The 47857-nt window shown below is 64.2% G+C and carries 39 protein-coding genes, 5 rRNA genes and 1 riboswitch (1 of these 45 running past the window's edge); of the genes, 15 read left to right on the top strand and 29 right to left on the bottom strand.

Annotated features, from left to right (window positions below; all coding sequences use genetic code 11):
- The 5 genes from JOF47_RS18995 to JOF47_RS18975 form a co-directional block, all read right to left on the bottom strand.
- Nucleotides 1-2006: ribosomal RNA gene (locus tag JOF47_RS18995) — 23S ribosomal RNA — on the bottom strand; the annotation flags it as partial.
- A 570-nt stretch (nt 2007-2576) separates the two neighbouring features.
- A 16S ribosomal RNA gene (locus tag JOF47_RS18990) occupies nt 2577-4102 on the bottom strand.
- A 1197-nt stretch (nt 4103-5299) separates the two neighbouring features.
- Nucleotides 5300-5416 (bottom strand): 5S ribosomal RNA (rrf, locus tag JOF47_RS18985).
- A gap of 176 nt (nt 5417-5592) precedes the next feature.
- Nucleotides 5593-8725 (bottom strand): 23S ribosomal RNA (locus JOF47_RS18980).
- Between the two features lie 570 nt (nt 8726-9295).
- Nucleotides 9296-10821: ribosomal RNA gene (locus JOF47_RS18975) — 16S ribosomal RNA — on the bottom strand.
- Between the two features lie 556 nt (nt 10822-11377).
- Here JOF47_RS18975 and JOF47_RS22040 point away from each other — a divergent pair.
- Together JOF47_RS22040 and JOF47_RS22035 are read left to right on the top strand one after the other, a co-directional pair.
- Complete coding sequence (locus JOF47_RS22040) at nt 11378-11755, top strand: hypothetical protein (RefSeq protein WP_245356430.1); 378 nt, start codon at nt 11378-11380, stop codon at nt 11753-11755.
- Between the two features lie 8 nt (nt 11756-11763).
- A complete protein-coding gene (locus JOF47_RS22035; RefSeq protein ID WP_342592843.1) occupies nt 11764-12390 on the top strand; it encodes an NAD(P)H-dependent flavin oxidoreductase in 627 nt (208 codons plus the stop codon).
- 23 nt (nt 12391-12413) lie between these two features.
- Here the strand turns inward: JOF47_RS22035 and panC are convergent, their stop codons facing one another.
- From panC to dacB, 14 genes are all read right to left on the bottom strand, one after another.
- Nucleotides 12414-13349, bottom strand: coding sequence for a pantoate--beta-alanine ligase (panC, locus tag JOF47_RS18965; protein WP_377738679.1), 936 nt, complete (start codon nt 13347-13349; stop codon nt 12414-12416).
- Nucleotides 13350-13410: 61 nt separating this feature from the next.
- A complete protein-coding gene (locus tag JOF47_RS18960) occupies nt 13411-14304 on the bottom strand; it encodes a Rossmann-like and DUF2520 domain-containing protein (protein WP_210001257.1) in 894 nt (297 codons plus the stop codon).
- Nucleotides 14304-15830 (bottom strand): PH domain-containing protein, encoded by a 1527-nt coding sequence (locus JOF47_RS18955; RefSeq protein WP_210001254.1) that lies wholly within the window; start codon nt 15828-15830, stop codon nt 14304-14306. The genes JOF47_RS18960 and JOF47_RS18955 overlap by 1 nt, the downstream gene beginning before the upstream one ends.
- Nucleotides 15827-16339, bottom strand: a complete 513-nt coding sequence (locus tag JOF47_RS18950) for a PH domain-containing protein (RefSeq protein ID WP_210001252.1) — start codon at nt 16337-16339, stop codon at nt 15827-15829. Before JOF47_RS18950 ends, JOF47_RS18955 begins: the two co-directional genes overlap by 4 nt.
- The gene (locus JOF47_RS18945; protein WP_210001250.1) at nt 16320-16820 is read right to left on the bottom strand and encodes a DUF3180 domain-containing protein; all 501 of its coding nucleotides are present in this window, start codon (nt 16818-16820) and stop codon (nt 16320-16322) included. The genes JOF47_RS18950 and JOF47_RS18945 overlap by 20 nt, the downstream gene beginning before the upstream one ends.
- Before the next feature lie 3 nt (nt 16821-16823).
- On the bottom strand, nt 16824-17315 hold the full coding sequence (gene folK / locus JOF47_RS18940; protein WP_210001870.1) for a 2-amino-4-hydroxy-6-hydroxymethyldihydropteridine diphosphokinase: 492 nt from the start codon (nt 17313-17315) through the stop codon (nt 16824-16826).
- A gap of 5 nt (nt 17316-17320) precedes the next feature.
- On the bottom strand, nt 17321-17689 hold the full coding sequence (gene folB, locus JOF47_RS18935) for a dihydroneopterin aldolase (protein WP_210001248.1): 369 nt from the start codon (nt 17687-17689) through the stop codon (nt 17321-17323).
- An 11-nt stretch (nt 17690-17700) separates the two neighbouring features.
- Nucleotides 17701-18618 (bottom strand): dihydropteroate synthase, encoded by a 918-nt coding sequence (gene folP / locus JOF47_RS18930; protein WP_210001246.1) that lies wholly within the window; start codon nt 18616-18618, stop codon nt 17701-17703.
- An 8-nt stretch (nt 18619-18626) separates the two neighbouring features.
- Nucleotides 18627-19238 carry a GTP cyclohydrolase I FolE gene (gene folE / locus JOF47_RS18925; protein ID WP_210001243.1) on the bottom strand — a complete coding sequence of 204 codons (612 nt, stop codon included), beginning with the start codon at nt 19236-19238 and terminating at the stop codon, nt 18627-18629.
- A gap of 32 nt (nt 19239-19270) precedes the next feature.
- Nucleotides 19271-21226 carry an ATP-dependent zinc metalloprotease FtsH gene (gene ftsH, locus JOF47_RS18920; protein ID WP_210001241.1) on the bottom strand — a complete coding sequence of 652 codons (1956 nt, stop codon included), beginning with the start codon at nt 21224-21226 and terminating at the stop codon, nt 19271-19273.
- Nucleotides 21227-21454: 228 nt separating this feature from the next.
- A complete protein-coding gene (gene hpt / locus JOF47_RS18915) occupies nt 21455-22006 on the bottom strand; it encodes a hypoxanthine phosphoribosyltransferase (RefSeq protein WP_210001239.1) in 552 nt (183 codons plus the stop codon).
- A gap of 157 nt (nt 22007-22163) precedes the next feature.
- Entirely contained in the window at nt 22164-23174 is a 1011-nt protein-coding gene (tilS, locus tag JOF47_RS18910) for a tRNA lysidine(34) synthetase TilS (RefSeq protein WP_210001237.1), read from the bottom strand.
- Between the two features lie 8 nt (nt 23175-23182).
- Nucleotides 23183-24313 carry a zinc-dependent metalloprotease gene (locus JOF47_RS18905; RefSeq protein ID WP_210001234.1) on the bottom strand — a complete coding sequence of 377 codons (1131 nt, stop codon included), beginning with the start codon at nt 24311-24313 and terminating at the stop codon, nt 23183-23185.
- 82 nt (nt 24314-24395) lie between these two features.
- Nucleotides 24396-25820: a D-alanyl-D-alanine carboxypeptidase/D-alanyl-D-alanine endopeptidase gene (gene dacB / locus JOF47_RS18900; RefSeq protein WP_210001232.1), complete on the bottom strand. Its 1425-nt coding sequence runs from the start codon at nt 25818-25820 to the stop codon at nt 24396-24398.
- Between the two features lie 133 nt (nt 25821-25953).
- Here dacB and JOF47_RS18895 point away from each other — a divergent pair, with 133 nt between their 5' ends.
- Nucleotides 25954-26439: an inorganic diphosphatase gene (locus JOF47_RS18895; RefSeq protein WP_210001230.1), complete on the top strand. Its 486-nt coding sequence runs from the start codon at nt 25954-25956 to the stop codon at nt 26437-26439.
- Nucleotides 26440-26561: 122 nt separating this feature from the next.
- On the opposite strand, the gene yczR is transcribed toward JOF47_RS18895, so the two are convergent.
- Entirely contained in the window at nt 26562-27974 is a 1413-nt protein-coding gene (gene yczR / locus JOF47_RS18890) for a MocR-like transcription factor YczR (RefSeq protein ID WP_210001228.1), read from the bottom strand.
- Between the two features lie 60 nt (nt 27975-28034).
- On the opposite strand from yczR, the gene yczE reads away from it, so the two are divergent.
- The 3 genes from yczE to JOF47_RS18875 all read left to right on the top strand — a co-directional run bounded on the left by yczE (nt 28035) and on the right by JOF47_RS18875 (nt 29987).
- Nucleotides 28035-28724 (top strand): membrane protein YczE, encoded by a 690-nt coding sequence (gene yczE, locus JOF47_RS18885; protein WP_210001226.1) that lies wholly within the window; start codon nt 28035-28037, stop codon nt 28722-28724.
- A 90-nt stretch (nt 28725-28814) separates the two neighbouring features.
- The gene (locus JOF47_RS18880; protein ID WP_210001224.1) at nt 28815-29429 is read left to right on the top strand and encodes a hypothetical protein; all 615 of its coding nucleotides are present in this window, start codon (nt 28815-28817) and stop codon (nt 29427-29429) included.
- Between the two features lie 141 nt (nt 29430-29570).
- Nucleotides 29571-29987 (top strand): DUF1761 domain-containing protein, encoded by a 417-nt coding sequence (locus tag JOF47_RS18875; protein ID WP_210001222.1) that lies wholly within the window; start codon nt 29571-29573, stop codon nt 29985-29987.
- Between the two features lie 31 nt (nt 29988-30018).
- Here JOF47_RS18875 and JOF47_RS18870 read toward each other — a convergent pair whose 3' ends face one another.
- From JOF47_RS18870 to serS, 3 genes are all read right to left on the bottom strand, one after another.
- Nucleotides 30019-30450 carry a hypothetical protein gene (locus JOF47_RS18870; protein ID WP_210001219.1) on the bottom strand — a complete coding sequence of 144 codons (432 nt, stop codon included), beginning with the start codon at nt 30448-30450 and terminating at the stop codon, nt 30019-30021.
- 180 nt (nt 30451-30630) lie between these two features.
- Complete coding sequence (locus tag JOF47_RS18865) at nt 30631-31482, bottom strand: HAD family hydrolase (protein WP_210001218.1); 852 nt, start codon at nt 31480-31482, stop codon at nt 30631-30633.
- A 203-nt stretch (nt 31483-31685) separates the two neighbouring features.
- Entirely contained in the window at nt 31686-32972 is a 1287-nt protein-coding gene (gene serS / locus JOF47_RS18860; RefSeq protein WP_210001216.1) for a serine--tRNA ligase, read from the bottom strand.
- Nucleotides 32973-33010: 38 nt separating this feature from the next.
- On the opposite strand from serS, the gene JOF47_RS18855 reads away from it, so the two are divergent.
- Nucleotides 33011-34054, top strand: coding sequence for a diacylglycerol/lipid kinase family protein (locus JOF47_RS18855; protein ID WP_210001214.1), 1044 nt, complete (start codon nt 33011-33013; stop codon nt 34052-34054).
- Here the strand turns inward: JOF47_RS18855 and pheA are convergent.
- Both pheA and JOF47_RS18845 read right to left on the bottom strand, forming a co-directional pair.
- Nucleotides 34051-34980: a prephenate dehydratase gene (gene pheA / locus JOF47_RS18850; RefSeq protein WP_210001211.1), complete on the bottom strand. Its 930-nt coding sequence runs from the start codon at nt 34978-34980 to the stop codon at nt 34051-34053. The genes JOF47_RS18855 and pheA overlap by 4 nt on opposite strands.
- Nucleotides 34977-35303 carry a rhodanese-like domain-containing protein gene (locus JOF47_RS18845; RefSeq protein WP_210001209.1) on the bottom strand — a complete coding sequence of 109 codons (327 nt, stop codon included), beginning with the start codon at nt 35301-35303 and terminating at the stop codon, nt 34977-34979. Before JOF47_RS18845 ends, pheA begins: the two co-directional genes overlap by 4 nt.
- A gap of 220 nt (nt 35304-35523) precedes the next feature.
- Between JOF47_RS18845 and JOF47_RS18840 the strand changes: the two genes are divergently transcribed.
- Together JOF47_RS18840 and JOF47_RS18835 are read left to right on the top strand one after the other, a co-directional pair.
- On the top strand, nt 35524-36909 hold the full coding sequence (locus JOF47_RS18840; RefSeq protein ID WP_210001207.1) for an amidase: 1386 nt from the start codon (nt 35524-35526) through the stop codon (nt 36907-36909).
- A gap of 51 nt (nt 36910-36960) precedes the next feature.
- Complete coding sequence (locus tag JOF47_RS18835) at nt 36961-38418, top strand: peptide MFS transporter (RefSeq protein WP_210001205.1); 1458 nt, start codon at nt 36961-36963, stop codon at nt 38416-38418.
- Between the two features lie 81 nt (nt 38419-38499).
- On the opposite strand, the gene JOF47_RS18830 is transcribed toward JOF47_RS18835, so the two are convergent.
- From JOF47_RS18830 to JOF47_RS18825, 3 genes are all read right to left on the bottom strand, one after another.
- Nucleotides 38500-39339, bottom strand: coding sequence for an IS3 family transposase (locus JOF47_RS18830; RefSeq protein ID WP_342592842.1), 840 nt, complete (start codon nt 39337-39339; stop codon nt 38500-38502).
- Nucleotides 39340-39350: 11 nt separating this feature from the next.
- Nucleotides 39351-39842: a helix-turn-helix domain-containing protein gene (locus JOF47_RS22030; protein ID WP_245356429.1), complete on the bottom strand. Its 492-nt coding sequence runs from the start codon at nt 39840-39842 to the stop codon at nt 39351-39353.
- Nucleotides 39843-39965: 123 nt separating this feature from the next.
- A complete protein-coding gene (locus tag JOF47_RS18825; RefSeq protein WP_210001203.1) occupies nt 39966-40502 on the bottom strand; it encodes a DUF4190 domain-containing protein in 537 nt (178 codons plus the stop codon).
- Nucleotides 40503-40624: 122 nt separating this feature from the next.
- On the opposite strand from JOF47_RS18825, the gene JOF47_RS18820 reads away from it, so the two are divergent.
- From JOF47_RS18820 to pgm, 3 genes are read left to right on the top strand one after another with little or no spacing between them, the layout of a single operon-like run.
- Nucleotides 40625-41809, top strand: a complete 1185-nt coding sequence (locus JOF47_RS18820) for a M4 family metallopeptidase (RefSeq protein ID WP_210001201.1) — start codon at nt 40625-40627, stop codon at nt 41807-41809.
- 4 nt (nt 41810-41813) lie between these two features.
- Nucleotides 41814-42113 carry a protealysin inhibitor emfourin gene (locus JOF47_RS18815; RefSeq protein WP_210001200.1) on the top strand — a complete coding sequence of 100 codons (300 nt, stop codon included), beginning with the start codon at nt 41814-41816 and terminating at the stop codon, nt 42111-42113.
- 53 nt (nt 42114-42166) lie between these two features.
- Nucleotides 42167-43804 carry a phosphoglucomutase (alpha-D-glucose-1,6-bisphosphate-dependent) gene (gene pgm / locus JOF47_RS18810; RefSeq protein ID WP_210001199.1) on the top strand — a complete coding sequence of 546 codons (1638 nt, stop codon included), beginning with the start codon at nt 42167-42169 and terminating at the stop codon, nt 43802-43804.
- 89 nt (nt 43805-43893) lie between these two features.
- On the opposite strand, the gene JOF47_RS18805 is transcribed toward pgm, so the two are convergent.
- Nucleotides 43894-45357 (bottom strand): aldehyde dehydrogenase family protein, encoded by a 1464-nt coding sequence (locus JOF47_RS18805; RefSeq protein WP_210001198.1) that lies wholly within the window; start codon nt 45355-45357, stop codon nt 43894-43896.
- Nucleotides 45358-45478: 121 nt separating this feature from the next.
- Nucleotides 45479-45580: riboswitch (TPP riboswitch) on the top strand.
- Here JOF47_RS18805 and thiM point away from each other — a divergent pair.
- From thiM to thiD, 3 genes are all read left to right on the top strand, one after another.
- The gene (gene thiM / locus JOF47_RS18800; RefSeq protein ID WP_210001197.1) at nt 45572-46390 is read left to right on the top strand and encodes a hydroxyethylthiazole kinase; all 819 of its coding nucleotides are present in this window, start codon (nt 45572-45574) and stop codon (nt 46388-46390) included. It overlaps the preceding riboswitch by 9 nt.
- Nucleotides 46390-47049, top strand: coding sequence for a thiamine phosphate synthase (thiE, locus tag JOF47_RS22025; RefSeq protein ID WP_245356428.1), 660 nt, complete (start codon nt 46390-46392; stop codon nt 47047-47049). The genes thiM and thiE overlap by 1 nt, the downstream gene beginning before the upstream one ends.
- On the top strand, nt 47046-47857 hold the 5' portion of the coding sequence (gene thiD, locus JOF47_RS18795) for a bifunctional hydroxymethylpyrimidine kinase/phosphomethylpyrimidine kinase (protein ID WP_245356427.1). 670 nt of this gene lie beyond the right edge of the window; 812 of the gene's 1482 nt are visible here — the first part of the coding sequence; the start codon lies at nt 47046-47048; its stop codon lies off the right edge, out of view. The genes thiE and thiD overlap by 4 nt, the downstream gene beginning before the upstream one ends.

Genomic DNA, 47857 nt, shown 5'->3' with positions numbered 1-47857 from the left:
TTAGTAAACAGTCGCTTCCCCCTGGTCTCTGCGGCCCACACCCGCTCACGCCAGCAAGTGGCGGTCACGGGGCAGGCCCCCCTTCTCCCGAAGTTACGGGGGCATTTTGCCGAGTTCCTTAACCATGATTCTCTCGATCGCCTTAGTATTCTCTACCTGATCACCTGTGTCGGTTTGGGGTACGGGCGGCTAAAACCTCGCGTCGATGCTTTTCTTGGCAGCATAGGATCACCGAATCACCCCCCGAGGGGGGCGCCTATCGGGTCTCAGGCTTATGTGAGTCGCGGATTTGCCTACGACTCGCCCTACATCCTTGGACCAGGTCAATTCCATTGCCTGGCTCGGCTACCTTCCTGCGTCACACCTGTTAATACGCTTAACTCCCCGGTTCGGGTCCCGCGCCGCACACCCGGTGCAAAGCCCGAAGGCTCCACGGTGGGTGGTTGGGGCGGTTAGCATCACCGGTTCGCTATGGGCGGTTTTTTGCCGGTACGGGAATATCAACCCGTTGTCCATCGACTACGCCTGTCGGCCTCGCCTTAGGTCCCGACTTACCCAGGGCAGATTAGCTTGACCCTGGAACCCTTGATCATTCGGCGGACGGGTTTCTCACCCGTCATTCGCTACTCATGCCTGCATTCTCACTCGTGTGGGCTCCACCGCTGGTTTACACCGCGACTTCACTGCCCACACGACGCTCCCCTACCCATCCAAACGGCTGGACCACGAAGGCCTACCAATATTTGAATGACGCAACTTCGGCGGTGTGCTTGAGCCCCGCTACATTGTCGGCGCGGAATCACTTGACCAGTGAGCTATTACGCACTCTTTCAAGGATGGCTGCTTCTAAGCCAACCTCCTGGTTGTCTTCGCAACTCCACATCCTTTTCCACTTAGCACACGCTTAGGGGCCTTAGTTGGCGTTCTGGGCTGTTTCCCTCTCGACTATGAAGCTTATCCCCCACAGTCTCACTGCTGCGCTCTCACTTACCGGCATTCGGAGTTTGGCTGACGTCAGTAACCTTGTAGGGCCCATTAGCCATCCAGTAGCTCTACCTCCGGTAAGAAACACGCAACGCTGCACCTAAATGCATTTCGGGGAGAACCAGCTATCACGAAGTTTGATTGGCCTTTCACCCCTACCCACAGCTCATCCCCTCCATTTTCAACTGAAGTGGGTTCGGTCCTCCACGCGCTCTTACACGCGCTTCAACCTGGCCATGGGTAGATCACTTCGCTTCGGGTCTAGATCACGCCACTAACTCGCCCTATTCAGACTCGCTTTCGCTACGGCTTCCCCACACGGGTTAACCTCGCGACGTAACACTAACTCGCAGGCTCATTCTTCAAAAGGCACGCTGTCACCCCAACAAGGAGGCTCCAACGGATTGTAAGCGCACGGTTTCAGGTACTATTTCACTCCCCTCCCGGGGTACTTTTCACCATTCCCTCACGGTACTTATCCGCTATCGGTCATTGGGTAGTATTTAGGCTTACCAGGTGGTCCTGGCGGATTCAAACGGGATTTCTCGGGCCCCGTCCTACTTGGGATGCTCTCACAAAGCGGCAGACACGCATTGGCACTACGGGACTCTCACCCTCTATGGTCCGGCATTCAAACCGGTTCGCCTATACGCCCGCACCTCACTTCACTGGTCCGGCAGAACCAGAACGTAAAAGTCCCACAACCCCGGCCATGCAACGCCCGCCGGCTATCACACATGGACCGGTTTAGCCCCTTCCGCGTTCGCTCGCCACTACTAACGGAATCACTTTTGTTTTCTCTTCCTGCGGGTACTGAGATGTTTCACTTCCCCGCGTTCCCTCCACGCAGCCTATGTGTTCAGCTGCGGGTCACACCACATGACATGGTGCGGGGTTTCCCCATTCGGAAATCCTGGTATCAACGTCCGGTTATCGACTCCTCCAGGCTTATCGCAGATTCCCACGTCCTTCTTCGGCTCCCAATGCCAAGGCATCCACCGTGCGCTCTTAAAAACTTGACCACAAACATGATCAAAAATTTACATGAGCTTAATTAATTACAATCGAAAGAACCAAGAAAGACACACACAAGGCATGTCCACCAGGTTCAATAATTCTTAAGAAATTGCTTATGCAAAACAAGACAAAAACACCGCCGACCCGAAGGCCACCGGCTCTTGATCTTGCTTCACAAGATGCTCGCGTCCACTATACAGTTCCCAAACAACAACCCCGTCACACCCACCACCGACACACACACCCTTCCGGGTGCGGACTGTGCGGCTTAGGCCATGCGCGGGAAACCAGAAAAAACCGAACCGGAACACCCCCGAAGGGAATGCGCCGGGCCTGTTGATCCAGGACCCAACAGTGTGCCAAAAGACCGTTCCACCCCCGGACACCACCCACGTTCCAACCACACACAAGGTGCGGCGTACTGATCGATCGTGCCCGAAACCGGACGGCCGTTGCTTGTTGATATTCCACCCTTGAGCACTCGCCCACCAACACAAGTGGTGGATGCGAGCAGCACTGAACACCCACGGTTCCCCGCACTTTGGCGTGGTCGCTTGGTGTTAGTTGCTCCTTAGAAAGGAGGTGATCCAGCCGCACCTTCCGGTACGGCTACCTTGTTACGACTTAGTCCCAATCGCCGGTCCCACCTTCGACGGCTCCCTCCCACAAGGGGTTAGGCCACCGGCTTCGGGTGTTACCAACTTTCGTGACTTGACGGGCGGTGTGTACAAGGCCCGGGAACGTATTCACCGCAGCGTTGCTGATCTGCGATTACTAGCGACTCCGACTTCATGGGGTCGAGTTGCAGACCCCAATCCGAACTGAGACCGGCTTTTTGGGATTAGCTCCACCTCACAGTATCGCAACCCATTGTACCGGCCATTGTAGCATGCGTGAAGCCCAAGACATAAGGGGCATGATGATTTGACGTCGTCCCCACCTTCCTCCGAGTTGACCCCGGCAGTCTCCTATGAGTCCCCGCCTTGACGCGCTGGCAACATAGAACGAGGGTTGCGCTCGTTGCGGGACTTAACCCAACATCTCACGACACGAGCTGACGACAACCATGCACCACCTGTGAACCAGCCCCAAAGGGGAAACCGTGTTTCCACGGCGGTCTGGCACATGTCAAGCCTTGGTAAGGTTCTTCGCGTTGCATCGAATTAATCCGCATGCTCCGCCGCTTGTGCGGGCCCCCGTCAATTCCTTTGAGTTTTAGCCTTGCGGCCGTACTCCCCAGGCGGGGCACTTAATGCGTTAGCTACGGCGCGGAAAACGTGGAATGTCCCCCACACCTAGTGCCCAACGTTTACGGCATGGACTACCAGGGTATCTAATCCTGTTCGCTCCCCATGCTTTCGCTCCTCAGCGTCAGTTAATGCCCAGAGACCTGCCTTCGCCATCGGTGTTCCTCCTGATATCTGCGCATTTCACCGCTACACCAGGAATTCCAGTCTCCCCTACATCACTCTAGTCTGCCCGTACCCACCGCAGATCCGAGGTTGAGCCTCGGACTTTCACGGCAGACGCGACAAACCGCCTACGAGCTCTTTACGCCCAATAATTCCGGATAACGCTTGCGCCCTACGTATTACCGCGGCTGCTGGCACGTAGTTAGCCGGCGCTTCTTCTGCAGGTACCGTCACTTTCGCTTCTTCCCTACTGAAAGAGGTTTACAACCCGAAGGCCGTCATCCCTCACGCGGCGTCGCTGCATCAGGCTTTCGCCCATTGTGCAATATTCCCCACTGCTGCCTCCCGTAGGAGTCTGGGCCGTGTCTCAGTCCCAGTGTGGCCGGTCACCCTCTCAGGCCGGCTACCCGTCGTCGCCTTGGTGAGCCATTACCTCACCAACAAGCTGATAGGCCGCGAGTCCATCCCTGACCAAAAAATCTTTCCACCAAGGACCATGCGGTCCACGGTGCATATCCAGTATTAGACCCAGTTTCCCGGGCTTATCCCAGAGTCAGGGGCAGGTTACTCACGTGTTACTCACCCGTTCGCCACTAATCACCCCAGCAAGCTGGGGGTCATCGTTCGACTTGCATGTGTTAAGCACGCCGCCAGCGTTCATCCTGAGCCAGGATCAAACTCTCCGTAAAAAAATACAGACACAACCATCACGCCGACTGGAAAAAGTCGGCCGGGTTGCACCAAGTAAAAAAAATCCCGGCAAATTGCCCCAGGTCCCCGCACGGGGGTGCGGACCCTGAAACCATTCACCAATAAAATAAATAAATTGGTATCAACAAACTTGGCACACTATTGAGTTCTCAAACAACAGACGCTTCCAACCTCCACGACCCGGGCTTACCAACCGCCGGCGCTTCGCTCTGGAGCAACTTATCCAGCCTAACCCACCGCGTGTCGAAGAGCAAATCGCACCAACCGGTGCTACCCGCCCCGCCGAACCGCGCCGCAAGGCACCGGAAAAACCGGTGACTTGCTGGGGGTAAGAAGGATGGTCGACCGGGAGATCCCCAGCGGCTTTACCCGCTGTCCTCATCCCGGCAACTCAGAAAACAATACACGCCTTCGGCCGCTTGCGCAAATCGGGGCCCTCCCGCCCCCAAAACCCCGCCGCACCGGCCCCAAGCGCCCCGCCGGGGCCCCGAAAGCACCCCGCACCCCCAAAAACCACCCTGTGACCCCCGCAACACCCGCCACCCCAACACCCGGCCACCGGACAAAACCCGCACCCGAACACCGCACCGCACTGCAAAAGGGCACCCGCCCCGGGATGCCCGACCAGGATGCCCGACCAGGACAAAGCGCCGGACAGGGACACCGGCCGCGCCGGCGGACACCCCGCCATCCCCCACAACCCCCACCGCGGGCACCCCGGGCACCCGGGGGCGGTGCGGCCCGCACGGGACGCCGGCCGGGAAGGACCCCCCGGCCCCCGGGCGGCGGTCCCGTTAAAGGGAAAAGGCCCCCGCAACGTGCGGGGGCCGGGGGCGGGGCGGGGCGGGGCGGTTAAAAGGGAAAAGGCCCCCCGCAACGTGCGGGGGGCGGGGGGCCGGCCACCGGAGGCCCGGCAGGAACCCCGCACCCGACTGGGAAGCGCCCCCATCCCCCACAACCCCCACCACCGACACCGGCCCGGTGCAGCCAGGGCACCCCGGGCGGCGGACCCGTTAAAGCAAAAAGGCCCCGGCCTGGGGCCGGGGTTAAAAGGAAAAAGGCCCGCAGCGGGTGCGGGGCCAGGTGTTTTCCGGCCACGGGCACAAAGCGGGGGGCGGGTTAAATGCGGAAGGACCCCCGGGCGCGTGGCCCGGGGGTCCTTCCGTCAAATAATGGTCCGGCGGTGTCCTACTCTCCCACACCCTCCCGAGTGCAGTACCATCGGCGCTGTGGGTCTTAGCTTCCGGGTTCGGTATGGGACCGGGCGTTTCCCCCACGCTATGACCGCCGTAACTCCTGTACCGCCGCCGCGGAGCATGCTCCGGCGGCGTGGTGAACCTGGGGTTACAGTGGTATCACTAGTGGTGATACATGTTTGGTTGTTCCGCGAAAAAACAATGGGTTGTTGTTTCGGGACCGTATAGTGGACGCAGCGTTTCTCGCCACACATCAATGTGTGTGGTGTTTGTGGTTTAAGTTGTCGGCCTATTAGTACGGGTCAGCTTCACGAGTCTTTGGTCCTCGCTTCCACATCCCGCCTATCAACCCAGTGGTCTGCTGGGGGCCTCTCGCACGACAAGCGTGCATGGAAATCTCATCTTGAAGTGGGCTTCCCGCTTAGATGCTTTCAGCGGTTATCCCTTCCGAACGTAGCCAATCAGCGGTGCACTTGGCAGTACAACTGACACACCAGAGGTTCGTCCGTCCCGGTCCTCTCGTACTAAGGACAGCTCTTCTCAAATTTCCTGCGCGCGCAGCGGATAGGGACCGAACTGTCTCACGACGTTCTAAACCCAGCTCGCGTACCGCTTTAATGGGCGAACAGCCCAACCCTTGGGACCTACTCCAGCCCCAGGATGCGACGAGCCGACATCGAGGTGCCAAACCATGCCGTCGATATGGACTCTTGGGCAAGATCAGCCTGTTATCCCCGAGGTACCTTTTATCCGTTGAGCGACGGCCGTTCCACAACGTGCCGCCGGATCACTAGTCCCGACTTTCGTCCCTGCTCGAGCTGTCGCTCTCACAGTCAAGCTCCCTTGTGCACTTACACTCGACACCTGATTGCCAACCAGGCTGAGGGAACCTTTGGGCGCCTCCGTTACTTTTTAGGAGGCAACCGCCCCAGTTAAACTACCCATCAGGCACTGTCCCTGACCCAGATTATGGGCCGAAGTTAGGTGACCGGTACAGCCAGAGTGGTATTTCAACGATGACTCCACCCGAACTAGCGTCCGGGCTTCACAGTCTCCCACCTATCCTACACAAGCTGCACCGAACACCAATACCAAACTATAGTAAAGGTCTCGGGGTCTTTCCGTCCTGCTGCGCGTAACGAGCATCTTTACTCGTAGTGCAATTTCGCCGAGTTCATGGTTGAGACAGCGGGGAAGTCGTTACTCCATTCGTGCAGGTCGGAACTTACCCGACAAGGAATTTCGCTACCTTAGGATGGTTATAGTTACCACCGCCGTTTACTGGGGCTTAAATTCTCAGCTTCGCCCACAAGGGGCTAACCGGTCCTCTTAACCTTCCAGCACCGGGCAGGAGTCAGTCCGTATACATCGTCTTGCGACTTCGCACGGACCTGTGTTTTTAGTAAACAGTCGCTTCCCCCTGGTCTCTGCGGCCCACACCCGCTCACGCCAGCAAGTGGCGGTCACGGGGCAGGCCCCCCTTCTCCCGAAGTTACGGGGGCATTTTGCCGAGTTCCTTAACCATGATTCTCTCGATCGCCTTAGTATTCTCTACCTGATCACCTGTGTCGGTTTGGGGTACGGGCGGCTAAAACCTCGCGTCGATGCTTTTCTTGGCAGCATAGGATCACCGAATCACCCCCCGAGGGGGGCGCCTATCGGGTCTCAGGCTTATGTGAGTCGCGGATTTGCCTACGACTCGCCCTACATCCTTGGACCAGGTCAATTCCATTGCCTGGCTCGGCTACCTTCCTGCGTCACACCTGTTAATACGCTTAACTCCCCGGTTCGGGTCCCGCGCCGCACACCCGGTGCAAAGCCCGAAGGCTCCACGGTGGGTGGTTGGGGCGGTTAGCATCACCGGTTCGCTATGGGCGGTTTTTTGCCGGTACGGGAATATCAACCCGTTGTCCATCGACTACGCCTGTCGGCCTCGCCTTAGGTCCCGACTTACCCAGGGCAGATTAGCTTGACCCTGGAACCCTTGATCATTCGGCGGACGGGTTTCTCACCCGTCATTCGCTACTCATGCCTGCATTCTCACTCGTGTGGGCTCCACCGCTGGTTTACACCGCGACTTCACTGCCCACACGACGCTCCCCTACCCATCCAAACGGCTGGACCACGAAGGCCTACCAATATTTGAATGACGCAACTTCGGCGGTGTGCTTGAGCCCCGCTACATTGTCGGCGCGGAATCACTTGACCAGTGAGCTATTACGCACTCTTTCAAGGATGGCTGCTTCTAAGCCAACCTCCTGGTTGTCTTCGCAACTCCACATCCTTTTCCACTTAGCACACGCTTAGGGGCCTTAGTTGGCGTTCTGGGCTGTTTCCCTCTCGACTATGAAGCTTATCCCCCACAGTCTCACTGCTGCGCTCTCACTTACCGGCATTCGGAGTTTGGCTGACGTCAGTAACCTTGTAGGGCCCATTAGCCATCCAGTAGCTCTACCTCCGGTAAGAAACACGCAACGCTGCACCTAAATGCATTTCGGGGAGAACCAGCTATCACGAAGTTTGATTGGCCTTTCACCCCTACCCACAGCTCATCCCCTCCATTTTCAACTGAAGTGGGTTCGGTCCTCCACGCGCTCTTACACGCGCTTCAACCTGGCCATGGGTAGATCACTTCGCTTCGGGTCTAGATCACGCCACTAACTCGCCCTATTCAGACTCGCTTTCGCTACGGCTTCCCCACACGGGTTAACCTCGCGACGTAACACTAACTCGCAGGCTCATTCTTCAAAAGGCACGCTGTCACCCCAACAAGGAGGCTCCAACGGATTGTAAGCGCACGGTTTCAGGTACTATTTCACTCCCCTCCCGGGGTACTTTTCACCATTCCCTCACGGTACTTATCCGCTATCGGTCATTGGGTAGTATTTAGGCTTACCAGGTGGTCCTGGCGGATTCAAACGGGATTTCTCGGGCCCCGTCCTACTTGGGATGCTCTCACAAAGCGGCAGACACGCATTGGCACTACGGGACTCTCACCCTCTATGGTCCGGCATTCAAACCGGTTCGCCTATACGCCCGCACCTCACTTCACTGGTCCGGCAGAACCAGAACGTAAAAGTCCCACAACCCCGGCCATGCAACGCCCGCCGGCTATCACACATGGACCGGTTTAGCCCCTTCCGCGTTCGCTCGCCACTACTAACGGAATCACTTTTGTTTTCTCTTCCTGCGGGTACTGAGATGTTTCACTTCCCCGCGTTCCCTCCACGCAGCCTATGTGTTCAGCTGCGGGTCACACCACATGACATGGTGCGGGGTTTCCCCATTCGGAAATCCTGGTATCAACGTCCGGTTATCGACTCCTCCAGGCTTATCGCAGATTCCCACGTCCTTCTTCGGCTCCCAATGCCAAGGCATCCACCGTGCGCTCTTAAAAACTTGACCACAAACATGATCAAAAATTTACATGAGCTTAATTAATTACAATCGAAAGAACCAAGAAAGACACACACAAGGCATGTCCACCAGGTTCAATAATTCTTAAGAAATTGCTTATGCAAAACAAGACAAAAACACCGCCGACCCGAAGGCCACCGGCTCTTGATCTTGCTTCACAAGATGCTCGCGTCCACTATACAGTTCCCAAACAACAACCCCGTCACACCCACCACCGACACACACACCCTTCCGGGTGCGGACTGTGCGGCTTAGGCCATGCGCGGGAAACCAGAAAAAACCGAACCGGAACACCCCCGAAGGGAATGCGCCGGGCCTGTTGATCCAGGACCCAACAGTGTGCCAAAAGACCGTTCCACCCCCGGACACCACCCACGTTCCAACCACACACAAGGTGCGGCGTACTGATCGATCGTGCCCGAAACCGGACGGCCGTTGCTTGTTGATATTCCACCCTTGAGCACTCGCCCACCAACACAAGTGGTGGATGCGAGCAGCACTGAACACCCACGGTTCCCCGCACTTTGGCGTGGTCGCTTGGTGTTAGTTGCTCCTTAGAAAGGAGGTGATCCAGCCGCACCTTCCGGTACGGCTACCTTGTTACGACTTAGTCCCAATCGCCGGTCCCACCTTCGACGGCTCCCTCCCACAAGGGGTTAGGCCACCGGCTTCGGGTGTTACCAACTTTCGTGACTTGACGGGCGGTGTGTACAAGGCCCGGGAACGTATTCACCGCAGCGTTGCTGATCTGCGATTACTAGCGACTCCGACTTCATGGGGTCGAGTTGCAGACCCCAATCCGAACTGAGACCGGCTTTTTGGGATTAGCTCCACCTCACAGTATCGCAACCCATTGTACCGGCCATTGTAGCATGCGTGAAGCCCAAGACATAAGGGGCATGATGATTTGACGTCGTCCCCACCTTCCTCCGAGTTGACCCCGGCAGTCTCCTATGAGTCCCCGCCTTGACGCGCTGGCAACATAGAACGAGGGTTGCGCTCGTTGCGGGACTTAACCCAACATCTCACGACACGAGCTGACGACAACCATGCACCACCTGTGAACCAGCCCCAAAGGGGAAACCGTGTTTCCACGGCGGTCTGGCACATGTCAAGCCTTGGTAAGGTTCTTCGCGTTGCATCGAATTAATCCGCATGCTCCGCCGCTTGTGCGGGCCCCCGTCAATTCCTTTGAGTTTTAGCCTTGCGGCCGTACTCCCCAGGCGGGGCACTTAATGCGTTAGCTACGGCGCGGAAAACGTGGAATGTCCCCCACACCTAGTGCCCAACGTTTACGGCATGGACTACCAGGGTATCTAATCCTGTTCGCTCCCCATGCTTTCGCTCCTCAGCGTCAGTTAATGCCCAGAGACCTGCCTTCGCCATCGGTGTTCCTCCTGATATCTGCGCATTTCACCGCTACACCAGGAATTCCAGTCTCCCCTACATCACTCTAGTCTGCCCGTACCCACCGCAGATCCGAGGTTGAGCCTCGGACTTTCACGGCAGACGCGACAAACCGCCTACGAGCTCTTTACGCCCAATAATTCCGGATAACGCTTGCGCCCTACGTATTACCGCGGCTGCTGGCACGTAGTTAGCCGGCGCTTCTTCTGCAGGTACCGTCACTTTCGCTTCTTCCCTACTGAAAGAGGTTTACAACCCGAAGGCCGTCATCCCTCACGCGGCGTCGCTGCATCAGGCTTTCGCCCATTGTGCAATATTCCCCACTGCTGCCTCCCGTAGGAGTCTGGGCCGTGTCTCAGTCCCAGTGTGGCCGGTCACCCTCTCAGGCCGGCTACCCGTCGTCGCCTTGGTGAGCCATTACCTCACCAACAAGCTGATAGGCCGCGAGTCCATCCCTGACCAAAAAATCTTTCCACCAAGGACCATGCGGTCCACGGTGCATATCCAGTATTAGACCCAGTTTCCCGGGCTTATCCCAGAGTCAGGGGCAGGTTACTCACGTGTTACTCACCCGTTCGCCACTAATCACCCCAGCAAGCTGGGGGTCATCGTTCGACTTGCATGTGTTAAGCACGCCGCCAGCGTTCATCCTGAGCCAGGATCAAACTCTCCGTAAAAAAATACAGACACAACCATCACGCCGACTGGAAAAAGTCGGCCGGGTTGCACCAAGTAAAAAAAATCCCGGCAAATTGCCCCAGGTCCCCGCACGGGGGTGCGGACCCTGAAACCATTCACCAATAAAATAAATAAATTGGTATCAACAAACTTGGCACACTATTGAGTTCTCAAACAACAGACGCTTCCAACCTCCACGACCCGGGCTTACCAACCGCCGGCGCTTCGCTCTGGAGCAACTTCACTACCTTAGTCCGGAAGCAACCCGGAGTCAATTCGACATCCGGTGTTCTTCCAAAATCCTTCTCGCCAACCCCCGCCCGTTTCCCTTTCGGGCTACGCTGCGGTGTCCGGCGCGAGAAACAACTCTACGCGCCCCGGCCCCGGAAGTCCAACCGGGCCCCTCCCCGCCGGTCGGAACCCGGAAACCCCGCAAAGACGGGGGCAACGGCCCCGGAACACCCGAAAAAGACGGAAATCGGGCCCATTTCACTGATTTGAGGATTTGAGTGCTGCATCACAGGCACCTGCCTCCGCCGGTCATAGACTCGGTACATGGCTGCACCTACCCCTCGGAACACCCGACCACAACCGGCGACCGACGCGCTGCAACAACGCCTTGGCTATGTCGAACCGATTTTCAACGCATCGATGGCCGGCGCTGCCGGCGGCTCCCTAGCCGCGGCGGTATCCGCAGCCGGAGGGTTCGGCATGCTGGGCATCGGAGGAAACGACACCAAGGAATGGATCGACCAACAATCCGAGCTTGCCACCTCGGCATCCCGACCTTGGGGCGCCGGCTTGATGGCGTGGGTCCTGGAGAAGTCACTCGATCCGCTGCACCAGGTGCTTGCCCACGGACCTTCCTTCATCTGTATCAGTTTCGGCGAACCTGGACCGGCCGCGCGGTGCATGAAGCCGGCGTGTGGGTAGGAATGCAGGTGGGCAATGCGGCGGAACTTGAACGTGCCCTTCAGTCCGACATCGACGTGGTCATCTGTCGCGGCAGCGAGGGCGGCGGGCACGGCCGGAACGAGGTTTCGACGCTCCCCTTGTTGCAACTGGCGCTCTCAACCACGGAGAAGCCCCTCATCGCCGCCGGCGGTATCGGCACCAAGGCAGGTGTTGCGGCGGTCCTGGGGGCTGGCGCGTCCGCCGCATGGATCGGCACACGGTTCGCCACGGCCACGGAGTCCCTGAGCCACCCGAACATCAAGCAGGCAATAGGCAGCGCCGGCATCGACGACACCGTATATACAAGGGCGTTCGATATCGCCCAACGCATTGCCTGGCCCGTTGAGTATGGCGGCCGGGCCCTGCAAAACGACTTCAGCGATACCTGGGCCGACGACATCGAAAGGCTCGGCACGGCAGTCAAAGAGGGTGGCGATATCACCAGGGCCGTCGATGAAGCGCGTGTGAAGGCCGACGTCAGCACGGCCCCCGTATATGCGGGGCAATCCGCCGGCTTGTCGACGACCGGGCAGAGCGCCGCGCGGATCATGGCGGACCTGGCCGGATTCCGTGAATTGCTCAACCGGGCGGCGGGCCGCTGGGAATCCCGCTAGGGAAACTCCTTATATACGGCTGTCTAGTAACCCAGCGGGGTGTTGTCGATCAGGCGGACCTGGCCGACCTTCGCGGCCACCAGCAGCAGGCCCTCGCCGGTGAAGGGGGTTTCCCTGCAGTTGAACGCGAGTTCCTGCAGCGTGTTGGGGTCGACGAGTTCGAAGTAGTCGAGCTCGACCAACGGTTCCTCCTCGAAGAGCGCCACGGCATCCTCCAGGAAGAGCGGCTCGTGCCGATCGGCCCGGACCTTGATCATGTTCATCGCCCGGAAAATGACCAGCGCGGCCTCGGCCTGCTCGGGGGTGAGGAATTGGTTGCGGCTCGAGAGCGCCAGGCCCTCCGCGGTGCGGATGATCGGCACCGAGCAGATCTCGACCGGGTAATTCAGGTCCTTGGCCATCCGGTTGATCAGCACCAGCTGCTGGGCGTCCTTCTGCCCGAAGTATGCGCTGTACCTCGCGGGAACGGGGCAGCTTGCCGGGGGCATGGCCAGGTGCAGCAGCTTGGCCACCACCGCAAGCATGCCGTCGAAGTGCCCGGGGCGCGAGGCGCCCTCGAACTTGGCGCCCAGCGCGCCCGAGTCCAGCTTCACCAGCGGGCGGCCGTCCGGGTAGACCTCGCCGGGCTCCGGTGCGAACACGATGTCCGCACCGGCGCGGGCCAGGATCCGGACATCGGCGTCCAGGGTGCGCGGGTAGCGTTCGAAGTCCGCGGCGTCGTTGAACTGGAGCTCGTTAACGAAGATGCTGACCACCAGCACGTCGTTTTGCGCGCGGGCCGTTGCCACCAGTGATTCGTGCCCCGAATGCAGGGCACCCATGGTTGGCACCAGTCCCAGGGTCGCCGTGCCCCCGGCCGCGGCCACCCGCACCAGGCGATCGGCAATGGCGGCCGAAAGTTCCAGGGCCGTACGGACTACCAGCGGTTCTTGGTTGCGTTTACCAGCGTCATTGCTCACCGACCCAGTTTATCGCCGGGCCGGCCGCGGGAGCCCGGTTGCTACGTTTGGTTGCGGTGGCTCAGCGTGCGGCGCCGTCGATGGCGGCCAGGATCGCCTCGAGCTTGTCCGTGCCGATCAGTCCGCGGGCGTTGGCGCGCAGCGCGGTGGCCCGGCTCATGGCCAGGTAGCCCTCGCGGGTGTCCCGGGCGACCCCGGCGGAATCCAGCGCGGCCTTGTGCTCGGCCACCGTTTGCACGTCCCCGCGGGCGATCGGGCCGGTCAACGCGCCCTCGCCGGAGGCCAGCGCATTCTCCAGGGAGGCGCGCATCAGCGATGAAAGCACCCGTTCGGGATGCTCGACCCCGATGCCGGACAGCAACCCCGCGGCCTGCCCGGCGATTGTCACCAGGTGGTTCGACGCGTGCGCCAGCGCCGCGTGGTAAATCACGCGGTCTTCCTCGGCGATGGCCACGGGTTCGCCGCCCATCTCCACCACCAGCGCCTGGGCGATGGGCAGCACCATGTTCGGTGCCGTGACCCCGAAGGCGCAGTCGTTGAGCCGCTCCAGGTCCATGCTCATGCCGGTGAAGGTCATCGCCGGGTGGATTGCCAGGGCGATGGCCCCGGCTTGGCTGGCGGGGGCCAGCACCTTGGTGCCGTAGCGCCCGGCGGTGTGCACCACCAGTTGCCCGGCCTGCCAGTGTCCGGCCGCTGCCAGTCCCGACACCAGGTCGGCCAGCGCGTCGTCGGGCACCGCCAAGAGCACCAGTTCGGCGCGCCGCAGGATCTCCGGGATTTCCAGCACCGGAACCCCGGGAAGCAGCATTTCGGCGCGTTCCTTCGAGGCCTCGGAAACAGCATGCACCCCGACGATCTGGTGTTCGGCGGCGCGCAGGGCCGCGCCGAGCACGGCGCCGACCTTCCCCGCCCCGATGATTCCGACGCCCAGGCGCCCGGGCCGCGATGCCTTCATCAGGCTTCCTCCAACCAGTGGTTCGTGTCTTTTTTCTTGCGTGCAACCGCTGCGCGGTCGGACTGCGCCAGGAAGAGGGCGCGCGCCTCGTCGAGATCCATTTGGTGCACCACCGGGGCCACCGGGCCGGCGATCGTCGCGAGCTGAAGCTCGGCCACGCCGAAACGCCTGGCCAGCGGGCCCTGGTACAGGCGGATGCCCTGGGTGCGTTCGTGCGGGACGATGGCCGTGGTGCGGTGGAACGCGCCGCTGCGGGCCACCAGCGCGGTGTCGGTGACGGCGTAACCCTGCCGGCGGTGGGCCAGCGGGGAAAGCGGGCGCACCCGGCGCGGGGAAACGATGAAACCGTGCCCGTCGCCGCTGCCGTTGATGGCCGCGGCGAAGAATTCGCGTGCGGCGGGGGTGCCCGGATCGGGCAGCACCACCGAAAGCACCGCCAGCACGTCCTCGTAGGTTCCCACGGGAAGCAGCACCGAGCGTTCCGCCGAATCCTCGGCGCCGGCCCCGCCGACGCCCGCCACGTTCACAGCGACCTTGTACCATCCGAAACGGCGCCAGAAGAAGGGGGCACTGACCTTGATGGCCTGCACGCGTCCGGGCGGGACGGTCTGGTGGCGTGTGTCAAGCAGCCCGTAGCTCAGCCGCAACCCGTCGGCGCTTGTTGCGGCCTTGAAGTTGTAGCCGGTGTTGATGTGGTTCCATAGCACCCCGCCCAGGCCCAGGAACGCCGGAATCAGGTAGACGGGGTTGAACCCGTCGAACGCCGACATGGAGTAGGCCAGGCCGGCGAGACCCAGCACGACGAACATCGTGACGGGGCGCAGCAGCAGCGAACCGACCAGCCGCCCCACGGGGACGGTTGCCACGACGTACTCGCTGGCAGCTTGCAGCTGTGCGGCTGCCGAGTCCGGCGCGTGGACGCCCCGATCGGCCCCGGCACCGTGTTCGGACGGTTCACCCTGTTCCGGGCCCGGTGTCCGGGACTGCTGCGGGGCTTCGGCCGCCTTCAATCCCGCCGCCCGCGCCAGGATGGTGTTGCGCAGCTGGTGCGCCTCTGAAAGCTTGATGTAGGAAAGGCTCATCGCCGCGGAGCCGGAATCGGCGACGTCGAAGCGGAGTTCCGCGAGCCCGAAGATGCGGGCGACCAGCGGCTGGGCGATGTCGATCGACTGCACCCTGTCGATGCGGGCTTGTCGCTGCTGGCGGAAGATCATGCCGGAGTTCACGTTCACGTGCCGGTCGGTGATTTGGTACTTGGTGAACCACCAGGAACCCAGGAATCCCAGCAGGATCAAGACCAGGATGCCCGAGCCGATGAGTACGGGCACCAGCAGGGACCCGCCGTCGACGAACTCCTCGCCGGGGTAGGGCCCCTCCCCGCCGAAGGACGAGGAAAGCGTGTTTTGCCCGTAGACGAACGCGATGGCAACCACCGCAAGCCAGCCGCGCACCAGCGGGGAGACGGGGTGGACCCGCTGCCACGGCTCCGCGTGGCCGTTTGCGGGTTCGCTTGCCGGCACGCTCACAGTCCGGCCAATCGCGATTCGCCGCGCGCGGCAAGCTGTTCGCGCAGCCGGGTCCCCTCGGCCATCGGAAGCCCGGGGATTTCGGCGGTCGCGTCGGCTGCCGCGGTGTGCAGCTTGACCTTGCACAATCCCAGCATCCTGTCGATCGGGCCGACGGCAACATCGACGAACTGCATGCGCCCGTAGGGCACCACCAGGACCTTCTGGAACATCAGGCCGTGGCGCACCAGCAGGTCATCGGCGCGTTCCGCGTATCCGATGGCGGCCACCTGGCGCGGAATCACGGCCAATCGGATGAGTTCGGCGGCAAGCACCACGGCCGGCAGGGCGATGCCCAGCCACAGCGGGTAGCCCGGCCACAGGCCGACCAGATGCAAAACCAGGGGTACGGAGAGCGCCGCCAGGGTGATCAGCACGGAGATTCCCCACCCCACCATGCGGACCTTCGCGTACTGCGGCGACACCCGCTTCCACTCGATCCCGGCCGGGTCAATTGGTTCCTGCGGCATAGCCTTCCTCGTCCTTGCCCTGGGCGCGACCCTCCGGGCTGGAGGGCTCCTCCGGGGGAAGTTTGCAGAACTGTTCCACAACCCAACCAACGATAGCCATGACCAGCGCCCCGCCGATCATCAACAAGGATGATTTCACCGCGTCGCTGCCCGTGCCGGAAGCGCCAATCAGCCCGACCAGGATGCCGACGTGCCAGCCGGCGATCGCGCTGCCCGCGTAGGTGCAGGACTGGGCCAGCACCAGGGTGCGGGCCGCGGCGATGGGGTTGATCGGGGCCTTGGTCTTGCCGCCGGTGTACCGCTTGACGCGGATGCCCATCACCAGGGTCAGCACTGTGGCCGCCCCCATGGTCAGCAGCGAGGTCCAGTGCAGCACCGGAACCGCATAGCCGTTGGAGGCCGTGATCGACTGCACCGTGTATCCGGCCGCCGTCGCCACGGCCAGGACCGTCACCACCCACAGTGGACGCAGTGAGTTCATGGTCTAGGCACCATCCCCGTAACGGGTCACGTCGGCGGAGTCCGCGGCCGCCGCCGCCAGTGCGGAAACAGGCCTTCCGGCAAGCATCGCGTCGGGTTCCATCCACAGCCACGGCACCAGCACAAAGCCGCGTTCCGCGGCGCGCGGGTGCGGCAGGGTCAGCACCGGGTCGTCGCTGCTGGTTTCCCCGTAGGTGATCACGTCCACGTCCAGGGTGCGCGGGCCCCAGCGCACCTCGCGGGTGCGCAGGTGGGTTTGCTCCACGGCCTGGCAGGCCGCCAAGAGTTCCAGCGGGGCAAGGCTCGTTTCGACGCGCACCACCAGGTTCAGGAAATCGGGTTGTCCCGCGGGGCCGCCCACCGGCTTGGTCACGGCCGTCCCGGAGACGGACACCAGGTCGATTCCCTCGGTGGCGGCGATTTCGGCGACGGCCGCCTCAAGCGTTCCGGCACGTTCGCCCAGGTTCGAGCCGAGGGCAAGGATGCAGGAGGCCATCTGGGTCACTCCCGTTCCCGGTAGATGTGGATGCGTACATCGGTGAACGGCACGGTGATCGGGGCCTTGGGCTTGTGCACGACGACCTCCACGGCCGAAACCACGGCGAATTCCTTCAGGATCGCCGCGGCGGTCTTTTCCGCGAGGGTTTCGATCAGGTCCCACGGGCCGTCCTGGATCTGCTCGACGACAAGTTCGCCCAGTTCCCCGTAGTGCGCAGTGTCTGCGACGTTGTCGCTGGCGGCCGCCGGCCGGATGTCGGTGTGCAGCACGATGTCGAGGGTGAAGGGCTGGCCGTCTCGCTTCTCGCTTTCGAAGACCCCGTGGTGCCCGATCGCCGTGATGCCGGTGAGCGTGATGGTGTCGGTGCGCATGCCCGTGCCCCCTAGAGCGCCGGGACGGTGGCCGCGGACCAGGCGCGGGCCACCTTGACTGCGTCCAGGTTGGAGGCGACGTCATGCACGCGCACGCCCCAGGCGCCGTTGGCCGCAGCCAGCGCGCTGGTGGCCGTGGTTGCGGCATCGCGTTCGGCCGGGGCGGCCGCCTTGCCGTCGACCGTCAGCAGCGAGCCGAGGAAATGCTTGCGGCTGGTGCCCACCAGGACGCGGTGGCCCAGGGCGCCGAAGCGGTCAAGGGAGCGCAGCAGTTCCCAGTTGTGTTCCGCGTCCTTGGCGAAGCCGAGTCCCGGATCCAGGATCAGCTGTTCGGGCCTGACGCCGGCGGCGGTGAACGTCTCGCGCAGGGCAAGCAGTTCCTCGATGACCTCGGCGACGACGTCGGCGTAGTTTGCCTCGGTGGTCATCGTGGCGGCATCCCCACGGCGGTGCATGAGCACGTAGGGGGCGCCGGTCTCGGCGATCAATGCGGGCATGTCGGCCTCGTGGGTCAGGCCCGAGACGTCGTTGATGATGTGCGCGCCGGCGGCAAGCGCTGCGCGGGCGGTGGAGGTGTGCATGGTGTCGACCGAGATGATCGCACCGGCCTTGGCCAGCGCCGCGATCACCGGGATGATGCGGGCCTGCTCGGTGGCGGGAGACACCGGCTCGGCGCCGGGGCGGGTTGATTCGCCCCCGATGTCGATGATGTCCGCCCCGCCGTAGTACATGCGCAGGCCGTGGGCAATCGCGTCGTCGACCTTGGTGTACCTGCCGCCGTCGGAGAACGAGTCCTCGGTGATGTTCAGGATTCCCATGACCAGGGTGCGGTCCGTGGGCAGGTCCGCCAGGGTGCGGGCGGTGGTTTTGCGGATGACGGGCAACGGGCTGGTGGCCGGGCCGGTTCCGGGGATCGCTCCAAGTGACAAGGTGACTCCTACTTTCCGAGGATGAGGCTCATGGCTTCCGCGCGGGTCGCCGACTCTCGTAGCTGGCCGCGCACGGCGCTGGTGACGGTTTTGGCGCCGGGCTTGCGGACCCCGCGCATGGACATGCACATGTGTTCGCATTCGACGACGACGATCGCGCCGCGCGGCTCGAGGTGTTCCATCAGGGCGTCGACGATTTGGGTGGTCAGGCGTTCCTGGACCTGTGGGCGCCGGGCAAAGACCTCTACGAGCCGGGCGAGCTTGCTCAGCCCGGTGACCTTGCCCTCCGGGCCCGGGATGTAGCCGATGTGCGCGCTTCCGTGGAACGGGACCAGGTGGTGCTCGCAGGTCGAGTAGAAGGGAATGTCCTTCACCAACACCAGTTCATCGTGTTCGATGTCAAAGGTGGTTCCCAGGTGGTCCGCGGGGTCCTCGTGGAGGCCCGAGAAGAACTCGGAGTAGGCCTTGGCCACCCGCTTGGGGGTGTCCTTCAGCCCGTCGCGATCCGGGTCCTCGCCGATGGCGTGCAGGATTTCCCGCACTGCCTTTTCGATGCGCACCAAATCTACGGCGCCGGGATTCCCGACGTTGGCTTCTTCTAACTGATCGATCTCGTTCACCTTCCCGATGATAGCCGAGTGCGGTTCGGGAGCTATTCGCCGGCCTTCTCGATGACGACGGCGTCCTGCTGCTGTCCGGCGATTTCCTTGGGGCTGAGCACCGGTCCCTCGCTGTGCACCGGACGGGTGTCCTTGCTCAGCCAGACCTCGCGCTCGGGGCGCTTGACCAGGTCGTGGAAGATCTCCTCGATCTCCTTCTGGTTCAGCGTTTCGTGCTCCAGCAGGGCCAGGGCCAGGCGGTCGAGCACGTGGCGGTTTTCGGTCAGTGCGGCGTAGGCCTCGTCATGGGCGGTGTCGATCAGCGATCGCACTTCCTCGTCGACCACGTTGGCCATGGCGTCGGAGTAGTCGCGGCTGGCGGCCTGGCCGTACATGGCGTCCCCGGAGGAGGAGCCCAGCTTCACGGCGCCGACGCGCTCGGACATGCCGTAGTCGGTGACCATCTTGCGGGCCGTCGCGGTGGCCTTCTCGATGTCGTTGGAGGCGCCCGTGGACGGGTCGTGGAAGACGATCTCCTCGGCGACGCGGCCGCCCATGGCGTAGGCCATCTGGTCGAGCAGCTCGTTGCGGGTCACCGAGTACTTGTCGTCGTCCGGAACCACCATGGTGTAACCCAGGGCGCGGCCGCGCGGCAGGATGGTGACCTTGGTGACCGGTGCGGTCTGGCGCATGGCCGCCGCGACCAGGGCGTGGCCGCCCTCGTGGTACGCGGTGATCTTGCGTTCGTGTTCCTTCATCAGGCGGCTGCGCTTCTGCGGGCCGGCCATGACGCGGTCGATGGCCTCGTCCAGGGCGCGGTCGTCGATGAGCTGGGCGTTGGAGCGCGCGGTGAGCAGCGCGGCCTCGTTGAGCACGTTGGCCAGGTCGGCGCCGGTGTAACCTGGCGTCTTCTTCGCCACGGCCTTCAGGTCGACGTTGGTGGCCATCGGCTTGCCCTGGGCGTGGACCTTGAGGATCTGCTCGCGGCCGATCATGTCTGGTGCCTCGACGGGGATCTGGCGGTCGAAGCGGCCCGGGCGCAGCAGTGCCGGGTCAAGGACGTCCGGGCGGTTGGTCGCCGCGATCAGGATCACGTTGGTGGTGGCGTCAAAGCCGTCCATCTCGACGAGCAGCTGGTTGAGCGTCTGTTCGCGCTCGTCGTTGCCGCCGCCGATGCCGGCGCCGCGGTGGCGTCCCACGGCGTCGATCTCATCGACGAAGATGATCGCCGGGGAGTTCGTCTTGGCCTGTTCAAACAGGTCGCGGACGCGCGAGGCGCCAACGCCGACGAACATTTCGACAAAGTCGGAGCCGGAGATGGAGTAGAACGGGACGCCGGCCTCGCCGGCAACGGCCTTGGCCAGCAGCGTCTTGCCGGTGCCCGGAGGGCCGTAGAGCAGTACACCCTTGGGGATCTTCGCGCCGACGGCCTGGAACTTGCCGGGTTCGCGGAGGAATTCCTTGATTTCGTGGAGTTCTTCCACCGCCTCGTCGGCACCCGCGACGTCGACGAAGGTCACCTGGGGCATGTCCTTGGTGATCAGCTTGGCACGGGACTTGCCGAACTGCATGACCTTGGAGCCGCCGCCCTGGGACCGGGCCAGGATGAACCAGAAGAGACCGGCAATCAGGATGAAGGGGATGAGCACCCCGAGCATGGAGAGGAACCAGTTGTTCTGCACGGGCTGGTCGGTGTAACCGGTGAGGTTCGCATTGTCGACGGCGTCAACGACCTGGGTTCCGCGCGGGAAGGAGTAGTAGAACGAGACGTTTTTGCCCTTGTCGACTCCGGCGACGTTCAGGGGTTCCTTCAGCGTCAGATCCACGCGCTGTTCGCCGTCGAAAATCTTCGCTTCGGAGACCTTGTCGTCCTTGAGCAGCTGCATGCCAACGCTCGTGTCAATGCGGCCGTTGTTTCCGCCCAAAAGCGTCGGAAGGAAAATAAGCAGCACAGCGGCACCCAGAAGCACCCATACGATCCAGCTATTAAAGATCTTTTTCGCGTTCATTGATTGGGGGTCCCGCCCCATCCCTCCTGCTTTCGGACGCATGTTCGCCCGGGCGCCCGGGCGACGCCACTACCTTCTACACGTTAATAAGTAAACGCCTTATTGGGATTCTACGGTTGGGCCGCGGGATAAGTTCCCCTTTGGGCGTAAGAAGACCCCTGGCCGCTCCCGCACGGGCGGGAACGGCCAGGGGCCTTACATATTCAGGAATTCGAGCAGAACCGGACTTTACTCGTAAACGTGCGGAGCCAGGGTGCCGATGAAGTCCAGGTTGCGGTACTTCTCATCGAAGTCCAGGCCGTAGCCGACGACGAATTCGTTCGGGATTTCCATGCCGACGTACTTCACGTCGATCTCGACCTTTGCAGCCTCGGGCTTGCGCAGCAGGGTGCAGATCTCGACCGAGGCCGGGCCGCGGGACTCGAGGTTCGCCTGCAGCCAGGACAGGGTCAGGCCGGAGTCGATGATGTCTTCAACGATCAGCACGTGCTTGCCGAGCAGGTCGGTGTCCAGGTCCTTGAGGATGCGGACGACGCCGGAGGACTGGGTGCCCGAGCCGTAGGAGGAAACTGCCATCCAGTCCATGGTGACGTGCGAGTGCAGTGCACGGACGAGGTCGGCCATGACCATGACCGCCCCCTTGAGGACGCCTACAACCAGGATGTCCCGGCCTTCGTAGTCGGCGTCGATCTGGGCTGCAAGCTCCTGGATCTTGGCCTGGATTTCTTCCTTGGTGTAAAGGACATGCGCGAGATCGGCGCTGACGTCTTTCGAATCCACGAGGGCTCCTGGTTCTGGGGTCGGGAATAGACCGGTCGAAGGGTTTTCTACTCAAGAACTAGAGTGCCACAGTCAACGGGCCGGTGGGGAGCGCCGTTGGCGTTCTTGCCGCGACTTGGCGGTAGTAGGCGTTCCAATGTGAGGCAATTCTCACCGCCTAGCCGGGGGCGGGTGCCGCCCGGGTGAACTTCAGCGTGGACCGCGACCCCGTCCCGGCGCGGTTCGCCGCAACCCGGACGGCCTGCGCGTGCCCGTCCAGCTGCACCGGTCCCGGGGACTTCGAATTGAAGACCAGGGCCTGCAATGCGGCGACCCGCTCGAAATCCGGGGCCGGTGCGCCGAGCTCCTGGACGGCCAGGCGCAGCACCCGTGAGCGCAGGGCGTCGGGCAGTTCCCGCAGCGCGGGCAGGTCCAGTGCGATGGCGCCGGGGCCTGAGATGTTCCGCACCGCCTCGAGTTCCTTCCCGGCCAGGAAATCCAGGTATTCGGCGTCCTGCCGGGCCAGGGTTGCCGTGCGGGCCAGGGATTCCGGGATACGTGCGCCAAGCACCTCCCGCAGGACCGGCATCAGCCGGTGGCGGACCTGGTTGCGCAGGTATTTCGGGTCGGCATTTGTCGGGTCCACCCAAAAGGCAAGGGACTCGTGTGCGCAGATTTCCTCCATGGCCGACCGGCCCATTCCCAGCAGGGGGCGCAGGTACGGACCGCGGACCGCGGGCATTCCGGCCAGCGACAGCGTCCCGGAACCGCGGCCCAGGCCGAGCAGCACCTGTTCGGCCTGGTCGTCGAGGGTGTGCCCCAGCAGGATCCGGGTGGCTCCGGTGGATTCCAGCGCCTGCCCGTAGGCCGCATAGCGGGCCGCCCGTGCCGCCTGTTCGTTGTCGCCCGCCACGTCGACCGGCAACACCAACACCGGGTCAAGGCCGAGGTCCCGGCATTGCCCCGCCGCCCGGGCCGCCACGGCATCGCTGCCGTCCTGCATGCGGTGGTCGACGATGACGGCCCCGACGCGCAAGTGGCCCTTGCGGTTCAGGAAGGCCGCGGCCGCGGCCAGGGCCAGCGAATCGGCGCCGCCGCTGCAGGCCACCAAGACGAATTCCCCGGGCGTGGTGGCGCTGCGGATGACGGTGCGGGCCGCTGCCAGGGCACGGGGAAGGTTCCCTCCCATTGCCGCCCTTAGGCGTCGCCGGCGGCGCTGATCCGTGCCGCCCATTGTTCGGGGTTGTGGAGCTCGGCTTCGGTGGGAAGGTTTTCCGCACGTTCCCAGACCTTGTTGAAGGTTTCCATGCCGAGCAGGGCGACGGCCTTGGACACGAATCGCTGACCGTCGGCGTATTGGCGCATCTTGGCGTCCATGCCCAGCAATTTGCGGATCCACTTCTCGACGGCGCCCCGATCCTTGCCGCGCCCGCCGAAGCGTTGGCGGATGGTTTTGACGGTCGGGACGATGCTTGGATCCACGGCGTCCATCACCACGTTTGCGTGTCCCTCAAGAAGCGACATCACGGCCGTGACGTGTGACAGGATTTCCTTTTGTTCGCTGTTCTGCAGGGCGGAGAGCAGTCCGAGGGAGGACTCGCCTTCCCGGGGCTCGGCCTCCTGGACGGCGGTTTTCGGGGTGCCGCCGACCAGGGATCCCGCCGCCGCCTTGATCCGTTCGCCCAGTGCATCGGGTTCGGCCAGCAGCGATTCGAGCAGCTGGGAAATCTTCCCGCGCAGGTGTTCGCGCAGCCAGGGCGCTGCGGCGAACTGCACCCGGTGGGTTTGTTCGTGCAGGGCCACCCAAAGGCGGAAGTCGTCAGGGTCGACCTTCAGCTCGCGTTCGACGGAAACGATGTTCGGGGCCACCAAGACCAGCCTGCCGCCCGGCGGAACGTCCCGGCGCAGCATTCCCGCAAAGGGGTCGTACTGGCCAAGCACCTTCGAGGAGAGGAATGCCAGGATGGCGCCCATTTCCACGCCAGTGGCCGTGGAAGAAAGGATTTGGGTGGTTTCGCCGATCTTTGCACCGCGGCTCTGCGCAAGCGAACGCATGGCCGGATCCAGCAGCGCCTCAAAGCTTTGCACGTTTGCACGGGCCCACCCCGGGCGGTCCACGATCAACACATGGGAGTCGCGCAGGTCCCGGGCTGCGTCGAGCCCCGTGATCCGGTGGACGTGGTCTACCGCGGCATCGGCCTTGAGGCGCAGGTCCGCAACAACCTCGGCGATTTGCGCGCCGCTGAGCTTTGGCCCGGCCCCAACCAGCGTTGCCGCGGTGTTGGCCGCGAGCTCCCAATTGATCAGCCGGAAGTCGGTGGTATCCATGTCTCCCATCCCATCACGATTAGCCGCGGACGGGGCGGATTGCGCGTCAAGCAAAATATGCAATGCGCGCAAGGGGTTCGGCTCAGCGGCAGCCGCATCCCGTCAGGTACGTGGCGGCGGCATCAAGGGTGTCCTTGTGCGGAGCCAGTTCGCCGTTGTGCGAGTGGACCATGATGGAGAAGCCAAGCGCCCGGCCGTCCTTGGTGAGCGTGATTCCGCTGAGGCTTGAAACATCGACCAGCGAACCGGTCTTGGCACGGACGATGCCGCGCGTGCTTGCTGTGTTCAGCCTGGTGCCCAGCGTCCCCGTCGCGCCCGCGACCGGCAATTGGTAGCTGAGGTCGCGCAGCGCCACGTGGTTGGAGGTCGCGGCGAATTTCAGGGCGTCGGCCAGGGTCAGCGGGGAGACCCTGTTGCCGTCTGCCAGCCCCGAGGTGTCGACAAGTCCCAGGGATTCGGAACGGATGCCGAGCTCGGCAATCTTTTCCTGCACCGCTTTCGCCCCGTGCTGGTAGTCCCCGGGGTTTCCCTTGGCGATGGCAGTGAGACGGCCCAGCGTTTCGGCAACGTAGTTGTCGGACACCTCGAGCATGAACCGCACCTGTTCGCCCAGCGGTGCGGAGGAGACGCTTGCCAATTCGGTGGCGCCTGCCCCGGCCTGGCCGCGTGAGATGTCCGTGGAAAGCCGTGGGGCCTTGGCGCCGGCACCCAGTGCGGTGCGCAGCGATTTCGCGAAGGAGGTTGCTGCTGCCATCGCCGGGTCCTTGACCCGCGGCGACTTGGGGCCGGAGTCGGCTCGGGCCCCATACAGCGCCAGGGGTGCGACGATGGCAATGTTGTTGGTTGTCACCAGGGACTCGTCCCATGCCGGGTTCAACCCCGGGCCGGTGAAAAGCGAATCGTCGACTTCAAGGGCCAGGTCCGGCCCCAGCTGTCCGGCGGCCTGCGCCTTGAGGATTTCCTTGGCGGCCCTGGCGGCAAGGGTTTCCAGTCCGGCGCGGCCGCTGACCGCAGTCGAATCCTTTCCGGAACCCAGCAGGACGTCGCCGCCGCCGACCAACACCAGGGTTTGCGGGTCCTTCAGCAGCACCTTGGTGGTGAAACGGTGGTCCTCGCCCAGCACGTCGGTTGCCGCGATGGCGGTGAGCACCTTAAGGCTCGAGGCCGGGATGCCCGCCTGCGAACCGGATCGTGAATAGATCTCCCGGCCGGTTGCGATGTCGACGACGCTGGCCGAAACCTTGCTGTCCGGTTCGATCGAGGAGAGAATCCCGTCGAGCCCGGCCCCCAGCACGCCGGCTTCCGGTTCCGGGGCCTCGGGGTCCAGCGGGGGCAGCGCCGTGGGGGTGGCCGGGGAAACCACCTGCGGGGCTGGCTGCGGTTCGACGGGCTTGGGGGCGGCCGTGCCTGCCATGACGGGGATCAGCATCAGTGCCACCATCCCGAGGGCAACACCAATTGCCAGCACCAGTGACCAGGTGCCCCACAGCGGGCGTGCGCGCTTCATTACAAAATCCCCGAAATCGTCGTAGTCAGTGTGCGCCATATACCCTTAAGCGCAGCACCCATAAGACTAGACGGCAATCGGATGCGCCCGCGTCCGCACGTGCCCCTGGTCACGAGAGTCGAGGAGACTTTTCATGAGCCACGACGTCACCATCGAGATCCCAGCCGGATCCCGCGTGAAGTACGAGATCGACCACGAGACCCACCGCCTGCGTCTGGATCGCGTGCTGTTCACCTCCATGCAGTACCCGACCCACTACGGTTTCTTCGATGACACCCTGGGCGAAGACGGCGATCCGTTGGACGCCCTGGTCTTCATCCCGGGCGTTGACCTGTTCCCCGGCGTTGTCGTCGAATCCCGCCCGATCGCCGTGTTCAACATGACCGACGACGGCGGCGGAGACGCCAAGCTCGTGTGCGTTCCTGCGGACAAGCGCTTCGACCACATCCAGGAGTTCGAGGACCTCGACGAGTGGCTCGTCAAGGAAATCGAGCACTTCTTCCTGCGCTACAAGGACCTGGAGCCGGGCAAGTGGGTCAAGGCCGAGGGCTGGGAAGGCCGCGCCGAGGCGGAAGCCGAGCTTGAGCGTTCGATCGAGCGTTTCAAGGCCCAGGCCTAAGGATTTTCCGGCAGCCTGCTGCCATTGGACGGGGTTGGTTTCCGCTCGCACTTGCGAGCGGAAACCAACCCCGTTTTGCCTTTCAGCCGAAGCCCAGCAACGGATCTTGCGGTGAATCCGCGCTAGGCCACGGCCTTCCATGCGTCGACCAGCAACGGCAGTGCCACCTCGAGCTCGGAGCGATCCAGCGCGTAGGGCACACGCAGCCAGCGGTCCAGCCCGTGGTCGTCGACGGCGAAGACCGAGCCCGGGGTCAAGACCAACCCGGATTTCTTGGCCTGTGCCGCAAGTGCCATGGAGCGCGGGGCCGGCAGGTTGCACCACAGCGACATGCCGCCGGCCGGTTTCCGGATTTTCCATTCGGGCAACGCTTCGACAAGGCCGGCGTGCAGCCAGTCGCGGTTTTCGCGCAGCCTGGTGCGCGTCGCTTCGTCGACGCCGGCCCGTTCGGTGATGAGCAGGCTAAGCACGATCTGTTCAAGGACCGGCGCACCGAGGTCCATGGTTGCCCGGCCCTGGTGGATGGCGCCAACCAAGGCGTGCGGCGCCCTGATCCAGCCCAGCCGCAACCCTCCCCAATAGGTCTTGCTGGCGCTTCCCACGGTGATGAGGTTGTTCGAGTACGCGGCCATCGGCGCCACGCTGGGCCTGGAATCCAGCCACAGTTCGGCGTTTGTTTCATCGACGATGCCGTGCACCCCATGCCGGTCAAGGGCCCCGGCCCAACGTTCCCTGCCCTCGTCGCCAAGAAGCGAGCCCGTGGGGTTGTGGAAGTCGGGCAGGCACAGCATGGCGCTGAATCCGCCGCGCGCCAATGCCGTCTCTATGCCCGGAACGTCGCTTCCCTCCGGCCCGATGGGTAGCGCCGTCAGCCGGGCGCCGTGCTGGCGCAGCGAGGAAACCGAATTGGGGTAGCTGGGGCTTTCGGCAAGCACCCTTGCCCCGGGCCCAAGGATGGAACGGGCAATGCTTGCCACACCCGAGAGCGCCCCTGCCGTGACGATGATTTGCTCGGGGCTCGTGGGCAGTCCACGGCGGACGTAGTCCGCGGCGATTACCTCGCGCAGCACCGGCAGCCCCAGCGGGTAGTAACCCATGCCGCCGATGTAGCCAGGAAGCTGGTCGAGGGCGCGTTCGTAGAATCCGGCAAGACCCACGGGAGCGGTCGGGGCCCCACATGTCAGGTCGATGCCGCCCGGGGCAACCAATTCCGGTGAACCTGCGGTCAACGGTTCTGACCCTCCCCCGACGTTGCCGCCGGGGATCCTGATCTGCGTTCCGGATCCCTGGCGAGCCTCGGCAAAACCGCGTTCGCGCAGTTCCTGGTAGGCGCGGGTGACGGTGGTGCGGCTCAATCCAAGGGCGCCGACCAGTTCGCGCTCGCTGGGCAGCATGGTTCCGTGCAGCACCCGCCCGTTGGTGACAAGTTGGCGGATTCCCTCGGAAAGCCAGGAGTAGGCGGGTTGTTCGCCGTGCCGTTCCCCGAGCATGCTGCTGAGGCGGCGCGCCGGCAATTGGCGCTGGGTCATACTCATGGGTCCAGTTTCCACCAATTGGCACTTTTTTCCAATGCCATTTTCGGGGAAGCTTGATGCATGACAAAGCGCAACACCCCCGAACTCGCCCGCCTCACCCCGCTGGAACAACTCCGCGCCGGCCGCATGCCCTACAGGCTTGTACAACTTTTCATCGGACTCACGCTCTTCGGCGTCGCGATGGCCGGGTTTGTCCGATCGGGCTTGGGTCTGGCCCCGTGGGATGTGCTCCACTACGGCGTCACGCTGCACACCGGGCTGAGTCTGGGAACCGTCGTGATCATCTTTGGCTTCATCGTGCTGTTGCTCTGGATACCCTTGCGCCAGATGCCCGGTCTCGGGACCATCGCCAACGTGCTGTGGCTCGGAATCGCCGCAGATTTCGCCTTGGCAGTCATTCCGCAGGCCGAGGGGCTTCCGGCCCAGATCGCCCTTTTCGCCGGAGCACTGCTGGTCAACGGACTGGGCGGCGGGCTCTACATCGGCAGCCAATTGGGCCCGGGCCCGCGTGACGGATTGATGACCGGACTACATGCCCGAACCGGCATAAGCCTGCGCTTGGCCCGCACCGGTGTCGAAGTCCTTGTCCTGGTGGTCGGCTGGTTCCTGGGTGGAATCGTGGGCTTCGGGACCATCCTTTATGCCCTGGCAATCGGTCCGGTGACCCAGTTCTTCCTTCGCTACTGCATCGTCGGGCTTTCGCAGAAGGCCCCGGTCGACCCTGTGCCGGCTGATGCCCCACTGGAATAGCCGACTCCGACTCCGACTCCGAGCCGCGCCCAACCTCCGGGTCGGGCGCGGCTCGGAAGTGCGTCCCCAAAGCCCTGCATAATTGGGTGTGTGTACGTAGTGACCTTAAAACAACGTGATCGCCGCGAAAACGGGGACCTCGGCGACGAATTGCTCCAGGCCTTGTCCGACATTCCGGCGCCCACCCCCTTCCAGCGTTCGGGACCAACGCTCATCCTGGGCTCGCCCGAAACCGCGGAAGATGCCGTGAGCGCGGTGCTTCACGCCTTGCGCCAACGCCACTGGGTGGTGGGGCTGGGGGTGGGAAGTCTCTATGAACCCGTTCCCCGCGATGCGCAATACCTTCAGGGATCCGCGCTCGGCTATGCGCAAACGGCAGTTGACCGTGCCGAACACACCGGCGACCGCGTTCCGCTGAGCGTCGTCGGCCCGGACATGCAGCTGGCCGGAGAGACCGAGGCGGTATTGCGCCTGCTGGGCCAAATCGTTGCCACACGAAGCATCGCCGAGTGGGCGGTGCTGGACCTGCTGACCCCCGGGGTGCGCGGCCAGCAAAAGCACGTTGCAACGGAACTCGGCATCAGCGCACAGGCCGTTTCCAAGGCAGTGGTGCGCTCGGCCTGGGTCGAAGAGTGGGCGGCGCGGCCCGCCGCGGCACGACTCTTGAAATGGATCGATGCCCCCGGAGCCGTTCCTGGGATCTAGCCAGGCTCCCGGTGGCGGCGTCATCCCCGTTCCCCGTTGTTGACCTGTGATTTTCGGACGTAGGATCGTCATACCGAAATCAAGAAAGATCAGGGGGCCGAAAGATTCTCGCCCTCCCGGACATTGCATCAGGAGCGCACAATGGTCCCCGACATCACTTGGCTTGCAGTGGTTGCCGCCACCATTTCCACCATGGTGGTTGGCTCGATCTGGTACACCCCGAAGGTCTTTGGGAATTACTGGATGCGCGTGGCCAAGGTTTCCCCCGGAGCCATGAAGAATGCGGTGGTCCCCATCCTGATCACCCTGGTGGTGAGCTTCATCAGCGCCTGGGTCCTGGCCGGGGCAACCTACTTGTCGTTCCAGTTCTACGGCGGATCGTTCCTCGCCAACGCGCTGCTGACCGCCCTGATCCTCTGGGGCGGCTTCACCGCCGCGCGATTCATCACCCACGATGCCTTTGAGGGGCGCCCCGTCGGCCTGACGGTCCTGAACTGCGTTCATGAACTTGTGACGTTCATGGTCATGGCACTGATCATCGGGCTCTTCGGCGTCTAGCCGCCGGACATCACCGGGCAGCGGGGGCCCGCTACTTGGCCGGGCTCTGGCCCGGCAACGGATCCTGAACGAATTCAAGCCACCCGATCGTGTATTTTCCGCCACGCTCGAAAACGTCGAAGGGCTTGCCCTCGGGATGGCTCGGGGTGCTCAGCACCAGCTGCGACCATCCACCAAGGGTGGAATCCTCGACGGGCTTCACGGTGTATCCGGCGTCCACGCCGAGGTCGCCCAGCTCGTCGGCCAAGCGCCCGAATTGCAACCCGACGGTATCGGTGCCGCCGATGGTGGTGACACGGCAAACCTCGATCTGGTTGCCGGCCAGCGTCGATTCAATCAGGTGGTCCATGGCCGCGGCGGCGCTTGCCTCCCCCGTGTTGCAGACGGCGTCCGGGGATGCGCAACCGGTCAGCAATGCCCCGGCGCTAAGCAGGGACAGGGCAAAGACTCCGGCGCGTTTCATGGGTTTAAGCATAGCCAGAGAAATGTGTTCCCCGTTTCGGCTGGTCAACAGGCACTACTTCCGGCTGCCGGAACGGCGGCCCAATAAGCTTTCGAATGGATTAAATATCGATCCGGACTCGTGGCCCGGTCGGGCCGCCCGGCACCAGACATGCGCATGGTGCCGGGCGGCCGCTGCCGGCTACGACTCGGTGTTTTCCAGAAGGCCCCAGAGGACCGCGGCCAGACCGTCCTGGTCCACGCCTTCGGTGACTTCATCGGCCGATTCCTTGACCTCGTCGGGGGCCTGGCCCATGGCCACCCCGCGGCCGGCCCAGGTGAGCATCTCGATGTCGTTGCGGCCGTCGCCCACGGCGATGGTGGCGTCGATCTCGTGGCCGAGCTTCGCGCGAAGGTCCTCGAGCCCGCTGGCCTTGGTGACGCCCTCGGCGGCGATGTCCAGCCAAGCGGTCCAGCCCACCGAATAGGTGACGCCGGCAAGCCCCATCACGCTGACCGCAGCGCCGAATTCCTCGGCCGTGGCGTCCGTCGAGAAGACCACAAGGCGCACCGCGGTTGCCTCGAGCATCTCGCCAAGGGTCACCGGGTTTGCCACGACGCCGAAGCTTGCATCCTGGAAGCGTTCCGTGGAGAGGAACCTGCCCTGGTCATCCTCCAGCGCATACTTGGCGGTGGGCAGGGCTTCGCGCAGGGCGTGCAGTGCGGGGGCGGGGTCGAAGGTCTTGCGTTCAACGACCTCGTAGCCCTCGTCCAGGCTTGCATCAAGGCGCACGGTCACGCCGCCGTTGCAGCACACCGCAAAGCCGTTCTCGATGCCGAGCATGCGGATCACCGGCAGGGTCGCGCCGAGGGAACGCCCGGTCGAAATGACCACCTCGTGTCCGGCCGCTACGATGGCGCGGGCCGAATCCTTCACGGCCCTGCTCATGGCCCCGTCGTGGTTCACCAGAGTGCCGTCCACGTCAAGGCAGATCATGTACTTTTGGGTTGCTTCTGACCGGTCTTCGATGCCGGTCCTTGTCATCACTGTCATTTATCCAGTGAAGCATCAAAAGCGAATTTTCGTCATGAGCTGGCGCACATCGAGGATTAAATCCGGATGAAACCGCGGTTAAATGCGCGGGGCGCCGCAATCCCCCTACTGCGCTTTCGGAACCGTCCCTGCGGGGGACGTGCAGCCGAAGGCGTGAACGAGGGTGCGGCGCCCGGCGGGCACCAAGCCTGTGGCGGTTGGCCTTAGATGAGCTGCATGACTTCCATGCCGCCCAGGTACGGACGTAGGGCAACGGGCACGTTGACGGTGCCGTCGGCGTTCTGGTGGTGTTCCAGGATGGCGACGATCCAGCGCGTGGTGGCAAGCGTGCCGTTCAGCGTTGCCACCGAACGGGTCTTGCCCGGCTTGCCGTCGGCACCGATTTCACGTTCGCGGATGTTCAGGCGGCGAGCCTGGAAGGTGGTGCAGTTGGAGGTGGAGGTCAGTTCGCGGTACGCGTCCTGGGTCGGGACCCAGGCTTCGCAGTCGAACTTGCGCGCCGCGCTCATGCCCAGGTCTCCGGCCGCGGTGTCGATGACGCGGTAGGGCAGCTCGACCTTGGCCAGCATTTCCTCTTCCCAGGCCAGCAGCTTGGCGTGCTCGGCGGCCGCGTCCTCGGGGGAGCAGTAGACGAACATTTCCAGCTTGTTGAACTGGTGCACGCGGATGATGCCGCGGGTGTCCTTGCCCGCGGAACCGGCCTCGCGGCGGTAGCAGGTGGACCAGCCGGCGTAGCGGGTGGGTCCGTCGCTCAGGTCAAGGATTTCGTTGGCGTGGTAACCGGCCAGGGCCACCTCGGAGGTTCCGACAAGGTACATGTCGTCGCGCTCGAGCTTGTAGATCTCGTCATCGTGCTCGACATCGAAGCCGGTGCCCTGCATGATCTCCGGGCGAACCAGGGTGGGGGTGATCATCGGGATGAACCCGTTTTGCACCGCCTGGTCCAGGGCCATGTTCATGAGCGCGATTTCAAGGCGTGCGCCGATTCCCTTGAGGAAGTAGAAGCGCGAGCCCGAAACCTTGGCGCCGCGTTCCATGTCGATGGCGCCGAGCAGTTCGCCCAGCTCGAGGTGGTCGCGGGGTTCGAAGCCGTCGGCGGAGAAGTCGCGCGGGGTGCCCACGTGCTTGACGACCGTGAAGTCGTCCTCGCCGCCGGCCGGCACGCCGTCCTGGATGAGGTTGGGGATTGAACGCTGCAGGGCGGTGTAGGCGGCTGCCGCTTCGTCGGAGGCGGCCTGGGCCGCCTTGACGTTCTGGGACAGTTCCTTGACCTCGGCGAGCAGGGCCTGCTTTTCCTCGCCCTTGGCCGCACCGACCTTCTTGCTGAAGGCATTCTGTTGGGCTCGGAGCGCCTCAAAGGATGCAATCGACTCGCGGCGCCGGATGTCGGCGTCCAAAATCGCATCAATCAGGGACTCATCCGCCCCACGGGCGCGCTGCGAGGCACGGAAGGTATCTGGATTTTCACTGAGTAGTTTTACGTCGATCACGACCTAAGCCTAGCAATCCCGGTTAGGCTGAGTGCACTATGCAACGCAATCGACTTATTGCCCTCGCTACGGCAGGCGCCGCGGGCGCCGCTGCGACTTTGAGTTGGCTCTCCGTGCGGAGGCTCGTTGACCGCAACCGGCCCGAGGTCCTGACGCCAAAAGTCGGTATCACGACGTCCGCCCGCAAGATTGCGCTGGTGCTCAATCCGACCAAGTCCGGCACCGAACAAGCGGCCTCCGCCGTTGAACACGTGTGTGCCGAAGCAGGGCTCGCCGCACCCATGGTCCTTGAAACCGAACCCGACGACCCAGGACAGGGCGCCGCACGCCGGGCACTGGATGCCGGATGCGACGTGGTCATCGCGGCAGGCGGCGACGGGACCGTCCGTGCCGTGGCAGAAGTCCTCAGGGGCACCGAGGCCAGTCTGGGGCTCATTCCGCTGGGCACGGGGAACTTGCTGGCCAGGAACGTGGATGTTCCGCTCGACGACATTGCAACGGCCGCCTTCGGTGCCGTCCGCGGCCCCGTGCGCTCCATCGACACCGGCAGCATCAGGCTCGAACATGTCGACGGCTCGGAAAGCGAACACGCGTTCCTTGTCATCGCCGGGGTCGGCTCCGACGCCGACGTCATGGACGACACCAACGAAGAGCTCAAGGCCAAGGTGGGCTGGCTCGCATATTCGGAGGCCGGATTCCGGCATCTACCGGGCAAACGCAAGAAGATTTCCATTGCCCTGGACGGCGGCTCCGAGCAGACCCGTAGTGTCCGCTCGGTGCTCTTTGCCAATTGCGGCAAATTGCAGGGCCTGGACTTGGTGCCCGAGGCAAAGATCGACGACGGTGTCCTGGACGTCGTCGTGCTCAGCCCCCGCAGCGCCGCCGGGTGGGGCTGGATCTTCCTGAAGACCGCGTTCAGGGCCCGCGGCGCGATTCCCGTGATGGGCTTCTACCCCTCGGCGTCGCTGTCGCTGCGCTGCCACGAACCGATGAACACGCAGATCGACGGGGATGCGACCGGGTTGGTGAACGGGCTCCGCGTTGACGTGAAGCCCGCCTCACTCAAGATCCGTCTGGCCTAACCGAGCAAACGTTCGCGGAGCCCGCCGACCCAGCTTTGCGCCCGGTTGAAGGCCTCGTCCGAGTTGTGCGCATCCACCGCGGAGGTAAGCCCCGCGGCGGCCGGGTACGACCCAAGGAAACGCAGATCCGGGCACACCCGGTGCAGCCCGGTGAGCGCGTCTGCGACCCGGGCCTGGGCCACGTGCCCGTCAACATCCACCGAGAAGAAGTAGCGGCCCATGCCCTCGCCGGTGGGTCGAGATTCGATGCGGCTGAGGTTCACGCCGCGGACCACGAACTGCTCGAGGATCTCCATCAGCGCGCCTGGCCGGTCCTCCGCCAGCGGCAGGATCACGGTGCTCTTGTCGATGCCCGTCGGCGCCGGGATCGGGCCCGGCCGGGTGACAAGGATGAAGCGGGTCACGGCGCCCTTGTAGTCCTCGATTTCCTCGCGCAGCACCTTCAGCCCGCGCTCCTGCGCCACCAGGGGCGAGCAGATGGCCGCATCGTGGTTGGATTCGCCGTCCAGCAAGGCGATAGCGCCGGCCGCGGTCGAGGACGCCGGAACGAATTCCGCTTGCGGAATATTCGATTCGGCCCAGCCGCGGCACTGCGCCCACGCATGCCCGTGGGTTGAAACGGTGCGGATCTGCTCCAGGGAATCAATGTTTTCCCGCACGGCCAGCACGAAGGTGATCGGGACCAGCGCCTCCGTCACGATCTGCAGCGCGTCGCCCGTGGCGATGGCATCGAGGGTGGTCGAGACGCCGCCCTCCACGGAGTTTTCGATGGGGACCATGGCGGCATCGGCCGCGCCGGAACGGACCTTTTCCAGCGCCGCATTGACGTTCGCCGCCGGGATGCGTTCGGAAGTGCGGGCGTCGGGGACCTGCAGCAGCGCTGCCTCGGTGAAGGTTCCGGCCGGGCCCAAGTAGGTGTAGATCATCGAACCGTTGGCTCCTGACCGTTCTCGCTGCGCAGCGGCAGGCCGGCTTCAAGCCAGTCCCCCATTCCGCCGGCGACGAGCAGGGCCGTGTAGCCCTGGGACACCAGCCATGCAGCGGCCTGGGCCGAGCGGCCTCCGGTCCGGCAGATCACATAGGTGTCTGTGTCAGGGTCGAGTTCCTCGAAACGTACCGGCAATTCCCCCAGCGGAATATGTACGGCGCCTGCGGCGTGGCCTTCGACCCATTCGTAGTCCTCGCGAACGTCGAGGACAAGCGCTCCTGCGGGCACCTGGTCGACGGATACGGTTTCAAAATCACTCATGATTCTCCTTGCGCAGGCGGCATTGTTCTTCTGCAATCCAGCCTATCGCTCCCCCGGGCCCGGTTCCCGTTTGCGTCGCGCCGGAAGCCTGGCGCACCCGGTGCCGAATGATCGGCGTCCGCCGGCCGCGACTCGTACTAGTGTCAATACGTGGGCGTCCCGACTCCCGCCATGAACCACCACGCATTCGACCCGCACCGCACGACCGGAGGAAACCACCTTGAGCGAGATTTCAGGACTCACCGCACTGGAACTCCGTGATGCGCTGGCCGCCGGGGAACTCTCCGCGCGCGAGGTCGGCGGGCACTTCCTGGGGCGCATCGAGGCGCTCAACCCGTCGCTGGGGTCGTTCATCACGGTGACGGCGGACCGGGCAATGGACGAGGCCCGACGCGCGGACGAGGAGTTTGCCGCCAAGCGGGAGCCGCTGCGGGCGCTGCACGGAATGCCGCTGGCCTACAAGGACCTACTTGATGTCGCGGGGGTTCCAACCAGCTACGGCACCGCCGCGCTTCCGGCCCAGGCCGCGGAGAAGGACAACGCGCTGGTTGCCACGCTCTCCGGTGCCGGGGCCATTTCACTGGGAAAGACGCAGGTTCCGGAATTCGGCCTGAGCTGCCATTCGGAAAACGACATTGCGCCTCCCGCGCGGAACCCGCTGAACCCTGCGCTTTCCGCGGGCGGCTCCAGCGGCGGCGAGGCCGCGGCCGTCGCCGCCGGCATGTTGCCGTTCGGCCCCGGCAACGACGGTGGAGGGTCGGTGCGCATCCCCGCCTCCGCCTGCGGGCTGATCGGGCTCAAGCCGGGCCTCGGCACCATCCCGAGCGACGTGCTGGACGGTACGCTGGATGCCTTTGGCGCTCCCCGGCTCACCGTCTCCGGACCGTTGGCGCGCAACGCCCTGGATGCCGCACTGCTCATGGACGCCATGATCGACCCGTCCCAGGGCACCTTCCTGGACACGCTGCGATCCGGCGGCATCGACTCGCTGCGCGGGCTGCGCATCGGGGTCAGCACCGACAGCCCCTTCGCCTCGGCCTACCGGATTTCACTGTCCCCCGAGGCGCACGCCGCCCTGAACAAGGCCATCGAGACCCTGAACCGGCGCGCACACCACGTCGAGGAGGCGGAAATCTACTACGACACGATGTATCCCGAGACCTTCTCCACCGTGTGGACCTCCGGACTGGCCGCGGCGCGGCTACCGCCGGGCCGCGAGGAAAAACTGGGAACGCTGGCCCGATCCTTCCGCGAGCGGGCCACCGCCCGCGAGGTCGCGGTCTCCCTGGCCGCCGCCGCCAGGCTCACCGAAATCGCCGCGGATTTCCGTACCCAGTGGGGCCGCTACGACGTGGTGCTCACCCCGGCCATGGCCCACACTCCCCCGGAAATCGGCTACTACACCTCGCAGGACGCCGACACCGACTACATGCGCCAGTGCCAGTACACGCCGTTCACCTCCATGGTGAACGTCTCAGGTTTGCCGGCCGTCACGGTTCCCACGCTGACAACCGCAGACGGCCTGTCCATGGGCGTGCAGATTATCGGTCGGGCGGGGTCGGAAATCCAGCTTTTGGCCCTCGCGGCGCAGCTTTCCGAAATGTGAGATTGGTCAACAAAGTGGGCATGACGCGCCTCACAGGCGAAAAATTGAAGCATGTCTACATCCACCCTGTCTAAGGACCAGTCCTCGACTGGCTTCTTCGGTCACCCCCGCACGCTGTCGAATCTCTTCAGCATCGAGATGTGGGAGCGCTTCTCCTTCTACGGCATGCAAGCGATCCTCGCGTACTACATGTACTTCTCCGTTGCAGAAGGCGGACTTGGACTACCCAAGGAACTGGCACTCTCGCTGGTCGGCGCCTACGGCGGCGCCGTCTATCTGAGCACCATCCTCGGAGCCTGGCTCGCCGACCGCGTCCTCGGATCCGAGAAGGTCCTGCTGTACTCGGCATTCCTGATCATGGCCGGCCACATCGGCCTTGCCTTGATCCCTGGCGCCGCGGGCCTGGCCATCGGCCTGATCCTTGTTGCCATCGGCTCCGGCGGCTTGAAGGCCAACGCCACCGCGCTCGTCGGCTCGCTGTACTCCAAGGAAGACACCCGCCGCGATGCAGGCTTCTCCATCTTCTACATGGGCGTCAACATCGGCGGTTTCCTCGGCCCGATCTTGACCGGCTTCCTGCACAAGACCTGGGGCTTCCACGTCGGCTTCGCAGCCGCCGCGGTTGGCATGGCCATCGGCGTCGCCATCTACATGATGGGCCGCAAGAACCTTCCGGCATCGGTCCACGAGGTCATCAACCCGCTGCCGGCCAACGAACGCATGAAGTACGTCTGGATCGTCGCCGCGTTCATCGCCGTGGTGGTTGCACTCTTCGCGTTGAAGATCGTCACCGTCGAAACCCTTGCCATGACGATCGCCTACGCGGTCATCATCGCCTCGGTCGTCTACTTCACGATCATGCTGCGCTCCAAGCGCATCACGACCACCGAGCGCAAGCACGTGCTGGCCTTCATCCCGCTGTACATCGCTTCGGCCGCATTCTGGGCACTGTTCCAGCAGCAGTTCACATTCATCGCCGTGTACTCGGAAGAACGCCTGGACCGCACACTGTTCGGCTGGGAAGTTCCGGCCTCTTGGGTCCAGTCGATCAACCCGGTCTTCATCATCATCCTGGCCGCCGCCTTCGCCGCAATGTGGACCAAGCTGGGCACCCGCCAGCCGGGCACCGTCATCAAGTTCGCGCTCTCGCTGTTCATCGTGGGACTGGCGTTCCTGGCCTTCATCCCGCTTGAGTCCTTCGAGAAGACCCCGCTGATGGCCCTGGTCGGCATCCTGATGCTTTGCACCCTGGCCGAGCTGCTGCTGAGCCCGATCGGCCAGTCCGTGACCACCAAGCTGGCCCCGGCGGTCTTCGGCACGCAGATGATCGCGCTGTTCTTCCTGTCCATTTCGCTGGGCACCACCCTGGCCGGCATCCTTGCCGGCTTCTACACCGAGGGCAACGAGATCACCTACTTCCTGGCCCTCGGCGGAACCGCCATTGTTCTGGGCCTCGCCCTGGCCATCGGCGCACGTCCGCTGAAGAAGCTGATGGGCGAGGTCCGCTAAGCAGCGCACCGAGCCCCAACAAAAATGGTGGTTTTGCCGAAATGAACTGGCCCCCGAAAGTTGGACTCGGTAAGTAAAAGTCTACGCAGCGAGTGCCTGGGCCCGATATTCCATCGGGCTCAGGCACTCGAGCGTTAACGAGATGCGCTCGGTGTTGTACCAGCGGATGTAGTCCTTCAGGTCGGTGGTGAACGCCTCGATGCCGGCGTGCTCGTGGTGGTGGAACATTTCTTCCTTCAGGTGCCCGAAGAAGTTCTCCATCACCGCGTTGTCCAGGCAGTTGCCCTTGCGCGACATGGACTGGGCCATCCCGGCGTCGCTGAGGAGCTTCTGCCAGCTGGAGTGCTGGTACTGGAATCCCTGGTCCGAGTGCACCATCGGGGCCTCGCCGGCGGCCAGGGTCTCGATGGCCCCGATGAGTGATTGGTTGGTGAAGGCGACGGTCGGCGACTCCGAAACCGAGTAGGAAACGATCGAACGGTCAAAGAGGTCCATGACGGGCGAGAGGTAGACCTTGCGGTCCGCGACCTTGAACTCGGTCACGTCGGTCACCCACTTCAGGTTCGGCGCCGCGGTGTCGAACTCGCGCTTGAGCTTGTTCTCGGCGATCTTGCCGACCTGGCCCTTGTCGGAGGAGTAGCGGCGGCGGCTGCGGACCGTGCAGGCCAGGTTTTCCTCGCGCATCAGTTTCAGCACGGTCTTGCGGGCCACGTGCCGGCCCTCGCGGGCCAGGGTGGCGTGGATGCGCCGGTGCCCGTAGCGGCCCTTGGCCTCGGTGAAGATCCCGTGGATCCGGGTGCGGAGTTCCGCGTGCCGGTCAGGGGTCTTGAGTGCTGCCTGGCGGTGGAAGAACGTGGAACGGGGCAGCCCTGCCGCGGCCAGGAGCAGGGGCAGGGGGTGGGATGCCTTGAGGGCGATCACCGCGCTGATCTTCAGCGCGGTGGGTGGTTCCTCAAGGCCCGCACTTTTTTTAGGTAGGCGTTCTCGGCCTGCAGGCGCTGGTTCTCGCGGCGCAGCTTCTCGAGCTCTGTGAGTTCGGTCGGCTCGGGACTGGATGCCGCCCTCGGTCGGCCCTTGGGCTTGGGGCGCAGTCCGTCCTCGCCCTGTTCCCGGTATATTTTCGCCCAGTTGCGGACCTGGGCCGGGGAATTCAGCTGGTGCTTGAGGGCAAGGTCCATCGCGGTCGCATCGCCGGAGAGGTACCGGCGGACGAGCTCGAGCTTGAACTCGAAGGAATACACCTGCTTGGTCGGTTTGCCTTCCAACGCTGCCCTACCCCAAATCCTGAAACGTTCCCCGAGCTTCTCAACGGCACCGGCGCTGACTCCAAGTCTTGAGGATACCGCGACATGCCCGAATCCTTCCTCGAAGAGATCGACGGCGGCCAGCCGTTGCTCGGCGGTCAATGAACTATGTGGATACATGAAAAACTCCCCGGAAGTATGGAACTGAATTATTCAGTCCAACTTCCGGGGAGCAGTTCAAAATGCAAAACCACCATTTTTGTTTCCACGAGGCTCGGCGGGAACGCCGCCGCCGTTCGTCGTCTAGAGACTGACGCTTGCAGCGCCGGCAAACGCCGCCAAGAATCCGGCGAAGACCAGGAACCCGATGGCCAAGCCCACGTAGCCTGTGACCAGGCCGGCAATGGCGAAGCCCCGGTGCGGCCTTTCACGGCGCAGCGACAGATGCCCGCAAACGACGGCGGCCAGCTGGGGCAGGAACAGCATGCCGGTGGTCAACAGGCCGAGGATGCCCGCCACCATCGAGATGATGCCCAGGACATTCGAAACACCCGTTGCGGATGCGTGGCCCATCGGCTGCCCGTGCATCGGCTGCTGCTGCGCATAGGGGCCGGCCTGCGGATTCACCTGCGGCGCGTGGGGCGGCTGGTTCGGGTACGGGTTCTGCGGGGTTCCCGGCGGGGCGTACAAGGGCTGGTCCTGGTACGGATTTCCGACCGGGCCCGGCCGGTTGTCCGGCGCGGGTGCCGCCTGGGGACCCTGCGACCACCGGGGATCGTGCGGATCGGCAAAGGATGGCTCGTTCGCGTCGTTGTTCTTCGCGTCCTTCGGGTCCTTCATGGCCTACTCCCAACACCAACCGACCACGGCCTTCGCACGCGGTTTCACTCTCCACTTTATCCAATCGCCGCCCTCAGCACGTTCACACCGGCCACTCAGGATGCGATGGAAGAGTTGGTTCCATGGGCAAGAAAAGCAACACGAAAACCTCGAACGACCACGGCCAACACCGGGCGGTGCCGCCGTATCTGCTGGCGTCCATGGCCGCATGTGACGGTGCGTGGGAGGCCCCGGAATCGATGCGCACTTTCATGGCCCGTGCACCGCGCGGCGAAGCCAACGATCCCGTCGGGCCGCGGACCCGCACCCGGATTGCCGCCCGCGCCAGGCAAACGCTCCTCCTTGACCAGGCTCTGCGCCACGAACGCCAGCGCGGGGAAACCCCTGCCCAGGCAATCATTATCGAACCTTCCGGAAGCCTGCAACGCACCATCAGCGATGCACAGGGGGTCGAGGTCACCCCGGGCATTTTGGCCCGGGCCGAGGGCGGGGCCCCGGTCGACGACGACGACGTCAACCGGGCCTATGACGGACTCGGCGCAGTCCATGAATTCCTTGCAGACCAGTTCAAGCGTTCCAGCCTGGACGGGGCCGGGCTCGCGTTGCGCGGCACCGTGCACTACGGCCAAGAGTACGACAACGCGTTTTGGGACGGCACGCAAGTGGTCATGGGCGACGGGGACGGGGAGATCTTCAATTCCTTCACCTCCTCGCTCAGCGTCATCGCCCACGAACTGGGCCACGGGCTGCTTCAGTACACGACGAATCTCAAGTACCGCGGCCAGTCCGGGTCCTTGAACGAATCCATTGCCGATGTCCTGGGAGCACTCGTGGAACAATTCGCCGCCGGCGAGGATGCAGCCAGCGCCAGCTGGCTCATCGGCAAGGGCCTGTTCCACCCGCGGGTCAACGCCAAGGCGCTGCGATCCATGGCCGCGCCGGGCACCGCCTACGACGACCCCCTCATAGGTCGTGACCCGCAGCCGGCCCACATGGACTCCTACATCCACACCAAGGAGGACTCCGGTGGCGTGCACCTGAACTCGGGCATTCCGAACCACGCGTTTTACCTTTTTGCAACGGCACTGGGCGGCCACGCGTGGGAACGTGCGGGGTCGGTGTGGTTCAACGTCGTCGTCACCCGGTCGATTCCGGAAGATTCAAACTTCGCGACCTTCGCCGGGCAAACGCTCTTGCAGGCCCGCCGGGACTACGGCGTCGGCTCGGTGGAGGACAAGGCGCTGGCCGCAGCCTGGGATGGCGTGGGAGTGGTTCCGCAGGTCAAGGACGAACAAGAAGCCGCGTGAAACCATGAACGAGTTATTCATTGTGCGGGTGCAACGCAGCGGCGGGGTGGCAGGCATTTCCCGCGCTGGCGTTCTTGAGCTTCATGTCCACGATTCGCCGCCGGAAGACGAGCCCTGGGTTCGACTGGCGAACGGCGCGTTGGAACAGCTTCGCCGCCTCGACACCGACGACGGCGCCGGCCAGGTCCGCGATGCCTTCAACTGGTTCCTCTCCATCGACGGGGAGGACCACCGGGTGCCGGACACCCTGCTGACCGGACCCGCCCGGCAGCTGGCCGAACACGTGATTCGCACGGCCCGTTGATCCCACGGCCCGTTGAACGGGCGGCGCCGGACGTCACATGAGAATATTGGATCATGTCTCACCCTCGAGCCGGCACCCCGGCACTGCCCCAGGACCTGATCGATCTTTCCGCGGTTCGCGACGCCTACTTCTCGATCCACCCGGATGCCTCCGACCCCGCCCAGAAGGTGGCCTTCGGAACCTCCGGACACCGCGGCTCCTCGCTGAACGGATCCTTCAACGAGGACCACATTGCCGCAATCACCCAGGCCATCGTCGAGTACCGTGCCGGACAAGGGATCGCCGGGCCGGTCTTCGTGGGCAAGGACACCCACGCACTCTCGGACCCGGCGCAGGACACCGTCCTTGAGGTCCTTGCCGGAAACGACGTGGTCATCCTCGCCGATTCGCGCAACGGCTGGACCCCCACCCCGGCGCTCAGCCACGCGATCCTCACCCACAATGCCAACCCGTCGGCCGCCCGCGCCGACGGCATCATCATCACCCCGTCGCACAACCCGCCTGCCGACGGCGGCCTGAAGTACAACCCGCCGCACGGCGGCCCCGCGGACACCGACGCCACCTCCTGGATCGCCGGCCGCGCCAACGAACTGCTGGCCAACGGGCTGCGCGGCGTGAAGCGGACCTCCCTGGGCGCAGCCCGGCTGACCGGCAAGATCGGCGCCTTCGACTTCATGGCCTCCTACGTCAACGACCTGCCCTCGGTGCTGGACCTGGACGCGATCCGCAACGCGGGGCTGCGCATCGGCGCCGACCCCATGGGCGGGGCCTCGGTCGACTACTGGGCGGCAATCGCCGAAACCCACAGGCTCGACCTCACGGTGGTGAACCCGGAGGTCGATCCGCGTTTTGCGTTCATGTCGCTGGACACCGACGGCAAGATTCGCATGGACTGCTCCTCGGCATCCGCCATGGCCTCGCTGATTGCCCGCCGCGATTCCTTCGACATCGCCACGGGCAACGACGCCGACGCCGACCGCCACGGCATCGTCACCCCGGATGCCGGGCTGATGAATCCCAACCACTTCCTGGCAGTGGCCATCGACTACCTGTACGCCAACCGCACCGGCTGGAACGCCGACGCCTCGATCGGCAAGACCCTTGTCTCCTCCTCCATGATCGACCGCGTCGCCGCGCAGCTCGGCCGCAAGCTGGTGGAGGTGCCGGTGGGCTTCAAGTGGTTCGTCCCGGGCCTGCTGGACGGCTCCGGCGCCTTCGGCGGCGAGGAATCCGCGGGGGCATCGTTCCTGCGCCACAACGGCAAGGTGTGGACCACCGACAAGGACGGCATCATCATGTCCCTGCTGGCCAGCGAAATCACCGCAACCACCGGCTCCACCCCGTCCCAGCACTACGCGCGCCTGGTCGAAACCCACGGAGCGCCCAGCTACGCGCGCATCGACGCCCCGGCCACCCGCGAGCAGAAAGCAAGGCTCGGCAGCCTGTCGGCAACCGACGTTTCGGCCGACGAGCTCGCCGGAGAACCCATCACGGCACGCCTGACCGAGGCCCCGGGCAACGGGGCGAAGATCGGCGGCCTGAAGGTCACCACCGAAAACGCCTGGTTTGCCGCGCGCCCCTCCGGGACGGAGGACGTGTACAAGATCTACGCCGAGTCCTTCCTCGGCGACGAGCACCTGGCCCGGGTGCAGGCCGAGGCCAAGACGATCGTTGATTCGGTCCTCGGCTAGGAGCATGCGGACCAAACGGCGGGCGGCCGGCGGGAATCGAATGGATTCCCGCCGGCCGCCCCCGTCTTGGCCACTTTGGCCTTCGCCGCCTAGAGCAGCTTGTCGATGATCTTGCTCTTCGCCCAGGTATACGGCGGGTAGATGGCCTTGAGCGTGTCGACCACCGCGGTCTTGGCCATGACCGGGCGCATCTGCGAGAGGCGCTCGAAACCGTGGCGGCCGTGGTAGGAACCCATGCCGGAGGCCCCGACCCCGCCGAAGGGAAGCCCCGGCACGGCAACGTGCAGGTTCGGGGCGTTGTGCACGATCGCACCGGCACGCACCTGGTCGCCGAAGGACGACTGCAGGCGCGGGTTTTCGCTGAACAGATAGGCGGCCAGCGGGTTGGGGCGCGAGTTGATGAAACGCACCGCCGCGTCGAAGCTGTCGACCTTGAGGATCGGCAGGATCGGCCCGAAGATTTCCTCCTGCATGAGCGGGGAGTCCGGATCGACGTTGATCATCACCGTGGGTTCGATCTTGAGCGTCGCCTCGTCGTATCCGCCGCCGATCACCACCTCCCCGTGCTCCAGGTAGGAGACGAGCCTGTTGAAGTGCGCCCGGTTGACGATCCGCCCGTAGTCGCGGCTGTGCATCGGGGACTTGCCGTAGAACCCGGTGATGGCCTTGGCGAGCTGCTTTTCCAGGGGCTCGGCCGCGTTCCCGACGGCCAACACGTAGTCGGGTGCCACGCAGGTCTGGCCCGCGTTCATGAACTTCCCGTAGGCCAGGCGCCTGGCCACGGCCGCGTGGGAACCGTCCATCACCACGGCCGGGGACTTGCCGCCCAGTTCCAGGGTGACCGGCGTCAGGTGTTCGGCCGCTGCGCGCGCCACGATCCGCCCGACTTTTTCCCCTCCGGTGTAGAAAATGTGGTCGAAATGCTGCTCCAGGAGGACCTTGCTGGTGCCGGCGCCGCCCTGGATCACTGCGTAGGCACGCTGGTCCAGGAACTGCGGGAGCAGCTTCCCCAGCGCGATCGACGTGGCGGGGGCCAATTCGGAGGGCTTGAGCACCGCCACGTTGCCCGCGGCGATGGCCGCAACCAGCGGGGCGAGCATCAGCTGCAGCGGGTAGTTCCACGGGCCGATGACCAGCACCACGCCCAGCGGCTGCGGTTCGATCTTGGCCGCCGCGGGATGCAACGCCAGCGGGATCTTCACGGCCTTGGATTCCATCCACTCCGAAAGGTGCAGCTGGGCGTGGTCGATCTCGGCGCGCACCATGTCGATTTCGGTAAGCTTCGCCTCGACGGCGCTCTTGCCCAGGTCATCGGCCAGCGCATCGATGAAGTCCTGCTGGTGCGCATCCAGCATGCGTTCCAGGGCCTTGAGCTGCGATGCCCTGAAGCGCCGCGGGTGCGCCAAACGCGTGGCCACCACATCGTGCATGGCGTCAACGATTTCGATGATTTTTGCCGGATCCTCCGCGACGACCCGGGGTAGCTCAAGCTCGTTCAACGCCGCGCTCTCGAGGGGAGCCACGGGTTCGGAATTGGAAGGAAAAATGCCCATACCCAGAGCCTACGGCGAGGCCAGCCGCTCCGACAGTGTGCCGCGCCCGGCGTGCCGTACCCTAATCGCCGGCGGAAGAAATGTAGTTGCACTGCAGGCCCGGTCGTGGGATAGGCTCGCGCTTAGTGACACGGGGTGTTGGGCGCATGGGCGCCCAACTGAGATAAGACCCGTCGCACCTGATCTAGTTCGTACTAGCGGAGGGATGTTGCTAATGGAATCCATTGCGCCTTCATTTGTTGTAAGCCCCGGCGAGTTGGCCGACTGCGTGTCGGCCCTGCGCGCCTCCACCCCCCTGATCCAGTGCATCAGCAACAGCGTGGTCACCAATTTCACGGCCAATGTGCTGCTGGCCGCCGGCGCCTCGCCGGCCATGGCCGACCTGCCCGGGGAGGCCGGCGATTTTGCCGCGATTGCCTCCGGAACCCTCATCAACCTGGGCACCCCCTACGCCGAACAGCGTGCCGGTGCCCTTGAGGCCGTCACTGCGGCCAACGCCGCGGGCACGCCATGGGTACTGGACCCGGTTGCCGTGGGGTCCCTGCGGGTCCGCACCGAGCTGGCCTTCGAGCTGCGCGGTCTGAACCCGACAGCCATCCGCGGCAACGCCTCCGAAATCATGGTGCTTGCGGAGTCCGGCAACGGCGGCCGCGGGGTCGAGTCCACGGATTCGGTGGAATCCGCCGCATCCCATGCCCGGTCCCTGGCCTTGCTCACCGGTGCCGTCGTTGCGGTTTCCGGCCCGCGGGACCTGGTGACCGACGGCACGCGGACCGTGCTGGTGCACGGCGGCAGCAGCCTGTTGACGCGTGTGACCGGCGGCGGATGCGCCCTCGGGGCAATCTGCGCGGCATTCCTTGCGGTCCACGACGACCCGCTGGTCGCGACAGTCGCGGCACATGCGTTCTACTCGGCCGCCGCCGAACGCGCTGAACTTCTCAGCAACGGGCCCGGCACCTTCGCCGTGAACTTCCTCGACGCGCTGGCCCTGGTCGGCCCGCAGGAACTCAAGGAAAAGGCGGTGCTTTCCTGATGCGGGAACTCAGCGTCTACCTGGTTGCCGATTCGGCCTCGACCGCCGGCCGGCCCCTGGATGAAATCATTGCGGCCGCGGTTGCCGGCGGAGTCAAGACGGTCCAGCTGCGATGCAAGGACATGCCGGCGGCCCAGTTCCTGGAGGTGGTCCGCAAGTCCTCCGTCCACACCGCCGGACGCGCCGACCTGCTGGTCAACGACCGCGTCGACGTGTACCTGGCGGCCCGAGCCGCGGGCGCCAGCGTGCAGGGTGTGCACATCGGCCAGTCCGACATCCCCGCCGAACTGGTCCGCGCGCTGATCGGCCCCGACGCGGTGCTGGGCCTGAGCGCCTCCAAGGATGCGCAGATCGCCGCCGCCAACGAACTCAACGCCCGCTTCCCCGGCACCATCGACTACCTGGGCGTCGGGGCGGTCCATGCAACCCCCACCAAGAAGGACCATCCCGAACCGCTCGGCCATGCGGGCCTGGCCCGGGCCGTCGGCCAGAGCACGCTGCCGTGTGTGGCCATCGGCGGCCTCTCAATGGCCGACGTCGACGGCATCGTCGCCAGCGGGGCGGCCGGCATGGCCGTGGTCCGCGCGATTTGCGCGGCGGAGGACCCGCAGGCCGCCAGCAGCGAACTGCTCGGCGCCTGGGAAGGTGCGACCCGATGAGCCAAGACATCAAGAACATCCTGTCCATTGCGGGTTCCGACCCCTCCGGCGGCGCCGGCATCCAGGCTGACCTGAAATCGATTGCCGCCTGCGGCGGCTACGGAATGGCCGTCGTCAGCGCGCTCACGGCCCAGAACACCCACGGGGTGCGGGCCGTCCACGTGCCGCCGGCGCCATTCCTGAACGAACAACTGCTTGCGGTGTCCGACGACATCGCCATCGATGCCATCAAGATCGGCATGCTGGCCAACGCAGGCATCATCGGAACGCTTACCGACTGGCTTGCCGCAGTGCGCCTCTCCTCCCCGGTTCCGGTGGTCCTTGACCCGGTGATGATCGCGACCAGCGGGGACCGGCTGCTCGACGCCGATGCCGAGGACGCCCTGCGCCGGCTCATGGAACACGCCGACGTGCTGACCCCGAACATCCCTGAGCTTGCCGTCATCGCCCGCGCGGAGGCCGCAACGACCTGGGAGGAAGTCGTCATCCAGGCCAGGCAGGTCGCCGCAACATATTCGGTGCTGGTGCTGGCCAAGGGCGGCCACCTGGCCGGCTCGGACTGCCCCGATGCGCTGATCGATGCCGACGGGGTGCTGCACGAGGTCGTCTCCCCGCGCCTGGACACCGGGAACACCCACGGCACCGGGTGTTCCTTCTCCTCGGCCCTGGCAACGTTCTACGCACGGACCGGCGACTGGGTCCAGTCGCTCACCGCGTCCAAGCGGTGGCTGACAGCGGCGATCGCCGGAGCGGACCAGTTGCGGGTCGGCAGCGGGCACGGCCCGGTCAACCACCTGGGCCAGCTCTG

Source organism: Paeniglutamicibacter kerguelensis, assembly GCF_017876535.1.
In the GTDB taxonomy this organism is placed as follows: domain Bacteria; phylum Actinomycetota; class Actinomycetes; order Actinomycetales; family Micrococcaceae; genus Paeniglutamicibacter; species Paeniglutamicibacter kerguelensis.
The sequence above is the reverse complement of the archived record's forward strand: the minus strand, read 5'-3'. Positions and strand labels throughout refer to the sequence as shown.

Excerpts from the sequence above, each read along its gene's own strand:
- JOF47_RS22040 (WP_245356430.1), top strand. The coding sequence starts at position 11,378 with ATGGCTGCACCTACCCCTCGGAACACCCGACCACAACCGGCGACCGAC.
- JOF47_RS18960 (WP_210001257.1), bottom strand. The coding sequence starts at position 14,304 with ATGAAGGCATCGCGGCCCGGGCGCCTGGGCGTCGGAATCATCGGGGCG.
- JOF47_RS18950 (WP_210001252.1), bottom strand. The coding sequence starts at position 16,339 with ATGCCGCAGGAACCAATTGACCCGGCCGGGATCGAGTGGAAGCGGGTG.
- JOF47_RS18945 (WP_210001250.1), bottom strand. The coding sequence starts at position 16,820 with ATGAACTCACTGCGTCCACTGTGGGTGGTGACGGTCCTGGCCGTGGCG.
- folK (WP_210001870.1), bottom strand. The coding sequence starts at position 17,315 with ATGGCCTCCTGCATCCTTGCCCTCGGCTCGAACCTGGGCGAACGTGCC.
- folB (WP_210001248.1), bottom strand. The coding sequence starts at position 17,689 with ATGCGCACCGACACCATCACGCTCACCGGCATCACGGCGATCGGGCAC.
- ftsH (WP_210001241.1), bottom strand. The coding sequence starts at position 21,226 with ATGAACGCGAAAAAGATCTTTAATAGCTGGATCGTATGGGTGCTTCTG.
- tilS (WP_210001237.1), bottom strand. The coding sequence starts at position 23,174 with ATGGGAGGGAACCTTCCCCGTGCCCTGGCAGCGGCCCGCACCGTCATC.
- JOF47_RS18905 (WP_210001234.1), bottom strand. The coding sequence starts at position 24,313 with ATGGATACCACCGACTTCCGGCTGATCAATTGGGAGCTCGCGGCCAAC.
- dacB (WP_210001232.1), bottom strand. The coding sequence starts at position 25,820 with ATGAAGCGCGCACGCCCGCTGTGGGGCACCTGGTCACTGGTGCTGGCA.
- JOF47_RS18895 (WP_210001230.1), top strand. The coding sequence starts at position 25,954 with ATGAGCCACGACGTCACCATCGAGATCCCAGCCGGATCCCGCGTGAAG.
- yczR (WP_210001228.1), bottom strand. The coding sequence starts at position 27,974 with ATGAGTATGACCCAGCGCCAATTGCCGGCGCGCCGCCTCAGCAGCATG.
- yczE (WP_210001226.1), top strand. The coding sequence starts at position 28,035 with ATGACAAAGCGCAACACCCCCGAACTCGCCCGCCTCACCCCGCTGGAA.
- JOF47_RS18875 (WP_210001222.1), top strand. The coding sequence starts at position 29,571 with ATGGTCCCCGACATCACTTGGCTTGCAGTGGTTGCCGCCACCATTTCC.
- JOF47_RS18870 (WP_210001219.1), bottom strand. The coding sequence starts at position 30,450 with ATGAAACGCGCCGGAGTCTTTGCCCTGTCCCTGCTTAGCGCCGGGGCA.
- JOF47_RS18865 (WP_210001218.1), bottom strand. The coding sequence starts at position 31,482 with ATGACAGTGATGACAAGGACCGGCATCGAAGACCGGTCAGAAGCAACC.
- JOF47_RS18855 (WP_210001214.1), top strand. The coding sequence starts at position 33,011 with ATGCAACGCAATCGACTTATTGCCCTCGCTACGGCAGGCGCCGCGGGC.
- pheA (WP_210001211.1), bottom strand. The coding sequence starts at position 34,980 with ATGATCTACACCTACTTGGGCCCGGCCGGAACCTTCACCGAGGCAGCG.
- JOF47_RS18845 (WP_210001209.1), bottom strand. The coding sequence starts at position 35,303 with ATGAGTGATTTTGAAACCGTATCCGTCGACCAGGTGCCCGCAGGAGCG.
- JOF47_RS18835 (WP_210001205.1), top strand. The coding sequence starts at position 36,961 with ATGTCTACATCCACCCTGTCTAAGGACCAGTCCTCGACTGGCTTCTTC.
- JOF47_RS22030 (WP_245356429.1), bottom strand. The coding sequence starts at position 39,842 with ATGTATCCACATAGTTCATTGACCGCCGAGCAACGGCTGGCCGCCGTC.
- JOF47_RS18825 (WP_210001203.1), bottom strand. The coding sequence starts at position 40,502 with ATGAAGGACCCGAAGGACGCGAAGAACAACGACGCGAACGAGCCATCC.
- JOF47_RS18820 (WP_210001201.1), top strand. The coding sequence starts at position 40,625 with ATGGGCAAGAAAAGCAACACGAAAACCTCGAACGACCACGGCCAACAC.
- JOF47_RS18815 (WP_210001200.1), top strand. The coding sequence starts at position 41,814 with ATGAACGAGTTATTCATTGTGCGGGTGCAACGCAGCGGCGGGGTGGCA.
- pgm (WP_210001199.1), top strand. The coding sequence starts at position 42,167 with ATGTCTCACCCTCGAGCCGGCACCCCGGCACTGCCCCAGGACCTGATC.
- JOF47_RS18805 (WP_210001198.1), bottom strand. The coding sequence starts at position 45,357 with ATGGGCATTTTTCCTTCCAATTCCGAACCCGTGGCTCCCCTCGAGAGC.
- thiM (WP_210001197.1), top strand. The coding sequence starts at position 45,572 with ATGGAATCCATTGCGCCTTCATTTGTTGTAAGCCCCGGCGAGTTGGCC.
- thiE (WP_245356428.1), top strand. The coding sequence starts at position 46,390 with ATGCGGGAACTCAGCGTCTACCTGGTTGCCGATTCGGCCTCGACCGCC.